Below are 57,671 nucleotides of genomic sequence, written 5' to 3'. Positions count from 1 at the left end.
CTGACACAACTGCCAACGGTGCAGGTTGCCGAGTAAACCCATGTCCCCACGGCAGCGGTAGAAACCGGAATTGCCGCTCCCGTTCCTTTCGTATTGTTCGACCCTGCCCAATTGACGGTGCCGCCCTCACAGCCGGAGACGGTTATTGAAACCGAAGGGGTGTTTTGGAGAACCGGCTGGGAAATACCGGCTGACAGTGCCAGCGTGGGAGCTGACATGCTGTTGCTGCCCGGTTCGTTGTTGCAGAAAGCCGTAAAGTTGCCTCCTCCGGGCAGGCCGGGGTTGTTCCAGAATTGCACGCTTTTGCTACAAAGCTTTCTGAGGGCTTCCGGAAAACAACCTGTCAACTGATTGCTAGCTAAACTGAGGTCTTTCAAATTAGACAAAACTCCTAGACTATTTGGAATTGGGCCGCTTAATTTATTGTCATTTAGCCTGAGGTATTGTAACAGGGATAAATTCCCCAGACTGGCGGGAATCTCTCCACTTAACTTATTCATGAACAATTCAAGATATTCCAATTTAGTCAGATTCCCCAGACTACTAGGAATAGGCCCCGTTAACTCATTATTATACAAGAAAATCTGCCTTAGTTTTGACATATTACCGAAGCTTTCCGGGATCGATCCACTGAGCTTATTATGATCGGCATAAAACCTATCGAGATTAATCAGATTTCCCAATTCATCAGGAATTTCGCCAGTTAGCTCATTATTATATAAAGCCAAAGCTTGCAGATTGACAAGATTTCCCAAACTATTGGGGATTGGTCCACTCAGTTTGTTGTTGTACAACCCGAGACCGGTCAGTTTTGTCAGATTTCCTAAACTACTGGGAATTTCTCCACTCAACTTATTATCATTTAAGGAAAGCGAAATCAGCTTTGTAAGACTTCCCAAACTGGCAGGAATTTCCCCAGTTAATTGATTGAAACTTAAAGCAATAGAAATTAAATTTGGCAAATTCGCCAAACTGCCAGGAATTGATCCCGTCAACTGGTTGAAGAACAAGCTAAGAGACGCCAGATTAGAAAGATTCCCGAAACTACTGGGAATTTCCCCGCTCAGCTGATTAGAAGTCAGGCTAAGTTGCCATAAGCTGGTCAAATTTCCTAAGCTAGCAGGAATCGTTCCTACTAGATTGTTGTTTTCCAGTTTGATTTCACCCACCCGGTTATTAATACAAGAGACGCCATACCAGCCACATGGATTATTGTCCGTCAGCCACTTATCAGATTTTTTCCAGCCGGAGCCGTTGGTGGAATTGTAAAGATCGGCTAAGGGCGCATAATCGGGATGTGGGTCGGCACCGGATGCCAGTAAGCTGATCACGACCGAAGCCGTTCCGGGCAGGCTAACACAACTCCCCACGGTGCAGGTAGCCGAATAAACCCGCGTGCCGGTGGCTGACGTGGGTACGGTAATGGTGAATCCACTCCCGGCGGTATTGTTCGGTCCCGACCAGTTGACGTTGCCGCCTTCACAGCCAGTGACGGTTATCGAAACCGAAGGCGTGTTTTGTAGGATGGGTTGGGAAATACCGGCCGACAAAGCCAGCGTGGGCGCCGATATGGCGTTGCTGCCCGGCACGTTGTTGCAGAATGCTGTAAAATTGCCTCCGCCGGGCAGGCCGGGGTTGTTCTGAAACTGAACACTTTTACCGCATAAGGCTTTTAGAGATTCCGGGAGGCATCCACTTAACTGATTACTATTGAGCCATAGAAGTTTTAAATTAGGCAGATTACCTAAACTAGCGGGAATTGAGCCGCTTAATTGATTATTTTCTAAACGAAGGGATTGCAGATTGGTCAGGTTACCCAAACTTGATGGAATTACCCCGGTTAATTGATTGTCACTTAGAACCAGATTTTCCAGTTTATTTAAATTTCCAAGGCTAGCGGGAATTGAGCCGCTTAATTGATTGACATTCAGGCCGATAAATCGCAAATTGGTTAAACTTCCCAAAAATTCCGGAATCGATCCGGTTAATTGATTTAGGGTTAGGTAAAACTGATCCAGTTTAGCCAGGTTTCTAAAATTGTCAGGAATCGAGCCGGTTAACTGATTGCGGGACAAGGAAAGGTGCTCCAAGGCAGCCAGATTCCCCAGACTGCCTGGGATGGGTCCACTCAACTCGTTATAGTCCAACGTTAAATACCAAACCTTGGTTAGATTTCCCAGGCTAGCCGGTATTTCACCACTCAATTTATTGGTACTCAAACTTAAAAACCGCAGATTGACAAGGTTCCCCAAACTACCGGGGATAGCGCCTTCCAGCTTATTCTCCATCATTGAAAGGGAAGTCAGATTAATCAAGTTCCCAAAACTGTCAGGTATTGGCCCGCTCAATTGATTGAAGTTGAAGTTAATGCCCTGTAGATTGGTTAGATTTCCCAGACTAGTCGGAATTGATCCACTTAGCTGGTTGGTACCAATTGAAAGGTCTTGCAGACTGGTTAGATTCCCCAAACTGCCGGGAATGGTACCCGTCAACTTATTTGCGCCCAAAGAAAGGTATTGCAGGTTCGTTAAATTTCCTAAACTGGCCGGAATTTCACCGCTTAACTGATTTTCATACAAATAAAGACTTTGCAACTTGGTTAGATTTCCCAGGCTACCGGGGATGATGCCCGTCAACTTATTGGTGCCAAGAGAAAGATAGCTCAGTTTGGTTAAACTTTCCAGGTTACCGGGAATATCCCCGCTTAACTCATTATTATTCAAATACATTACCTGCAAGTTGGATAAGTTCCCCAAACTGCCCGGTATCGCTCCCGTCAATTTATTAAAAGCCAAACTCAGCGTTTGCAGGCTTGTCATACCACCCAAACTGGCAGGAATAGTACCAGTCAAATTGTTTCGACTCACCATAATTGACAATAAATTGACTAGATTCCCCAGACTGGCAGGAATCTCTCCACGCAACTGATTGTAATCCAAAGTAAGGTATTTAAGATTAGTTAAATTACCCAGACTAGCAGGAATCTCCCCACTCAATTGGTTGTAGTAAAGGTTTATAGACTGTAGATTGATCATATTACCCACACTACCGGGGATTTCACCACTTAACTGATTATTGCTTAAAACAAGGTTTTCCAGATTGGTAAGCGTACTCAAGTCGCCGGGGATTTCTCCAGTCAACTTATTTTCCTGTAAGGAAAGATATTTCAAATTTGATAGGTTTCCCAAACTGTTAGGAATACTTCCACTTAACTCATTTTTACGTAAAAAAAGATTTTGCAAACTGGTCAGATTTCCCAGACTTTCAGGAAGTGTACCACTTAACTTGTTCTCACTCAAATAAATATCCGTCACCCGGTTATTCGTGCAGGAAACTCCATACCAACCGCACGGATTATTGTCCGTCAGCCACTTATCAGAATTCTTCCAACCCAAGCCATTCGTGGCATTATACAAATCAGCCAGAGGAGCGTAATCGGGATGCGGGTCGGCACCGGATGCCAGCGAAGAGGCCGCTAGCCCGAAAACGATGAGCATTCCTAAAAACCGGGAGCATACAACTGCTCGGCTGAGCCAGTGGCGGTTTTTCCGCAAAAAGAGAGGGTTTCCGGCCACGCGCAGCCGATTCGTTCCGGTTGGGTAAAAATGATTCATAAATAAAGTAAACTATGTGGGAATTGGGGTTTATTACTCAAAAACGTCCGTTATCCATCGGCTTTTCAGGCCAATGGGGGCAACACGCAGCAGTACGATGGAGTCTATACGTCCACTAATCGACGGATACGAGTCCGGTTGCTGCTAAAAAGAAAGATGGGAGAAATTGATCGGCGAGATGAGATCAGGAGTAGCCGATGCGTTTAAAAGGGCTGTCAAACCCCAACAGAAAACGAGAATACTGGCACTTCATGGCCAGCGAGAAAACGAGTGAAGAAAGATACATCTGGCCAGAGAAAAGGGGAAATAAATAACCGTTTTAAAACGCTATAGAAACGTGTAAAGCATTACCTGTATGTTCGTTTCTATTTGTACAAATATACAAAATTGGTTTGACATACACCCGTAATCAAGGCGTTATTTTTTAACCGAAAAAGGGAAATTAAAAAATCAGTTTCGTCCGCAAACTTGAGGTTTGAAAAGGGCGTTGTGCGTTGTCCGTGCGGTTCATTACTTCATTGGTTGTGTCCTGAAAAATATCATCAAACCGCTCGCCTTTTCGCAGAAACTTCAGCAGCGCCATCGTAAAGGTTCCATTACGGCCCGTACCGTTTTGAGCCACACTACCCGGTGCTGTCGCATAACCAATAAACAAATTATCGATCCGGGCCTGAGCCAGATCGATGGTTTTAAAACCCCGGTTTACCTCGCCCCTACTCCAGCTTCGGAACGGATTTTCGCGACAGGCATCCAGCAAAACAATGCTGTTTTTGGCACCCAGTTCCCGAAACTCATCGAGTACCCGGCTGACCGGAAACGCTTCGTAACGCACATCCTCTTTTTGCTCCAGTTTGGCAGCGGTCGGGATCATGTAGTTTTCGCCGGCGACCTCAATTCCGTGGCCCGCATAAAAAAACAGGGCCGCATCCGCTCCTTTTGCCGTTCGGTTAAATTGCTGAAACGCCTTTTCGAAACTTTGTTTATCCGCCAGATCTTCATGGCGTGTCACCGTAAACCCCAATGTCTGAAGCCGTTCGGCAATATCGCGGGCATCGTTGAGCGGACGCCCTTCCAGCCCACGACCCTCCAAATAACCAGAATTCCCGACGATAAACGCATAGCGGTTTTTTAGAACTGAAGGTGTTACACTGGGGTTTGGGGCGGTTATCGAAACCGGTGCAGCGCTGTTCTCTTCTTGCGCAGACCGCTTTTCTATATTTCTTGCAAATGACTTGTCTACGTATGTTTTTTTGTTCCATAATGATGGCTTTTTGTCAAGATAAACATCAATAGACTTTATATCTCCCTCCTTTAAGCTGTCACAGGCATAGGTAAGAACAAAATGACCTTTAGTTGCAACAACAATATGGGGAGCTCTACGGTGATACACGGGTGAAAGTGTATATCTCCCAAAACTGTCGGTTGTAGTCCTATTCATAGTTCCTTTTTCCATTAGAAAGACCCCGGCCAAAGGTGTTTTGTCTGAATAGCTATAAACCGTACCCATGAGTGTCTGTGCATATAACATACTCCGACTAAAAAGCACAGCCAACAAAATCAGTAAAAAAAAGCGTATCATTTTCTGAAAAGAAATGGAAAAAGTTAATTAAATATTGAGCAACATCCGGTTTTCGCAAGATACTATTTCACGAAAACCTGTGGAGGTGAATACCGCATCTTTTTGTTGTTGCCGCCATAGCGCTTTACCCACAAATCGTGCGGCAGCACGTCCAGGATCAGGTGCAGGTGCCGGGCTTCCATATTATCGGCATCGCCATTGCCGAGCCAGAACCCAAAATCAAACGATCCCTGGTCATTGCCGGTATCGGTCGCGGTGCCCCTCAACAGCGTTCCCCGGTCATAAACGCACTGGCATCCGGAATACTTGCCGGTGCCCCGGTAGGAGTTATTGAAACCGTGGTAGACCCAGGAGTTGGGCCATTCGCGGATCCACCCATTCCCTTGCCGGTCGTGCTCGCCATCGCCGGGTTCCTTCAGCGGACAGTGGTTGAACTGGTTGCGGTTGACGTGGTAATACTGCTTCAGCACAAAAATACGCACCTGATACTGTTCGCTGTTGTTGTCGACATCGTTGTCGTTGATGTCCAGCATCAATTCGCCGGTCGACTTGCTCAGGAAGTAATCGCCCGCGACGTAATTGGGACCGTCCTCTTTGATCATCCGGTCTTCCGATACCATAAAAATATTTTTAACTGTTTCATCATAGCTGCGGAACATCTTCCGGCAACTCCCGCTTTCCGGCCCAATTTGCCACATCAGCGCCCCGTGCAGTACAGACCGACGCTTATTGAAAAAGTTATCGAAACTCTTGGGAAGACCAACCGGATAGGCCGACCCATAAAACAGGCCCACCCGGATTTTCCCCAGGGCTTCGATATAAACATAATCATCAAATCCAACCTGAATACCGGTTCTCAAAGGCTGTTTCAGGTTACCCGGAACCGATACGGTTTTAGCCACAAAATAGCTGTCCGGTGATTGGGCTGCGACGTTTTCCGTACCCGTCAGCACCAGGACGAGCAGGAGAGAAACGATTGTTTTGTATATATACAGTGGCGTTTTCATCAATTCCCTTTGCTTAATTCATCAGCCGCCACGTTGATCAGCGTGCCAATCATCAACCCCTGCAAATCGTGCCCCAGCGCACAGTCGTTCACGCGTTCCATTTTAAACTGGGGCTGGGTGCCATCGTCGTTGACGTAGAGATAACCCCGGGCTTCCACCTGGCACTCGTCGCAAATCCAGCACCCCCGCCCCACCCAGGTCGAGGTCATGTCGATGGTGTAGCGACGGGTATCCGGGTCATAATTCCACTGGTTGGTGATGCCCTGGTAATCGCGGCCCGTATTCGGGTAATACTGGTTCATGAGCAGACCGGCATACTGGCCGACGAAAGCATTGGCTTCCTGGTAACTGCCTTGATAAACCGGTTCTCTCGTCGTGTTGCAGGAGAACAGTGTAAGCAGACCGGCGACACAGGCGACCGTGATTCCGGTCCGATTGCGAAAGGCGATGAGTGACTTCATACAGAAAAATAGTTTATGGTTTTCCGCCCCGTCCGAAGCGTTTGACCATCTATTCTGTCTACGGTTTCAAGGTTATCGGTTCCTTTAATTTTTTTTTAACTACGGAAAAAGCTGCCTTTCAAAAAATACCCACTTTCTGCTATTTGTACTCAAGCCAGCCATGATTTTACAGCATTTAGTTGCAGTGAATGGGTAATTCTGCGTAAACTTCTGGCATTCAAAGACGTAGAATCCTCTTTTCAGCCTGATCGTATGCCTTTCCGGTTCTTCCTGCTCCTCCTGTTCCTCGGCATCCGTGCAGCAGACGTCTACGCCAGCCTTCCGGTTTTGCTCTCGGCAACGCAACCAAAATACAGCCTGGGACGGCGGGTGGATTTTCTGGCCGACACCCTGGATCATCTGACGATCAACGATGTACGCAAACCCGCACTGGCCCGCCTTTTTCAACCCAGTTTGCAGGAAACCCCCAACCTGGTTTTTGCCAATAGCAGCTACTGGTTCCGCTTTCAGCTTTTGAATCAGGACATTCGGCCGGAAAGCCGCTACCTGTTCGAAGTCGGCTTTGGTAACATCAGGGAAATCGATCTCTACCTGATCGACCACAACGGTAAAATAACCCGCTTCCGGGCGGGCGATGCCCTGGGGCGCAACAGCCGGCCGATTTCGTCAAATACCTACGTCTTTCCCCTGCCGCTCCGGCCCGGGGAACTGTATACCGTTTATGTCCACATCGATAACCGCCAGCTTCACAGCTACTTCCCGCTCATCATCTGGGAAGAAAAGGGGTTTCAGGCCCATGCCCAGGTGGCTACCCTGCTGTGGGGCTTTTACTGGGGAACGCTGTGTCTGATGCTGCTTTATCACCTCGTCATCTGGCTCTTTACCCGGATTATCAGCTATCTCTACCTGGCGTTTTACCTGCTTTCCTACCTGTTTTACGAAGCTTGCCGGGGGAGTAACATCGGCATCCGCTACCTCTGGCCCAGCTCGACCTGGCTGGCCGAACACGGTCTGGGGTTGTTTTCGCTGGGCGTGTTTTTTACGTTTATCGTTTTTTATTCCCGGGCGCTGAACCTGCGGCAAACGACTCCCCGCCTGTATTTCACCCTCTGGATTCTGTGTGGCCTGAGCGTGATCCTGGTCGGGATCAATCTGCTCGAATTGCTGCCCTTGTCACTCCAGTTTGTGGCCCTGATGAGTTCCTGTCCGCTGGTCATCGGCATGTTTGTAGCCGGGGTGCTGACGTGGCGGCAAGGGCAGACGTCCTCGAAATTTTATGTCATTGCTTCCATGTGTTACTCCCTCGGTTTTGCGCTCTTTGTGCTCAACCGGATCGGCATCATTCCCGGAACCGGTCTTCTGATTCACTATTCCCAGAACATTGGTTCGCTGCTGGAATTTACGTTCATGTCGGTGGGGCTGGCCGACTACATCCGGAACGAACGACGGTCGGTCCGGCAGATGAAACGCCAACGCGAAATCGCCGAACTGGCCGCTTACGAACAGGAGATTCGCAAAAAAATAGAAATGGAAGAAGCCCTCATTGCCGGACAGATTCAGGAACGGCGCCGGGTGGCCGACGAATTACACGACCAGTTGGGCAGCGTTCTGTTTAGCATCCGAACCCGCCTGAGCGAACTCAATAACCCTGACAAACAGCCCATTATCGACCGTTCGGCCCTACATTCGCTGTTGCAATCCGTACAGGACGCCTACGACGGCATCCGGCTGATCGCCCATAATTTCTGGCCCGACGAACTCGACGAACGCGGGCTGGGCAGCAGCCTCCAACAACTGACCAACAGCCTAAACCGGGCCGGCAAAACCAGCTTTGTTCTCCAGTTGAGTGGTATGGAAGAGCAACTGAACCGGATTGCCAAGTTTCATCTCTACTGCGTCTGCCTCGAACTGGTCACCAACATTCTGAAACACGCCCAGGCCAGTGAAGCCACCATCCGGTTTATGGTCGACGAAAACCGGAAGTTCCTGAAACTGAGCGTCCGCGACGACGGTTTGGGCTTCGATCCTGACCAGTTTCCACAGGGAAAAGGACTGCGAAGCATCAACGAACGGGCGGGATTGATGAGCGGCACCATCAACGTATCGAACCTGCCGGACGGCGGAGGCACCTGGGTTCAGATTCGGATTCCGTTGATTGAGATCAATCTGCCAAAACCGCCCATCCATCAACAACTCAACGAGCCGTTGGTGAGTCCGGCCCGTTAAATTTCCCTAATTTTCAGCTTTTTACCCAAAAATCAGTGAGGCCGTTTTGGTGATCACCTTTCCATCGGGAAGTGTCACGGTCAACTTGATTTCGTCCTGGATACCGGACGTTTTGGCACCCGGTATGGTCAGACTGAAATTGAAAGCCCCGTTGGCATCCAGCGAATAAACCACCGTTGATACTTCATCCGTATACGAATCGGTTCCTACCACACGGAGCGACACCCGGGAATTGACCGGAACGCAATGGATGGACGCACGCGCCACATACGACTGTTGGGCCACGGGCCGGTCGGGCGAGAGTGCCAGCGGCTGCACCTTCAGTTCGGCGCCCAGTTCGACGGACAAATCCGGGTACGATGCTTTTCCATCGATCGGATCGGTGAGTCTGGAATACCTGGGTTCACCCCCGGAAGTCGGTACGGCTTTGGCAATAAAGAGCACATTACCGATCCAGTAGTTCTTCTTTTCATCTTCAAAATTGGCTTTGCAGAGTTCGCCCTCCGGCGTAGTGATCTCACACAGTTTCCCCAATCCCTTATCCAGTATAAAACCGCCAATCAGCGTCCAGGGCGTAGCCTTCGGTGCTTTAGAGCCCACTTTCCGCAGCACTTTGGTCACTTTATTGCACAAAATCTTGTCGAAAACCTTACCGACGCCTTTGCAAATATCCTGATTCGACAGATTCACCTCGGCACTCACGTCCGTCGGTAGAATCACGCTATACATCCCTTTGGTCACCCGATGGGCCTTAAATTCGCCAACCCGATTGCTTTTACTGGCCGGGCTTTTATACATGATGACCGATACATATTCAGCATCGGACGGTAAGCCTCCACAATTGGTCAGGTTGATGGTAACTTCCTGCTGTCCGGCGGCTTTTCGCGCACCCGACGGAATAGAAACGGCGTCGTTGGCAAACTCCTGCCGGAGTCGCAGCGGCTGGTTGTTGCGAACCGAAGTACCGCTGCCTGCCCGAAAAACCGGATTGATCGCCGGGGCCGCCAGCCGCCCTCCGGTGATTTCCTCATCCAGATCGATTTCGGTATTCACCTGATTCTCCCCATCGGCCGAAATGTAGGTTACCGTCGCCCGGCTTTCCGTCTGCCATTTCAGCGCGATTTTAGAGCCATCCTGCCCCAGAATGGTTTTCAGCCTCGATTGCTCATCGAGCAGCAAATACGTCGCATCCTTCGAACTGGGGTCCATCTGGTGAACCAGCATGGTGAGTTGCTGGGTTACCCCGGCGGCATTTTTCGTGCCGTACAGTTCCAGAATCCCGTCGGCTTTGTTGTCGATGCGAGCCACGAGCGGGTTACTCGGGGAAGTGAACAGCGTGATGGGCGAATTGGAAACCGGAGCGGGGTCCGTTTCTTTTTTACAGGCACCGGTCATCAGAACCAGAAAACCGGCCAGGGTCAGCGGGCCGAACACGAATCGGCGGACAGCAACCGGCAAGCGAAAAAATGTACCAGAGATGTTCATAGAGCTGGAGATGTTGGGTTGGAACGCCCGGTTTGGTCCGGGAACACCCATCTATGACCCGCTCAGGGGGAAGGTTATCAGGCAAAAAAAAAGATTTTCGCCACCCGGTTTCTACACCAGTCCGTTCCGAATGGCAAAGTTGGCCAGTCCGACAATGCTCTTTACTTTCAGTTTCTGGATCATATTCCGGCGGTGCGTATCCACGGTCGCTTCGCTGATGTTCAGTTTGTCGGCAATTTCGGCGGTGGTAAACTCCTGGGCGATCAGCCGCAGCACTTCAATTTCCCGGGCCGTGAGCTGGCGGATTTGCTCGGGTTGTTTTTCTTCCTGCGAATCGACAAACGTTCGCAATACTTCCTGGCTCATGTAAGGCCGGTCGTCTCGAATCACCTCATAAATGGCTTTCCGAACCAGATCGACGTCCTGGCTTTTAAACAAATACCCGGATACGCCCAGCCGAATGGCGGCATGAATGTCTTTCGAGTCTTCGGACATGCTCAGAATAATAACCCGGGTTCGGGGCGACACGGAGCGTAGCTGCACCACAAATTCCAGCCCGCTGATTCCCCGGCGCATGCGCAAATCGGCCACGACCACATCGACCAGCGGTTCTTTGCCCGTTCCATTTTTAAAAAACTGCAGGGCCTCCTCGCCATTGGTAAACACCTCTTCGATTTCAATTTGCGGGTCGTCACGGAGTAAACTCAGCAGACCGTCGATCACCACTTTATGGTCGTCGAGGAGCAGCACTTTGATTTTGCCTTTCACGATAAGGAGGAATAGTAGACCGTCAAAATTAGTCAAACGAGATGATAACTTCTTGTCATAACCGCAATAGATGGATGAAAAATCAAACCATCTGCGATCATGTTACAGACATTTTTGCTTCAAAGCACAACGGATCTTTACCGGTTTATCGAAACGTACCGTCAACGCAGTCAGGGCATTAGCGTTGACCCAGAATTCCTGAAACACACCACCGTGCGGGTCTTTCAGGATAGCGATCAACCCGGCGAATGGACGGCCGGCTATTTTGTCAACGCCCGCCCACCGCATCGGTATTTTGATGTGCTGCCGGCCGAAATTAAAGCCCAGATACTGGAAGACAGCCAAATTCGGGAGGAAGACGTGGCCGAAATTGGTGCCATCTGGATGGACGTCAAAGCCCTCGGGCGGCTCGGGCGCTGGCAGGTGTATCTGTTCATGCTGGCCGATGCCTACGCCACCAACCAGCCCTTTATCGTCGGCGGAACCGTTCACGCCCAGATCCGGGACTTTCAGATGCAGGTGGTCAAACACCCGCTGTTCGAGGGCGAGGTGGAACTGGCGGGTCAGGTGCAGCGGATTTGGGAATACTACGCCAACCGCGAAGAAATGTGGTTCGACTTCCTCAATTTCACCGTGCCGGAAATGCGCCGGCATGTCTCGCGCGACACCATAAGCCTTCGTCCGGCACCGTACCGCCAAAGTGCCTGATCTGAAAATTTAATTAACTACAAATGGTCAGATGGAGAGATTTTAGTAGTTTTAACTGCTACTTGGACTCCATCTGACCCGTTTGTATGTATGTTTAAATTTCTACAGAAATCTTCCTCCTCTGCTCCTACTGACCCCTGCCTTCACCTTGAAAATAATCCCGATCTGTTTTGCCAGGCCCTGGTTCATGAAGATCCGCGCAACGAAACGGCCTGGATGTGTCTGACGAAACGTTTGTATAAGTTTTTCTTTAACTATGCCCAGAAATTCGGCACCAGTGAAGACGACATTCAGGATTTGATTCAGGATACGCTGGTCCAGTTTATGGACGATATTTATTCCGGAAAGTTTATTTGCCGGGGCTATAAACCCATCAGTTATGTCGGTCGGATCTGTATTAATAAATGGCGGGGGTGGTGGAAAAAACAAAAAAAAGAAATGTCCCTCAGAGTCGATTGGGATTCGCTCTTCCGGGAGTTTGATGACCGGCCCCTAGGGCCCGAACCCGCCACGGATGAGGCTGCCGAAGAAGACGATTGCATGCGGATTGCCGCCCGCAAAGCCTATGAAAAACTAACGCCCGTTCAGCAAAAACTAATGTGGGAGCATTACGTAAACGGAATGAAATTGAAAGATTTTGAACTAATGGAAGAAAAAGCAGATGGGCACGGAAAATTACTCCATCACCGCGCCAAAAAAAGATTCGTCGGACTGTTCAAACAATACCTTTCCGATTGTCAATCATGGAAGAACTGACGGATCAACAGCACGACGATATCGCGGCTTATCTGTCCGACCAGATGACGCCCGGCGAAAAAACCGCCTTTGAAGAACAACTCCGCCAGAATGAAGCCCTGCAACGGGAACTGCAAGTCCAGCAGCGGGTCCGGCGGGGCATGAGGCTCCTGTCTTTCGAGCAGGAAGCCGCGGCCTTCTACGCCAAAGCAAAGGAGGAACTGGCCACGGAAAAAACCGCCCAACCCGCCGAGGTGACCGTCCGCCCGCTCTGGCAACGCCCCGCCGTCTGGCTGGCCGCAGCCACGGTGCTGCTGACCCTTGGGCTGTTCTGGCGACTCTACAAAACCGACGGTTTGGACGGCCCGGAAACGCCGATTGCCCAAAAAGACACTACCGGTTCGCAACCCCAACCCGCCGACACGGTTCGGTCACTGCCCCCACCGCCGACGCCCGCCCCCCCCGCAGATCCGGGTCTGCTGCTGGCCGACGCCCTTTTCAAACCCACGCCCAAAGCCGCCCCGCTGCCCATCGAACCGCCCGATGAAACCGATGCCGCCGGTACGGCCGACTCAGCCGCCGTGGCGCAGGACTCGCTGGCCGTTTGGCAGGGTGCCCGGCTGCTGCAGCAACGGCAACTCCGCGAGGCCATCCCGATTTTGCAGAAAACCGTGTTGGAAGGCTATCCCGGCCACTGGCGGGCCTGCGCAGAGTGGTATCTCAGTCTGGCGTATTTACACAACCGGCAGCGCCGGGAAGCCCGGTCGATCCTGACCCGCATTGCCAGAACGGATGGACACCCGTATCAGGAAGAAGCCCGAAAACTACGCAGCCGTTTAAACGAATAACCCGTTCCCTACCATGAAAAGGTTCCTTTGGCTGATCAGCCTGCTGGCGCTGCCCATTGGTTTCCGATAACCCCTTCTGTCCATGAAACGGCTCACTTTTCTGTTCTGCCTCCTGCTAACCCTCCCCCTCTTTGCTCAGGATGCGTTTAATTACGGACTCATTATGGACGATGACAGCTACCTCCGGATTCCGGCCAAACCGCCGGTTATCCGGAAGTTTGGGCTACAGCAACTCCCGGCGCGGGTATCCTACGAAGCCTATTGCCCCCAACCCCTCGACCAGGGAAAACACGGTACCTGTCTGGCCTTTGCTTTGGGCTACTACCTCCGCACCATCATGGAAGCCCGGCGGCTCAATACCACCAATCGGGTGGAAATCAACAAGCTGGCCTTTTCGCCGACCTATCTCTACGAAGAAGCCAAACTCAGGAACGATCCGTATTGTCAGAATGGATTGCGGATCGATTCAGCGACGAACGTCATTCAGCACAAGGGCATCATCCCGTTCAGCTATTTAGGCTATCCTGCTTGCAGTCAGGCCGATACACGAAAATTCAGAACATTGGCGATGCGCTACCGCGTGGCCGAATCGCAGCGGTTTCTGCGGCTGGACGATCCCGTCAGTGAAAAAGTGTCCAAGCTGAAAAATGTGCTGGCGGAGGGACTTCCGGTGGTAGTCAGCATTCTGATGACGCCCTCTTTCGACCAGTTGAATCAGGAGGTCTGGCAACCCGGTCAGGAGGATCTGACGTTGCTGGCGAACAAACAGAAGCAGTTGCAAACCAAAGGCCAGTCGGGCATGGGCCACGCGCTGTGCATTCTGGGCTACGACGATGAGCAGTTTGGCGGAGCGTTCCGGATCGTCAACAGCCGGGGGCCGGGCTGGGGCAAACAGGGATTCTGCTGGATTCGGTACGCCGATCTGGCGACGTTCACCCGCTACGGTGTGCAACTCTACCCGCCGATGCAGCAACTGGCGACCTACCAGATTGGCGGCTTCAAGGCGGCTGTGCAGTTTGAGCAGAAGGGAATGGGCGAAATGGGGCTTCACATCGACGAAGCCGCTTCGAAAACCGCCGGGATGCTGGTCTACCGCATGAACAAACCCAATGTGTCGGGCGACGAATTCAAGTTTCTGATCAACAACGACCGGCAGGCTTACCTGTTTGCCTTCGGTACCGACGAACGACCCAATTCCGATTTGACCCGGCTTTTTCCGTACAGCGAAAAACGGCCGGACGGGAAGCTGGTGGATTACAGTCCGTTGCTCGGCGCCAACACCACCGTGGCTTACCCACCCACCAACACCATTGAGCTGGATAACAACACCGGGACGGATTATTTTTTGTTGCTGTTCGCAAACCGGCCCGTCGACAGCGGCCGCATGAACCGAACGCTGCGGAGTGCGCAGGGGGGGCGGTTGCTCGACCGGCTTCAGAAAACCCTAAGCGCGGAGAGCCTGATCGATTTCACCAAAATCCGCTATGAACCGAACCGGATCGCATTCCAGGTCGAGGGCCAGGCCACCGGCAGCATCGTGCCGGTGGTGGTGCTCATCGATCACCGCTGAGAAACGATCAATCGGTTTTCAGGTGAATCAGCGGGTTAGATTTGCATTCGGCATGGGCCGGTAGAATTCAGCAGGAAACCGTTTTCCATACAATTCGTGCGGCAACATATCCAGAACGACGTGGAGATGATCCGCCGTAGCCTTGTCGACGGAAATGTAGTAGCCAAAATCAAAAGTTCCTTGTCTGGGGGTATGGTTGTCCAGCGTATGGGCATTATCCTCGAAGTAGGCACACTGACAGCCCCGGTACTTTCCTGTTCCCCGAAACGTATCGGGATGGTGGTACGACGATCCCGTTAGTTCTTGCTTCCATTCAACGGTTTCTGATTCAGCCGGCATTTTGACCGGGCAGTAGTTAAAGGCATTCCGGTTGTAATGGATGTTCTTTTTTAAGGCATAAATGGTGATTAAGAACGAGCCCGTGTTGTTATCCGGATCGGTGTCGTTCAGATCGAACGTTAATGGTCCGGTAGCAGGCGACAAAAAATAAGCGCCCGGAATGTAACTTATTCCGCGCGTATGAACCATCCGCTGGGTATCGACCAGCCACTGAATGCCCGCATTAGCCCTGGGATTGGCCCAACCGTCGACAATCCGGAACATTTCTTCACAAGGCATAGCCCAATCACCAATCCGGCACACCAGCGCACCGTGGTAGTAGTCCTTATATTTGTTAAACCGGAGTGCCGCCAGCGTCGGTTTTCCGGTCGCGTCGGCAGCCCCCGTGAACGGCCCCAGATCCACATCGCCGGAGACTTCGATGTAGACGTATTCGTCTTTTTCCACCACAAAACTGGTCGTCAGGGGCTTTTTCGAGTTTCCAGTATAGATGTAGCTCGTATGGCGGACAAACCCGGCAGGCAATTGCGCCCAGACCGTAGTCGGCAACGTCAGAATCAGTAATGCATAGAGAATCGATTTCATGGGTGTCAGAGATTTATACATCCATCGATGTCCTAAGACCATGAAAGGTTATCTGCTCGCTTTACAATCATCGTAATTTGGGTGCTTTGGGGGCATTGGCACATTCTGATTGCCTTTCGACAGGGACAGAAGTTTGCGATTTGAGCATTCCATTATGATATATTTCAATTTGACATCTTCCACCACGCTTTACCACGTGTGGAACATCCGGCTCGAAACAGGTTATGCTATTGTCTCGTGCAGGCACCAAATTATACCCTCCTTTGCCGTCGGTTACTTTATTATGTAATGTTTTACCCCTGCAATCAGTACCTATAATTTTTCCGGCAGCCGGAAAGACGACAACCGGTCCACAACTGCCAATCTTTTTGCCTTTATCGTACCCTCCTTTTCCATCGCAGACAACTTGATACCTGACCTCATTTACACACGTATCCCTTCCCGCAACAACGTCCCCCCGTTGACACACTTCTTTCTTCTTTACCGGAGCAGGAGAAGGAGACTTTCGGAACCAAAACCAATACACAAGTCCCGCAATCAGGAGCAGCAGGGCTGCCAGAATAGCCCACCGGTATTTACGATACCAAGGTCGCAAATCCGGATCTTTTTTAGTGGTTTCTTCAACGCGCGGTCTTGGCGGAGGAGGTGGTGGTGGCACCAGCTTCAACTGGCTTTTGCAAAGCGAACAGTAGTGATCGTCAAAGCTGCTCAGAATTTCATTTTTGAAATCCGAAGGCTGCAAATATTCCGGCATCGACTTATACGGGCAATCCGTTCGTTTTCCACAGCCTTCCGGTACGGGCAAATAATAGGGGTTATATTTCTGAGGTGGGGTAGACGGTGGCTGCATAGAAATATTTTCGGAATAAGATGATAACCTTCGTAGATAAGCGGCATAAATTAGCAAATCCCAGGAGCCGACGCGTCAATATTACACAATATGTCTAAAAGGTTGATGATCCATTTGTAAAATCATGAATCCCCTTAGAAAGAATCATGGAATATGGTATTGCGAATGAAGATGTAACCACCCAATTTTAGCAGTTTTAAAAATTGATTTACCCCGGCTGATTATCCCTGATAAATTCCATCCTTTTCCAAGAACGTTGACTTAAAACGGAATCCATTTATGCCACAAGTTATCTGGGAGCAACCAACCCAAAACCCAAAAAAAGTAACCCTAACCTTTCCGCCCGTAAACCAGCAATTTGATTTGGTTCAGGAAGAAATTATCAACCAATTGGCCGGCAGTGCCAGCAAATCCGTCCGAATCCACCTGGACGGTTCTCCGTACGAGGCCGATTTCACCAACCTGCAATCCGTTCCGCAAAAAGTGGGCATTCCGTTGAAAAAACCGGGTAGTGCGGCTCCGCTCATCAGTGGCGATGTCTGCACCATCGAGCAGAACGGCCAGTGGCTCAGCCTCGACGGCTGGCAGCCCAATCAGCAATACATCCGGCTGAAACGCCTAAACGGAACGCCCCCTCCTCCCCCACCCGACTACAAAAAATGTAACAACTGCCATACCCCGAACCGGCTGGATGCGGTCGTCTGCCGCCAGTGTGCCGGTACAACCTTCGAGATCATTTACAAAACCGTTTAACCGGTCTTTTTCCTACCACTCATGAACATGGTTTCCCTGATCGCCAACTCCGGCATCCAGTTTATAGATATCCCCCTGAACCTCGGTGATACGAGCGCGGCCCCCAAACTGCGGTTTGAGTATGCCGAACAGGAAGACCCCGACAACGACCGGGTGTATCTGATCATCCCGTATATGCTCGAAAACGGAAAGTACATCAGTCGTCTGGACATCAACGCCGAAGCCTTCCGCCCCGACCGCTCCATCGACGAAAGCAAAATCAGGCCCGAAAACCTGAACTACATCCGGGAAGATCACCTGATCAATCTTCAAGGTCGCTATGCGCTCGATGTTCTGGAGGGCGTCTGGCTCCCCCTGCCCTATTTCCGCACCGATCACTACGACGCCGGTAAACTGATGCCCGGTCCGCAGTCCTGGGCGCGCATGTACCTCGGCCGGATCAGCTCGCAGGAAAAAGCCGAGGGCAGCCCGTATACCCACAAACTGGTGCTGGCCTTCGATACGCACTGCGACGACAAGTATGACCCGCGGCTTAACCACACGTATTACGTCGTGCCGGATTCCAGCGATCCGGAAGGCGGCAACACCCGCTTCAAGTGTGCTACCCACGAAGACACCAACGGTTTTTTTCTGTCGCAGAAGCGCGTCAACGACTGGCTGGAAGAAGTGATCACGAAGCGCAAAAGCCGGATTCCGCGCCAGCTTACCAGCGAACCCCACCACCTGCTGCACCTGGGTCTGTATATGACGCTCCTGAAAATGATCGAGCAGACCAATAGCTGGCCCGTCGTAACGCTGCAACAGGACGCCCTGGGCCGGAGCATCGACGTCAACCTGGTGCTCGACGTCGGCAATTCGCGCACCTGCGGACTGGTTTTGGAGAGCAGTGCCCGCGAGCGCGATGCCGAACTCGCCCTGACGGACGCTAAACGCCTGAAAATCCGGGAACTCCGCAATCCGACCCACACCAGCAACAAACCGTTCGAGATGAAGCTGGCGTTTATGGAAGCGTCTTTTGGCAAAAAAGAAGGGCTGACCGACGACTTCCTGTTCCGCTGGCCCAGCATGGTTCGGGTAGGAACGGAAGCCACGCGATACGGGGTCATTTTCGGCGACAACCAGGCCGTCAACGACCAGTATGAAATGACCTTTTCCAGCCCCAAACGGTATTTGTGGGACGCCAAAAAGCGCGAAAAACCCTGGGGTTATTTTTCCGAACACACCGAGCTGATGCAGAATTCGGCGTCGAGCCTTCCCCTCGCCAACCTCTTTACGAGCGACGGTATGCTGGTCGATAAGGCCAACAAACTGGCCAGCGCAAACGGCCCGGGACTGATCTACCGAAGTGGCCAGAATCCGCTCTACGCCCGCAGCGCGCTGATGACCTTTGCGCTGACCGAAATCCTGCTCCAGACGCTGAGTTACATCAACAGCTACGAGTTCCGCAACGAACGGGGCGAAGCGGGGGTGCCCCGGCGGTTGCGCCGGATCGTGCTGACCTGCCCGACGGCCATGCCAAAAACCGAACGGGTCAAGCTGCGCGAGTGTGCCGCCGACGCCCTTCAGGCCCTTCGTGACTACTACGGGGACAAGTATAAACTGATTTCGCCCGACCTCGAAATCATTCCCGACTACAGCAAACTGGCTGAAAATGATCCGGTTGAAAGCCGCATTCCGAAAAACCTGAAAGACCTGCGGGAAAACCACGACCCCGTTCGGCTGCGCACCTCCTGGGGCTACGATGAAGCCACCTGCAGCCAGTTGGTCTTTATGTACAACGAGATCGTTCACCGGTTTGGGCCGGAAAATGCCCCCCGGTTTTTTGAGACCATGGGCCGTCGGCGCACCGACGACCTCGACCCATCCCGCAAATCGCTGATGATTGCCAGCGTCGACATTGGCGGGGGAACGACCGACCTGATGATTGGTCACTATGAATATGAACCGGGCGCGGTCACCAGCCTCTACCAGAACCCGGTTTTCTGGGAAGGATTCAACCTGGCCGGCGACCACATCATCAAGAAACTCATTGAAGAGTGTGTGTTGCCGCAAATCGCCCGCGAAGCCCGCCGACTGGGTTGTGGCCGCGCGGGGCAGGTTTTGTATTCGCTCTTCGGCCCGTTCCAGAGCACCGATACCGACCACAAACGCACGCTCAAGAAACATTTTGCCAACCAGGTGGCTACGGTTATTGCGCAGGGCATGCTGGGACAGATTACTGCCCATCCCGATCAAACCCGTCAGGTGGCTTTCGATGAGTTTTTTCAGGAACACGAAGCCCCGATTCCAAGCGTGTTGCAGTATGTAAACGAAGGGTTCCGGCGCGAAGGGGCCACCGGTTTCGACATCCGGCTGATGAGCTGGGAAGTGTCGCCGGAGGAAATCAACCAGAAAGCCATCCGCAACGTCATCGGAACCATGCTCCGCGATTTGTGCGGCATCATTTCCCAGTACCAGTGCGATTACGTCCTGCTGTCGGGCCGCCCCTCGACGTTGCCGGTGGTGCTGGATCTCTTTCTGGAAAACATGCCGGTTTCGCCCGACCGGATTGTGCCGATGAACCGCATCCGGGTCGCCACCAGCGAAAAATTCTGGTATCCCTTCAGCGATCCGCACGAATACACCATCAAGGATCCCAAAACCTGCGTTTCGGTCGGGGCCGCCATCGCCCTGCTGTCGGAACTGGGCCATCTGAACGGTTTCCGGCTCGACACACGTCTGCTGGCAGCCCGCATGACCTCCACCGCCGACTACATTGGGTTGCTGACGGACGGCCAGCCGCCCCGCATCAAAAACGAGCATGTGCTGGCCGTTCCCGATGATTCACCCATCGAATCCATCGACGAAATCGAGCTGACCGGTGCCAAAGATACGTTCCTGGGGATGCGCCAAATGGCGAGTGATCAGTGGATTGCCACGCCTTTGTACAAAATCGAGTTCGACAGCGAACGGGCCAGAACGCTGCTCATGCCCAAACTGCCGCTCAAAGTCCGGATTGGTCGCCCGAACCTGCGCGACAAGGAAGGGTTGATCCTGCGCAACAACCTGACGGTGATGGACCCGCAAACGGGCCGCGACATTCCGGCGCTGAAGCTGACGGTTTGCACACTGACCGATCCGCACGGCTACTGGCTCGATACCGGAAATTTCTACCTGGACCCTTATCTGAACTGACAATCAGGCTGTTTTTCCATGATTTGATTGGCTCTTTCAATCCGTATGCACGCTCAATCCGACTTTACGCCACCCGATCCATTGCCCACTCCGCTTGATTCGTTCGTCAATCACCTCCGCGACCTGCTGGGTCCGGAGGTGATTGCGCGTCTGCGGCAAAACCCCAATCTGGCCCTTCCCTACGCCGATGAAGACAGCACTGACGGTGACTGGCTCCGCCGGGGGTTGCAAACCATTCTGTCGTCCGACGATCTGGAAACCGTGGGTAGCCGGGCCAGGGATTTACCGCTCACGATCAGCCGACCGTTGCAGCAGCAGATCGAGAATTTGCGCTGGGAGCAACTGGAACAGCAGCAGGCACTGACGCTGGCCCTGGAGCAGAAGCAAACCGCCGAAACCGGTCGCGAGCAGGCCGAAATCGAGGTGTTTCGACTCCGGAAAGAGCGGGCGGCCATGCTACCAGCGGCTGAGTTTGTGCGGTTATTTTTCAGTACTCCCGCCGAAGCCGGCATCCGGAACCTGCTCATCGAAGCCACGGAGTCGCCCACGCCCGACCTCAACAGCTTCCTGGCGGCTTTTGTGGGCGGATGGACGGCCTTGCGGGCGTTGGAAACGAGCCCGAACGAATCGCCACAGGATGCGGTTCGGCAATACCACCAGGCGCTGACCGATTTGCTGAGTGCCTTAACGGGCCTGTATATTCCCCAGCGTCGCGCCCTGCTGGACAAGGTGGCCCAATGGGCGTCGAACCACTTTGAGGATTTCGTTTTTGTGTCGCCCGAAGAAACCCGGCAGGTAGACCCGGCCCTTCACAACGTGCAGGGTCTGGGAGGAAATACCGTCCGCGAAGGCCGGTCGTTTGCCGTCATTCGGCGGCAATCACGAACCGTGGTGATTTACGCAGACATCGTTACCGAATAAAGATTTTTGATAACCTGAACGGGTGTTCAGGCATAAATATTCGAAAACATCCCGAAACCCATTCACTATGTTTCCTACTCTATCTCAGGAAAGTCTGCAATTACAGGAGAGCATTCGGCGCGGCACCGAATGGCTGAGTTTATACGAAGAACCCGAAAAACGGTTGAGTACGCTCGATGAACTGGGCAAGCTGCGCCGACGCGCCAAACGGCTCGAACAGGCGGCCAAAATGCGTCCGGCACTCGCCCTGTTTGGCATCAGTCAGGTTGGAAAATCGTACCTGGTTTCCAATCTGGCCCGCATTCCCGGCCACAATCTGTTGCAGATCGAATCGGCAGGAATACCAGCCGAAACCGTCCGGCAAATTACAGGACACGATGGCCCGATCAGCTTCATCGACGACATCAACCCCGTGGGGGGCGGCACCGAGGCCACTGGCGTGGTGACGCGTTTTACGACCTACCACCAGAACAACGAGGGCGGTTATTTGCTGCGGCTGCTGAATCAGTCGGACATCGTGAAAACCATGGCCATTGGGTATCAGTACAACATCATCAATTCGAAATACCCCGAAAAGCTCACGTTCGAGCAACTGGATCAACTGCAAAACCGCCTGGAACGGCAACGACAGGCCACGATTCAGCCGGGCATGACGGAAGACGACATCCTGGATTTGCGGGATTATCTATCGAAATATTTTCAGGGCATGGACCTCATCGGCACCTTGCGCCGATACAATTACTGGGAGAAAGTGGCCGCGATTGCGCCCTATGTACGGCCCGGCGACCGCTGGGCCATTTTCGCCCCGCTCTGGCACGAAGACGAGTTCATGACCAACTTGTTCAACAAACTGAGTCAGGGGCTGATCGAACTGGGATTTGAGTCGGAAGTATGGGTTGGTCTGGAAGCCGTAGCGCCCCAGAAGCAGACGATTGTCGACGTCATGCGGCTGTATGAAATGAACCAGGCCGACAGTCAGCTCAACACCGTAACGGTGGTCACCCGCGACAAAAAGCGGATTCCGCTCACCCGGAGCATTCTGACCGGGCTGACCTCCGAGCTGGTGTTGCCCCTGCCCAAAGCCCTCGAAAATCACCCCAGCCGCCGGTTTCTGCAACACGCCGACATCCTCGATTTTCCGGGTGCGCGGAGCATGGAAGGCTCACCGGAAAACGTTTTTCAGCAGGAAACCGACGTTTCCAAGAAAATGGACCCGTTTCTGCGCGGAAAAGTCTTTTACCTCTTCAATGCCTACAACGATTCGTTCGGGATCAGCAGCCTGCTTTTCTGCATGCACAACATGCAGTCGGAGGTGAAAGGCACGCTCAACATCAACAGCATGATCAGCCAGTGGATTGGCATGAATGTGGGCCGCTCGGCGGAGGAGCGCGAAAAACGCGAACGCGTGCTGAACAACCTGGTACCGCTGGATGCCCGCGCTGGCGTCGACCGGATCAATCCGTTCTTTCTGGTGCTGACCAAGATCAACGTCGAGATCGACGAATGCGACCCCACCCGGACCGGCCGCACGGACCTCTATGACCACATCTGGGAAAAACGGCTGGAGCGGTTTTTCGACAAGGAATTCGACAAGGTTTCGACCGACAAATGGACGCGAAGCTGGAACGGCCCGAACGACAGTTTCAAAAACACGTTCATGATTCGCGACCCCCGGTATTGCAAAGTCTCCTACCAGATCACCGACGGCGTCGAAACCTACAACGAACGCTACACCCCGGCCTTTGCCGACATGGAACGCTCGTTTGTAAACAATGAACACACCAATCGGCACTTTCACGATCCGATGACGGCCTGGTATGAAGCCACGCAGCCGGGCCGGAACGGAATTGATTACCTGCTGAAATACCTGTTACCGGCCTGTCATCCGGCCATCAAACAGGAACAAATCCGGGAAGCCCTGAATCGGGTGCGGCAGGAAGTGGGGGAAGCTTTGTGCCACCATTACGAGGGCGGATCGGTGGAAGAGAAACTCATCCGCGCCCGCGAACGCCGGGATCAGCTTCGCAAACCGGTCGGACGGTTGATCAAAGAGAAAAAGTTTGGCCGCTTCCTGGCGTCCTTCACCGTCGCCGAGCAATTTGTAAACGGCAAAGAAAACAGCCTGTGGGACCGCGAGCTGGTTCGCCAGGTGATGAGCCAACCCGATCTGTTTCTGAAACAGGCCGAATCGACCAGCGCAGTCACCAATGCTTCGGCAGACTCCGCCGACCTTGGTATTTTTGTGGATGGTATTCTGAATGTAGGATCCGTTAGTGAGGAACCCGCTCCCAAACCAGCACCGGGCTCGGTTTTGGCCACCCGATATGCCGAAAGTCTACTGGGGCAATGGGTAACGCAGCTCAAGCAACTGCGCAGCGACCGGCAGTTTCAGGGGCAGTTTGGTCTGGCCGAAAACGAGGTAACGATTCTGGTCGATGAAATGGAGCGGAGCATGGAACGCGACAGCCTGAAAGTCCGGGTTGCCGAAGACGTTAGCCCCTACATTCACCAATCCGATAACCTGGAAGTGGTTCTGACGCTGGGCCGGGCCGCCATCAACGACTTCGTCAATACGCTGGGCTGGTCGCGGGTGAGTGCCGACGACAAGCTCAGCAACAAGGCCGTCTACCAGTCGGCGCCCAACGTGGTGGCTCCCATTTACGGCAATCCGTTGGCCGACGTGCCGGCGAAAAACCAGTTGACAACCACGGTGGACGATCCGTCGCGGGTCTTCTACAGCCAGTGGTTCAACGGTTTCGACAAGTCGTTTGAATACAACGTTTTGCGCGAAGCCAACCTCACCGACCCCGAAAAAGCCCGGGTGAATGGCCTGCTCGACACAATCATTAAAGACCTTGGTTATCAGTGCCAGTAATCGGTTAGCCCGTTATTCTCATGCCCGCCCACTACCCCATCTTCAGTACGTCGCTCTCCGCTTACCGGCCGGTTATCTGGTTAGCGCAACCGGTTTACACGCGCTACAACCAGCTTCGGGATCTGCTCCGCAACCGCCTGGGCGAAAGCTACGCGCAGCTTCTGGCCGAGCCGCTCATTCCACCGCCCTACGAACAGACGCGCACCGAAGCCCGCTGGTTTTCCGATAGTTTTCGGCAGGGAACGCCCTTACCCAACCTCATTCCCCCGGATCGCGCCCGCGTCAGCCAGTTGCTGGATGCCCAGCTCTCCGCCATCCGCCAACTGGCCGATGAACTCGAACGGACTTCGCAGACGGAAAACCAGCAACTGGGCACCCTGCTGCGGCTCGCCATCGAAATACCGGGGCCGGAATGCGTGCTGACCAACGGCGATCAGGCGGTTTTGGTGCTGTGGGGATTTGAATCCGATCGCAGCCGCCAGGAACGGTTTCGGGTCAATCAGTACCTCAAACACCAGATTCCCGAACCGCCAGCCGTGCCGCCGGGCGTGCCGCTGGCAACGTCCACGAATCCGGTGCCGCCCTCCAATCCGACCCCGCCCCCGGTTTCGGTTCAGTCAGTGGCGGACACCGTGAAAACCCGGCGGTGGTGGTGGGACTGGCGGTGGCCGCGCTGGTTCTGGTGGCGCCGACAAACCGATGGTCCGGTGGGTTGTGGGTGCATCGGCTGGCTGCTGGGGCTGCTCCTGTTGTTGCTCCTGCTGGGGTTGTTATACTGGTTCTGGCCCGCGCAGTGGGGTCGGCCCGTTGGGGTGGGCGTACCGGGCGTCGAAACCGGGGCGGGCGAGATGCCCGAGTCGGGACGAACCCTCAGCCCCCACTTGCCGGATCGCCCGCAGGGGATTGTCGCGCCCGTCGACTCGGCCCAGATTATTACCAACCCGAAAGACTCCCTGCAACGCCCGATCATTGGCAACCGGTTGAACGTCTTTTTGAAAAAGGAGGTCAATCTGGTCGCGTTTGTCAACAAAGTGAAAGCCAGTTATACCGACAACGAATTGCAGATCGTGGCCTTCGATACCACCCTGAACGCCCTGCAAGTCCAGATTCCGACCGATCAGCGGGATGTCTGGCGCGACCGGCTACAGAAAATGCCGGAAGTGTACCTGGTTTTCGACGAAAGTCTGTTCCAGTCGAGCAGCCTCCCCAACGATCCGGATCTGGCGAACCGGACAAAAAACTGGTATTTCGAAGCCATTGGTGCTTTTGAAGCCTGGAACATCACCCGTGGCTCCGATCAGGTGACGGTGGCCGTGCTGGATGGCGGTTTCGATACAGGCCACCCCGAGCTCCAGAACCAGATCGTGCAAGCCCGCAACATGACCGCCGAGTCGGGAAAGATCAACACCGACAGCCCCATGGGTGGCCGACACGGAACGCACGTCGCAGCCACAGTAGCCGGGCGGGCGGGCAATGCCGCGGGCACTTCCGGGATTGCCCCCAACTGCCGGGTCATGGCCGTTCAGGTAGGTACCGACAAACCGAGTACGCTAGCGATTGTTTTTGGCCTTCAATATGCCATTAAAAATGGTGCCCGCGTCATCAGTTTATCGCTGGGCCGCAGCATTCCGGCTGCCGCAGCGGCCAAACTGGCGGCTATGCCCGAAGCCCGGCAAAACGCCCTGCTGACGAGTTACCAGCAAAGCCCGGCCTACCAAACCGAACGTCAGTTGTTCGAAACCCTTTTCGGCGAGGCTTCGCGCAATGGCGTCGTCATCGTGAAAGCAACCGGCAACGAAAATATTCCGGCCGGTTTCGATCCAATGAACGATACGCCGTACACGATCAATGTGTCGGCGGATGGCCCACCCAATCAGGCAGGCAAGGTCGAACGCGCATCGTTCAGCAATTACGGCCCGCTGTCGACCGTGTCGGCACCCGGGGTGCAGATTTACAACGCGGTGCCGGGTGGAGGCTACGACTACATGAGCGGCACGAGCATGGCCACCCCGATTGTGGCCGGTGGCGTGGCGCTCATGTGTTCCCTGCGTCCGGACCTGAGCCCCGATCGAATCCGGGCTATTCTGGTAAAAACCGGCAATCCGCACCTGGGCGGGAGCGGCAAACACATCGGACCGCTCATTCAGTTACACAAAGCCCTGGAAGCCTGTCGGCTGGAACCGAAGGATGCCTGTGCCGCGACGCTCGACAGTCTGAAACGGGAAATTGCCAAACTCAAACGCCAGCCCTAACGCCTATGCCCCGGCAACTGATTGCGATTACCCCCACCGCCGGCCTGCGCCCCGTCTTCGGATCGAACGTTGGCGAAGGCGTCAAACGGTATCAGACCCTCCGGGAGTTGCTGACGGTGGGCAGCGGCCATGCGGTTTTTGCCGAGCCCGTTATCGAACCCGGTCAGATTCGCTGGTTTAGCGATCTGCCCGGCACCATTCAGCCGTATCAGGAACTGTCGCCCGAATGGCAGGCCAAATCCCGGGCGGTTTTGCGGTATTATACCGATCTGGCGTATGACCAGATTCAGCGCTACCACGACGCGGACGACCTGCACCGGATGCTGGCCGACTGCCTTGAAATTCCGCAGGTTAAAAACCTGTATCTGATTGGCAAACGCCCGGTTTTAATCCTGTGGGGCTTTCTGAGCAGTGATTTCAACCCCGCCCGTGGTCTGGTTCGCAAGCTGACGCAGCAGGCCGTTGCGCCCCGGATGATGCTCAACGCCAAAGTGGTACAAGCCGCTGACCAGAAGCCCGTTGCCAACGCGACGGTATCCCTGCACCACGGCGAACAGACGTATAAACTGACGACCAGCACCGACGGTAACGTCAGTTTCCTGCAGATCATCCCCATCGATCCACTGGTATTTCAGGTGGAGGCCGCAGCCGACTCCTATGCCGTGGCAACCGCCACGCTGACCAGCGAAAAAACCGTTGCTGACCTCATATTTGACGGTTTTTACCCCCTCATCACCACCTTAACGTTGCACCCGCGACTTGAAGAACACGCCTTCCCGCTCCAGCTCATCGATCTTGCTACGAAAGAACCGGTCAACGGTGCCACCGTGCGGCTAACGACCGCCAATTCCGACCTCACCCAGATCAGTTCGGAAACCGGCCTCGTTTCCTTCGACCCGGTTTTGCTGTTGGCCGGGGAAAAGGCAGTGGTCTATGTGACCCATCCGGATTTTGCCGACGAGCGCCTGGAACTGGCGGCCGGGGACCCAACCCACGTTGTGGAACTGAATCCATCCGGGCTTCGGGGTCGTCGCGGGGCATTCAGCGTCAATCTCCGCTGGTTTTCGACCGACGACCTGGATCTGTTCGTTTCTGACCCCGGCGGCAACCTGCTCAATTACCAGCAACGGGAAGTGAATTTCAAAGACCACCTCGGAATTCTGGATCTGGACGCCAACGCCGATGACGATTCGGCCACGACCGAACCGCAGGAAAACGCCTATTGGGAGAAAGCACACGCCGGGTATTACACCATCGAGGTTTCGTTTTATAAACGCCGTTCGCCGAAAGGGCAGGTCGTTCCGTTCGAAATCACGGTTCAGCACGGCAACCAGCAGTACGTCCTGCAACGGGAGACATCCAAAGAGGGCGAGCGTGTTTTTGTGGACCGGTTTCACCTCTGACCGCTCAAAAAACACCCGGCCGTGATAACCTTTTTTACGGACTGGCATCAATAGACATCCGGGCGCCCACGGCGCTTTACCAAACCATCAGAAAGCCCTTTCCGCATGAAACGCGAACTCCTTACGACCCCCCTGAAACGCATTCGGCCGGTATTTTTTAATGTGGGTGAAAACGTCAAACGGTATGAACAGGTGCGCGGCCTGTTTGTCAACGGTCACGACCGTTTGTTTGCCGAACCGCTCGTAACGGGGGCTGGCCGCGACGAAATTACCTGGTATGGGGAGTATCCCGGCGATTTTCGGACGCTGGCGTCGTATTCGCCCGAGGAACAACAGCAGCTTCTGCCGATCCTGAACGAGCAGGTCAACTACCTGTTTCGCGACATCATCCGGTATATCAAAAAAGGGCCGGGGCAATACGACCGGGCCAGCTACCGGAATCTGCGCCAAAGTGTCGAGAGCTTCCTGGAAGTGCCTTCGACGGAACACATTCTGGTGTTCAATACGCCCGACGGCCCCCGGTTTACGCTGACCAATTGGGGGTTTATGTTCGAAACGGAAAAACCCGAGCGCAACATCATCCGAAAACTGGTGCCGTTTGGGGTTACGCCCGTGGTGATCAGGGGCACGTATCGACCGACGAACCTGCCCGCAGCCAACGAGCCGCTGGCGGTTGAGTTTGAAACCCATAAACGGACGCTGACAACCGACGAACAGGGCCTGTTAACGATTGCGGAGGTTCCGTATCTGAGCGAAATAACGGTGTATCAGCAGGACGCGGGTGGGCAACCGGTGAATCGGCAAACCGTCTTCGTGGATGAGCGGAATCCGGCGGAACCGTATCCGGTTTTGCTCGAACGACTGCCGTTTTCCATGTTTTTCCGGGTGGTAGACCAGCACGGACGGGCCGTTCCCAAACACCACATCCGGCTCGATTATCAGGGAATGCAACTGCCCGTCCAGGCTGACGAACAGGGACGGTTGCTGCTGAACAATACCTACTATGGCGAAAGTGTGCAGTGTTACGACCTCGTCGATAAAAAAGAGCCGTTGGTCAAGACCTACGTCCACGAACGCGGCCAGCCCGACTATGTGATTCCGGTTTTTATTCCGGACCCGCTCAAACCGGTGAAGCGCGGCCTGGGCTGTCTGGGATTGCTGGTGGGATTGCTGGTGCTGCTGGTGGCCGGGCTGATTGCCTACTACTACTTCGCCTATGACGAAAAACCGCTCTCCCAGGATCAGTTGAACGCATCGGTCCGGGGGCATAAAAACCGCCTTTCCCCGCCGGATAGCCTGAACGCTGTCGCCCCCGATTCGACCGCCGTGTCCCCGGATACCCGGAACGAAGCCGGCCCGGAAATTCACGACGACATTGCGCTGTCTCAATGCAATGGCGGGCAGGACGGGCAGGATTATCAAAGCCCTGACATTAAGGTGGTGATTGCGGAATACGATCTGGGCCAGGAAGACGCCACCTTCGCGCTGGACTACTACACCGATGCCGTCCCGGATCAGATCGAGGTATTTGAAGGCCGCAAAGATGATATCGATGAGGATTCAAAACCGCTGTTCATTTACTACGGCAGCACCATCTACGACAGTTGGTCGCGGGCATCCATGCAGCAACTCATCAAAACCAAAAGCCAGTATGTAACCGTCCGGGTGACGGGGCAAACCATCTGGAATTACCGGGTCAACTGCCCTTTGAACCATCAGTAGTAATGCGACGAATACAAACCGTACATAAACAAAATAGCCTGCCAAATAAACTTTGGCAGGCTATTTTGAATGGAATAAAACCCTAAACAGGTTCCATTTAAAACTTTGCTTTTAAGCAAATATCCCCGTTGTTACTAATTCCCAACTTTATGCTATTTAGGTGAGAAATCGCCTTATTCCTGGAATTGTATAGATTGACCGATGCCGCCGTCAGTTCGTTTGAAACTTCGATCAGACACAACCCACCAACAAAAAGCCCTAACCCGCCCAGCACTTTGGGCAGACTCCGTTTTGTATACGCCACCTGAACGTCGGCAACATTTGGATTGGTTGGTGTGCGTATGCCCCGGACCATTGAAGTGGCTGGATTCCCTTTGATACCAATGTAACCGATAACCAGACCCGAAACCGCCACAACGGGACCAATTGGTTTTAGCACATTTCCAAACTGGAATCTCTTTCTGGCTTTGGGGACAGATTCCAATAGCTGGCTTATGGCAGAGTTCGACAATTTGGCCCCATTTTGGTAGACGGTGGTGGCAAACAAGTGTCGTTTAGCGCGTAATGTATCATCCAGTTCTGGGGCCGTAAAGTTCTTTAGGGCTTCTGATACACCTCTTTCCTGGAACCGTTTAACATACCTGAGAGCTGAGTTATTTCCATTCCAACTAGCCTGGCCCGGCGCAGTGGTTTGAGCCAGGGTGGGCAGAGCCATCAAAATTATAAAGAAGGATACAAGTTGTTTCATAAATTATCTAGTTAGAAGTAGCGTTTAACCAGCAGACTCAACCCCAGATTTTGTTCCAGTACGCCGGCATTGTCGTAAGCAACAATGGCATTTAAAGTGTATTTCTGTACGGGAAAAGCGATATGTTGCTGAACGGAAGTTTGCGTAAAACTCAGCGGGACATCATAATTCCCTAAATTTTTGCTCATCGAAATCCGGGTTACCAAATCAAATTTCTTTACCCGACTCTGCACACCGATGGTGACGGCATTTACCCGGTTATTGACGATGAGGTTGCGGTTTTCGGCCAGATTTTGTGGCAGGCCTGTGGTATAACGCAGCGGCATGATAAAAGGCGTACCAATTGTCTGCCCATTATAAGTCCAGCCATCGATGTATCTCCCGTTATTAAAATAATCATCATTACCCCGCAGTTCGTCGGCGGTAGCTCTTCCGGAGCTTACACTCCCTCCCTGACTGGAGGTGTGTAAGTATTCGACGACCACCCGAAGGATTCCGCTCGTGGCTTGTTTTCGTTTAAAAGACAGACCCAGCAATCCATCGGAGATGTTATTTAAATAAAACAAAGAGCCATCTTCATAAATAGATTGTCGATAAATAAACCACTTCGTACGGGCATCTTCATACTCTAATCCAATATCAAAAGTACCTAAATGATTTCCGACCCGGTTTCCACCTTCGGCTGAGGCTTTGCCATTTTCCACCTTAAAATCATCTGAATACAACGTTTTAGAAGTGATCACATAGAGATACGATTCCAGATCGCTGCCATACCGGGTTATTTTAACGCCCCGATCAACACGATCATACAAAAGCGTGCCACCCCATTGTACCTGATGATTGAAGCCGCCATGAAATTTAAAGCGCCAATCCGGCTTTCCTAACCGGATGTACAAGCTTTTTTGATGCAGATAATAATTCTGAATCCAGTCACCTTTGCCAAACCAGCCATGAGCGAAATTACCTTTCACGGCAATCAGTCCATTTTTTAGAATTGGCGTATAATTAGGCAGTGAAACTTGCACCTTAGGTATTGGAAGCGCATTTCCTGACCAAATATACGAGCCTATGCTCAAGACCGAGTCGGCTAATCCAACGAGTTCCCGCCGTCGGCCGGCATACAACTCAAATGCCCCATAGCGCACTTTGCCGTACAATTCCGTCAGTAGAACCTGATTGATTGAGCCCGCATTCAGGACCGCCCGTGCTCCATAACCGTACGAGAATTTTTTACCAGCCAGGCTATCGTATTCTTTTCTAACCTGCGCCCGGAGTGTAATGCCCTGGGATTCCAGCGGGACCTCGCCGTACTGATTCGATCGAATCCAGAATGGATTGCTGGCCGCCGTTGATAAATAGGTGCCGGCTTCTACCCAATACTGTGGTTTACGGGAAATGCTCTGTGCATCGGATAGATGACAAAGCAAAAAACTCACCAGCCCATACAAGGTTAGTTCTAGTTGTTTAGGCATACGTCAAGAGGGGGGTGAAATAGTCAGTGGAAGTGATTATATTTTGAAGACAATCAGTTCATTGCAATTAATTTCTCCACTTTATTTTTACTAAGATCTACGGATATGCAAATATTCAGCGATTCAATTTTTAGCACGATCGTTTTTCCCTGTGTCGATATGACTTGCCCTTCCTGATCTATGAATGCTCCGGAAGCAATTCTGAGTCGTTCAGCAGTCTTGAAATCAACAATTTCAATCGAATCGTGATCAAAATCATTCAGCATATCCTTAATCAAATCAATCTCTTTTTGCTTCACAATAGCTGGCTTTTTTAGCCAGTTAAGGTAGCCAACGACCCCTGGTACGCCATAAACAACCTGGCGTTCATTTTCTTCCACGTTCACAAAGCAATACGATCGGAACAAAGGTTCTTCAACGATCTTGAAGCGATCGGACCATTTTCGCTTGATTTTCCGAAGTGGACAATAGACTTCGACACCTCTTTTCTGAAGCTCCTTGGCAGCAAGCTTTTCAGAACGGGATTTAGTGTAGATAACAAACCAGGGCATAATTCTTTGATTTAGGAAAGTAAGACAGAGAGAGAGAGCGAAACGACCTGATAGGTAAATTGTATAAATAATCCCCTAACTAAGATTAATTTTCAAAGACTAGCTAATACTATTTTTAGAATTCGCTCGGCCGCGTTCCCATCGCCATAAATGGGCGTAACCGACTGAATGGGGAAATGCTCAAAGTGGGCGTAGGCTTCCATAATTCGCTTATAATGAGCATCGCAGAGTAAAGCGGCCCCGCTTTTGATGATCTCGATCCACTCGGTTTCTGAACGGAGAATGATACACGGTTTTTTAAAGAAGAAGGCTTCTTTCTGAACGCCCCCGGAATCAGTCATGATCAGTTTAGCCTGTTGCTCCAACAGCGTCATTTCCAGGAAAGAAACCGGTGGCACGAGTAGTATATTGGGATTGTTTTGAACGGTCTGAAATAAACGCGCATCCAGCAAGGCATTCATCTGCTTGACCGTACGGGGGTGTACAGGCATAACCAGCTTGATGCCGTAGCTGGTAGTTATCGCTTGAAATGCCTCGAAAATGGTGGTAAGTCGGTCAACTTCGTCCGTGTTGGTATTGCGGTGGAGGGTTGCCAGCAAAAACTGTCCCGGTTTCAAATCCAGTCTTTCCAACAGATCCGTTCGACCGGCGGCTAATTCCGAAAAGTACAGGCTATTGTCATACATAACATCTCCGACGTTGAACAGGCCCGGATTGTCAACGGTATACGGGGGGGCGTTGTCGGCCCGAAATCCTTCCCTGAGGAGGTTGGCAAAACCGGTTTGCGTCGGCGGAAATAGATACGTGGAAACGTGGTCACTCAAAATCCGGTTGATCTCTTCCGGCATTCGCTTATTGAAAGAACGTAGACCGGCTTCGATGTGAACAATCGGTGTATGCACTTTCGCGGCCGCGATGGCTCCGGCCAGGGTTGAGTTTGTGTCTCCGTAGATGATCAGGCAATCGGGTTTTTCAGTCTCAATAACTGCTTCAATGCCCGTAATCATTTTGGCGGTCTGCTCGCCATGTTTCCCGGAGCCAACGTGTAGGTTGTAGTTAGGCCGGGGAATTTGCAGTTCCTCAAAAAAGACATCCGACATTTCCCGGTCGTAGTGCTGGCCGGTATGAACAATCACTTCCTGAACAAGCGTTGGGTATTTCGTTTTTATGGCGCGACTGATGGCGGCCGATTTAATAATCTGCGGCCGCGCACCGATAATTGTCAGGAGTTTGAGCATAAATGGAACTGCATCATCTTTTGCGGTTTATTTCCCTGATCGGGACCAAGCCCACAGCAGCAGAAAACCCAGCGTCACGCCCAGCGCATTGGAAACCAGGTCATTGATATTGAAGGTGCGATAGGGTAACAGCAACTGCAGGTATTCGCAAAAGGCGGCAAAAGTCAGCGCCAGCAGATACGACAGCCCAATCCGGACGCGGTTCCTGTGATGGAGTTCCCAGCCATAACCGCCCACCAATACCCAGGGTATAAACAGCAGGGCGTGCGACAGGTAGTCCAACCGGATTTCCATTACATAATTATCGTTAAGATTCCCCAAAAGTTGACCCTCTCCATTCAGGGGTAAGGCTACCAACAGCAGGATGCATACAGTATAAACCCAGGCTATGGTTCTGGCGGTATTGGGACGAAGAAGGGTAGTTAGTTGTAACATACTAAAGGAGAAATAAGCAATGTTTGAATATCTTTCAGCTAATTTCTCATGAACAAACAGGTTATTTTTATCTATGCCTAAAGTTTATGATCATGAATAATTAAACCCTACTACACTTCAGAAATGGTAAATGCTTTAAACTTATCCTGATAATCTGGGCTATCTTTCATGACTTTAAAACTTGCAGGATAATGCATTAAAAACCAAACTAAAAACGAGGTAACATCTATCTTTTCAGTAAGCATTTTTTGTCTTCTTAACAGAAATGTAGCTTTTAGATCTGGCTGCTCAATCACGTCCTTGATCTTAGCAATCAAATCTGATTCATGTCCGGGCAGAATACCAAATGTCAAGTTATAGGTATGTTCAAGTTCTTCCAAGACTGAAATTTTACCGGCAAAATCGCTGTATCGAATAGAAGGAACACCAAGCATGGCAGCCTCAACACTCATACTTTGACTGTCACAAATCAGCAACATTGCCTGAGATAGTACATGATGCATATCGCTTGGATCTATGGTCAATACATAGCGCTCGAACTGGACATCTATCTGTGATTCTGTAGAAATTTTAACGGTATAACCTTTTGATAGTAACATCTCAATAATCTTCCCTAATAAATCCGGGTTGATTCCCCTAATACCAAAATCGTGATAAGCTGTTAAACGGGCCATTCTGATTAATACGCAACGTTCTCCTAAGTTATATTTTCTATAGATATTATCAGAAGGAGTGAAGATCGATGGATGTAGATAACCCAGTTTCATATACCCTTTGTACCCTATTTTTTTGGCTCTCCACGGACCGACCTGGCAGACATCCGGGCATAAAATGGTTTGAGTAAAGGGATAGGTCAGATCGGCTAAATTTTTGACTACTTCATAGTCATCTTCAATGATAGTTATCCGGTTGATGCCAAATAATTTCCCGAGCTGGGCGATTGTTGCGTCAGTTCCTACCAAAAGATCCGGTTTTTTACGAATAATGATTGGAATAATGAGCAGAATTCTTTTAAATAAACTAAAGAGAATGGCTAGTTTCGATACGCCCCGCTGTTTTGTTAAAATATTTGTGTAGTCGAATCCATCTTTCTTTATCAGTTCTTCTAAAACATCTTTCGTTTTTATCAGTATCGTAATCTCATGTTCGCCCGTATTTGAGAGTCGCCGGAGGGTCTCTCTTAAAAAAAGGTATTGAGCGGGGTGACCGAAATAGAAAAGGTACTTCATTTACTGGATTTTATTTTCTCTCCTCAATTACTTCTCTGGCCGATACCGACATGGGCATAAATCCGTAGAGTCGCTTAAGCAGGGGTCGAAATTTGTTCGCCAGCCAAAAGATTAGTTTATAATTTGACGGATAATCAAATGTATTCTTATTGGGAGAATTCCAGATGGTTTTAAACTCTTCCTTTGTCAGTTCCAGTTTTTTAATAATATATTCACGCGATCGATCCAGTTCAAGCTGCGAATCAAAAGGTGCATTGATTTGCTCTAATGCTTCTTCCCGCGTAATGGCTTGGCTGATTACCTGCGCCGACAGGTTTATTTTTCGTTTGTCAATCGCAAATTTTTTGGGTAACCAATACGCCATAGAAAATTTAGTAAATAAATTCTCATGATGGTGTCCACCGTAATCTTGCCAATCGTAAGTTTCTATCAACTTTTTTTTGGCCTCTTGTTTGTTATAGGCTAAAAAGTAATAAGGACGAATATCTCTTACGCCTTTTATCAGGCCCGTGTAAATCATTTTCGGCAGTGTCAACAATGGATACGTTTTGAGCTTAATTCCCGATCCGTATTTATCGTGAATGTACAGTAGTTGCCGGGCATCGGCATACGTCCATTCTTTGGGCTGCTTTCCTTCTGATCTAAAATCGTTGCCCCGCAATATGAATTGAATGCCTTCCTTTCCGGCTATTTTGTACATTGTTGCCTTGATAGCCAGATCAGTAGGTGTATCGATCCACGGCATCGATGCCTTCATATACGATTTCAGTAAATCTTTTATTTCTTCATAATCGATGACATACGTTTCCAAATCAATCTTTAACTGGGTGGTGATTTTATATATATTCTGAACTGCAATTTCACTATTAAACCCATTGTCCAGATTGACTGCCAAAGGCCGCAAGCCATATTCCTGGGTCAAATGCAATAAATAGGAACTGTCTACGCCCCCACTTACACCAACCAGACAATCATATCGTTTATTTACACCAGAAGCTTTTATTTCTGCGACCAACTTATTCCAATCCTGCGCTCCTTTCTCTCCGCGCGGATAATCGGCCATCATTTTTTCCTGCAGTCGGCAAAAATTCGAAACGCCATTCTCATCGAACTGAATTCCCGGAATGGTTTCATCCCACACACCTTTACGGCAAACTTTCATACGTTAAGCAAATAGATTGACTAGTTCCGCTTGTTTGGGGTAATTTACCAAAACCGCTTTTCGGGGACCGTGGAAAACAAATAACGAACCTGCACTGACCGCCGAAGCGTAAGATTCCCGAACAGCCCGTTTAAAATCGAATAGACTTCCCGCACCACCAGCCGCAACCACCGGGATTTGAACAGCTTCGGCCACTTCTTTAATGAGCTTGAGATCATACCCCTTCATCATCCCATCTTGTTCGATTGAATTGATAATGATCTCACCCGCTCCTTTTTCTTCCACAAGTTTTGCCCATTCAGTGGGGTTGAGACGCGTCGCTTTACTACCATTACGTATATACACCTGCGTCTGACCCCAAAATTTCTTCTTCACATCGATGGACACCACGATGGTAGAACTCCCAAATTCATCCGCTGCCTGTTGAATAAACTGAGGATTTTCTACGGCGATGGAATTAAGAATAACCTTCTCAGCTCCGGCATTGATAATGGCTTTGATGTCTTTAATTGAGCGGATTCCGCCCCCAACTGAAAAAGGCATGTTAGCTTCATCTCCTACCTGACGGACAAAATCCAGCGAGATCGTCCGCTTCTCTTTAGTAGCCAGAATATCTAAAAAAACCAACTCATCGGCTTTCAGGTCATTGAATATTTTTACGGCGTTGATTGGATCACCGACATATCGATAATCTTTAAACTGTACGGATTTAACCAATCCTTTATGTTTTAAAAGAAGAATAGGTATTACCCGCGGTCGGAACATTTAGCCTGTAACAAATTTGATTTGTTTCTAAATTCCTATGAAATTTTCTATTAGCACCGCTCCCCAATCATGGCTTTTTTCAGGATGAAACTGCATTCCGTAGATATTGTCTTTTGCTATTGCAGAAGCAAATGAACATTCATACCTGGTCATGGCCAGGACATCCCGCTTCTCATTGCAGGCTACATAGTACGAATGAACAAAGTAGAATAACGTATCTTCCGGAATGTCGTTAAAAATGGTTGATTCTTTTGTAACCCGAGCGGTATTCCAACCCATATGCGGGACTTTGTACCTCCGTTCATTCTCCATTCTAAACCGAACAACCTCAGCATCAAACCATCCCAGCCCCTCGACATCGCCTTCTTCACTATGGCGTGCCATTAACTGCATACCGAGACAAATACCGAGGATGGGCGTCTTTTCTACCAGAACTTTGTGGTTCATCACGTCCCAAATACCGGACTCTTTCAGTTTTCTGACGCCGTTGGCGAAATGACCAACGCCGGGTAAAACCAGTTTATCCGCCTTGGCAATCACCCGAATGTCCGACGAGATACAAACCTGGCGGTGAAGACATTCAAACTTCTTTTGTACGGAACGCAGATTGCCCATGCCGTAATCGATGATGACAATGCCGGTTTGCAAGTTCATTGGATTTGGCAATAGACCTCCCGGATCTGTTGGGCGATCAATCGGTTATCAAACTGACGAATGGAATCTCTCGACAAAACCGGCTCCGTATTAGCCAGTGCTTTGCGAATTTTGTCGGCTACATCGGTCGCGTCGTACGAGGTGATAGAACAGCCTGCAATGTTGCCCATGACCACCTGAACATCCCCAACGTTGGTCGACACAACCGGGCAGTTACAGGCGAGGGCTTCTTTGACAAACTGCGGTGAGCCTTCGGAATGTGAAGTCATCAGGGCTACATCGACTGCGGTGAATAGCAAGGCAACTTCTTCGCGTGTGTAATTTTTCAATTCGATCAACTCGACGGTTTTATCCTGAAGCAGAGCAACGGCAGCCCTAGCCAGTGGATAGTTCTTAACGGCAATACCGGATCTGGAAGAAAACAGAATGTATTTTTTATATGCCGAAAGGCCCAACTGCCGACGACTCTGCTCTTTGTTACGGGGAATGAACAAATCAAAGTCAACGCCACAGGGGATAACCGCCCGTTTCGCTTTATTAGCGTAAATCGCCTTTCTGATCAGTTGAGCACTGATGTAAATCGTTTTGCGGCTCAGTAATTCAACGATTAGTGAAACCACTCGCAGCGAAGGGAAATTAATATCTGATCCGTGAAACGTAGCGACTACGGGTACCTGTCGTTGCAGATTAGACAGCAGTGCCGACAAGGCCACATGGGCGTGAATGCAATGATACCGGTTTCCACGAAGTTGATTAATCAAATCGCTCAGGCACGATAAATAACCGTAGATTCCTTTTTTCGTAACAAAGAAATAATCGAAAGCAATGGCCGGATCGATTTGTCTAACCGCTTCTACCTGATCGTAGATAAAGGCCTGATGCTTTTTGAGATCAAAGTTTTCAGCATTGCCACTGCAAACGATCAATATCCGCATTGTACTTTACGATCGCCCTGCCAGCTTAAACCAGTTCCAACCAATGACCATAACGCAAATCAATACTAGGTAAGGAACGTAGTATTTCTTGTTTTTCGCATTCATCTGTGAAATACCGTAAGCCGCCAGAATCAACAGAAACGGAACGAGGGGGAGATGGAATCGCTCGGATAGAGCAAAACCGCTGGACGCCAGCACAAAAATGTAGGAGAAAATAACCGACAATAAGAGAATGTGTTCCCGTAACTGTTTGCGCTTGTAGAGTGTAAACAGGCCAACAAACACAAAGAAAGCGTACACATTACGCGTAAAATAGGCCCCGCCCAACATCATAGCATTAGGCTGATCGGGGATGTTGACAAGTGTAGGAAAGGGGGCCATTAGCATAAAAGGGAGAAAAATACCACGTGAACCATAACGTGCCAGTTTATTTGCCCCCTCCCGTGTGGCAAAATTATCCATTTGTGAGGTAAGGTTCTGGTCACTTGCCTTCAAATACTCATCAATCCTGTCTGCCAATGGGGTAAGGTAAATAAAAAAAGCACCTGAAATTAATAGAACGATTAGCCCAATCCGTTTACTCAACGCAGAAATTTTCCTGGAAGTAATGAAAGTAGCGACTGCTACTGAACCAATTAGACAACTTGCTAAAACTGTTCGAAAAAAGAACAATGAAGCGCCCATAAATGCCAACAAAATCAGGTTCTTCACCGAAATCGTACGCGATCTCATTAATTTATCCGCCAGATAAACAAAGCAGACAACCAAAAAAACCATCTCTGTTTCTTTTACATGAAGACCACAGTAATAGATCAGATTCGGCACAAGCATAGCCATAATACCAGCTATACGCCCGGTTGTTTCTCCAAAGCTACTTCGAGCAATTTTATATACTAAAAGACAAGTAAAAGCACCTAAAAGTGATTTTATAATCCGTGGGATTAAAATACCATCGCCAATTGCATAATAAAGAATTCCCAGATAAAAAGGATATCCCATATCATCAAAGTGAACGCCAATATATTTTAAATAGACATCAAATTGATTAGCTTTCAATAAATCGACTAACCAAATAGCTTCATTATGATAACCAGGAGCGTCCGCAGCATCAAACTCGAAAGGCTTTCCAGTCATCCAGATGTAAAAAAAATAGCTAAATAATACCCAGACGAGTCGGATAAAAAATGCCGTTCTGAATAGTTTTTTAGAAAATAATTTAGTTGAAAAATTTAACCAGTTTAGCGACAATTTTGAAGAAAAATAGAAAAACAATACTGCTTCAACGACACAAAAAAGAAACGATTGAAATGATAAAATCCGGTGTAGAAACAAAGCAGACGTTATAACAATAACAGCCGAAAAGGCCGAAATTCCTTTTTTTGTAAAATACGATGGAATATACCGAACTAAAGTATCAGTCATCAGCAAGTAATAACTTCTTGTATATTGTGTTAAGGTTTTTTATGTGATTCTGAATGGAGTACTTCTTTCTAACGTGAACAGCATTTTTCTCAGCAATACGCCGAAACGATAATCTATCACTAAGAAAAGGGAGAAATTTTTCAAGCATATCATTCACATCTTTGGTTCTGTACAAATTCGCGAAAGTACCTTGCTCTGTAATTTCCTGCATAACTTTCCAGTCATTAACAAAAACAGGAACGCCCATTGCCATTGCTTCAACCACTGCTATTCCAAAGGTATCATGATCACTTGCATACACAAAAGCATCCAATTCCTTTAGTATAGATGGTATATCGGAACGCCCCCCCAGAAAATGGACAGAATGTAATAAGTTATTGTCTTCACAAAATTTAACACAGGCATCAAATAATGAAGGATCATTATCATTACGAGCACCGACAAAAACGAAATGGTAATCAATACCTTTATTACTGAGCTCAGCCAAAAACTTACAAACCGTTAATTGGTCACGCCCAATTACAAAATTTCCAATACAACCTAGCAGTAATGTTTCAGCGGATAACCCCAACTCCTGCCGGATCGAAACTTGTGGAAAATTTAAGAATTTACTAAATGAAATTCCGTTATAAATAAACTTTTGTTTATCCTGATATCTTTCCAGACAATATTGGGAAACATAATACTCAAGTAGATGAAAACTAACAAATAGATTCGCGTTCGTGCGCTTGCTGATAAACCCCACCATATTCCTGGCAAACTTAGAATAGCCAAAATCATATCCGTGAAAACTCAGAATAAGTTTAATATCTAGTCCAAGACACGCCCAATACGCTAGAAAAGCGTCCAATGGCAAGTGTGCATGCACTATCTGAACACCCTCCTTCTTGAACAACTTGCGAAGTTTTAGTAAATAAGTAAAATCAAAAAAAATATTGAAGGGTAAATAATAAAGAGAAATACCTGTCCCTTGAAATTGAGGCAAAAGAGTTCCATTTTTACGATGGATCAGGAAGCAATCTAATTCCAAACTTGCGGATTGCATCAGTGTATCAAGCAAAAGTGTTTCTGTGCCACCTCGATCAAGCGCACCCAATAAGTAAGCCACTTTACTCATCGGATAAGGTGCAAAACCGCTTGCTTAAAAATAGAGCCTAATCTTTTTCCATTGAAAAAAAACCTAACAAGCCCAATCGGTGCATGATATATGATTCGATAAAAAATTGGCTGGACGGAAAATTCAACTTGTAACAGAATGATCTGCACTTCAACGGAATACTGCTCAGTCAAATAATATGGTAATAAGGACCGAACACGTAGCCCATCTAAAAGTTGTTTTAGGGCTACCGATTTCTCTTCAAAAGGCCGGAGATAAGCAAGATGAAAAATATAATGTCCAGACGGATGACAAAGTCTAAATCCACCAACGGCACGATTAGATAATTCAACATCCTGATTAGAATATGCTAAAGGTTTATTCAGGTAAGCAACTTTGCCACTTAATGCTAGCCGGATCCATAGGTCAAAATCTTCACCAAATCGTAAGTCAGAACGGAACCCACCAACTTTCATAAATGCATTCCGTCGGACTACAACAAATGAGCAGTTAATGGGCACACAAAAAGTAGCTCCATAAACACTTATATAGTCAATATATCCAGAAACAAAGCCCTCTATCAGACCTTTTTTTTCTAATTGATGTTGGCCATATTTTACATAGTAATAATTGCTCCCATATAAAATAGCTTGTGGATAGTCATTAACTAATTCTGAAAGCTCTGCCAGAAAAGTAGGCTCCCACCAATCATCTGCATCTAAAAAAGCAATATATTCAAATTTTGCTTCTTTAACACCGCGGTTACGAGCTAGTGCAACCCCCAGATTCACTTGATTAATTAATATAATCCGGGAATCTTCAAACTGCTTTACTATGGAAACACTATTATCAAATGAACCATCATTAATGATAAGTAACTCAAATGCGGAGTAAGTCTGAGCCAGAACTGATCCAATGCATTTATCAATGTATTGGTCTTTGTTAAAGAGAGGGACAATAACCGAAAACATTCCCAATTATTGGTTTAAGAATAAATAGCCTACATGATGAAGCCTACCAAAGAATTTTCCATGACGGTTCAAATACCACCGCTCCCAATCCCAAAATGCAATATGAAGATATCGCTTGTAACGAAATGAAGTTAGTTTAGAAATATACTGTTCGTAACTTTCTTTTGAATAAGTGGCTTGATCAACGATCACAATCTTATTATTTTTCTTCCAAACATATTGATGATCAAGGCCCCAGATATACAACTTACTTTCAGGATTTAGTATGGTATATCCACTCAAATATAAAATATTCTTAACTGGATATACTCCACCTTGGCTAGTAGTAATATGCAATGTATCATCATTAAAAGTAGTAACATAATCTGCAATAGCTTTATAATCAGCTTCAGAATTACGCTTTAACTGATGCCACATAAGTGGAGAAAAAAGAATACCAGAGGACAATAACATTTCGTCAGAAGTAGACAATTTTGTCCCACCACCAATTACTATCTTTAAGCTATCTAATCCCTTAATATTAGAACGAAAGCTTAGCAGTGTACTGAATATAGGGTATGGCTTAATAGATACATACCCATCATTACTATAGGGGTGAGATGAAAATAAAAATTGAAAACCTATTATATATTGAAAAAAGAATGCCATTGAAATAATAAAAAGAAGCTTCTTATTATAAGCATATCCAGTTTTAATAATATGTTTGAATACATAGATAACCGGGAAGGCAAGAAAAGGAGTGTAGTATAATATGTGCTTACCGGCGACAACTCTTGCCCCTAAAATTAACATAAAAAATAGTATAGGCAATAAATAAAGCCCGAGTAATTTCCATTCCTTACAGCGGATTATCAAATAAGTACCATAAACAATTAGCGTTAATACCAATATAGAAAAACAACCTATAATGGAGCGAGCAAATTGAGACGAAAAAAAACTTTGAGCCGTTTTCTGATTTTCCATAAAAGACAATGACCCAGCACCATGAAAAATATCTTCAAGAATATTTCGCGCATTACTAGTGTAAAATAATAAACCAACGAAAAGGAAAAATATAATAAAAATATAGAGAGTCAATATAACCCTTTCCTTAAAATTATTAGCTCTAATTAATAAAAAAATCACAGGAAAGGCCACTATTACATCAAAGCGGGTCCATGCTGAAAGCGCCAAAAGAATACTTGCCAATATACATCGAAAGAATGAATTCCTATTTAAAATAAGAACAAATGCAGCCATCATAAAAAATGCAGCACCTGTGGCAGAATTCATATAAAAGCATGCACTAAAAATTTCTTGAAAAAGCAATAGTGATAATAGACTGTACGCAAACGAGAAGTACAATAATTGCGAAACAAAATAACTAGATAGTATTAAAAACAGGAAACCGAATAGTGCTGAAACAAAACAATAAGCCTCAATAAGATTTATATTCAGTAACTTGTAAGTTACAATAACCCAAAAGAAAATCCCTGGCTGTGACTGAAAATTATATGTATAATAGTTTTCTTCGAATTTCACTTCTTTTATCATCCATTTACATCCAGATATAATATCTAATGCATCAGTTTCATATAATGTAAATGGAAAAATACCAATACAAAAGTAAATACATAACAACCCTACAATTGAGTATGAAAAAAAGATATTTTTATGCATTTTTTTTCTTTTTAACAAGATTCTATTCCCTTAAGTAAGTATAATTTATTCTAAAACATATTGTAGTAAAATATAAATGCACTACGTTTTCAAATCAGGTTTAATTTTTTTTTGCAACTGATAACAAACAAATTAAATAGTTATGATATTGACTAGCTATAATTTCTTTTTGTAAAATAGGGATTAAATCTTTATTGAGATTAAAATATAAATAATCTGCATACTTCAAAATTTCTTGGATTTTTGCACCAAAACTATCAGTTAGTATTTCAATCAGTAATGTTGGCTTATAACTTAACAAATATTGATCCATACCTTGCAGTACTTCTATCTCATGTCCTTCTACGTGTATTTTCAAAATTATGTTTAATAACAAAATCACTCATAGTCACTGTATTAATATCAAAATTTATTATTTTTTTATCGAATGCTATTTAGCAAAATCTAATGAAGCACTACACACATTTTATTTGAATTTTCTATATAAATCTTTTTAGAATTGATTGTATTTAACAAAGCATAATGATAACACTCAATGTCAAATCCATTAATGCTAGAATTTGCCACATACCAATTAAATATACGTTTAATTGGTTCAAAACCTATTACTCGGCTTCTAGGATTTACCGCTTTAGCTAATAAGGAATAAATTCCTGTGTTAGCGCCAATATCAATAATAACTTCAGAACTGCTTGCTAACCGAATCCGCAAATTAATAGATTGTTTCTCCCAAAAAAAATTATCATCAACTCTATTCCAAAACAATTTATTCTCTAATGTAAATCCCCTTTTGTTATTGTTATTCATAACAATATATAATCCTTTATAAGATATTTTAAATGAGCCAGCAAAATAAAATTGATTAATCATAAATCCTGATGGCACATAAAAATTTATTATAATTTTATACAGAAAAAATCTTAAAGAGAGTACATTCATATAAAAATCGAAGACAATATTTGATTTTTATATACACAAATTTCATTTATACATAGCCTGTCTTATTCATAATAATTGCTATCAATTTTCAGTTTCAATTTTTCAAATTTAAACAATACTCTTTCAACAAACCATAAAATCCATCCAGCAAATTTATTCTTTTTTATCCGAGTAATTTGTTCCAAATCAAACGAGTGCCTATCATAATCTATCAATATATTAGCTGGGATATATTCTTTTAATACGCGCCTGCGTTCTAGCTTTTCTAATTTAGTATGAGTATTACTAATTCCATTCATATCAAAAACAGTAACATCTATATTACAATAAATGGCAGATTCATTGTATATACCTATAGTAATTAAGTAGAATTTCCAATCAGAAACTATTTGAAGATTTTGATCATATAATCCATATTTATTGAATAAGTTCCGCTTAATGTAAGCTGATGAGTGATTTATAGTCCCTCTATAAAAGGTTAACATGGTAGGCTTTTGGCCGTCAAAATTTTTATCTCTATATTGCTTACCATTCGATAATTTCTTAATCATATTCCCATATAGTATGCCACAATCTGATAAATTTACAAGCATTTTTTGAGTTACATCATTACTTTTTAACAGATCTCCAGAATTTAAAAATTGGCAATATTCTCCTTTAGCTCGTAGAATACCTTTATTCATAGCGTGGTAAATTCCATGATCAGGCTCACTTAACCAATAAGTTATCCTATTTTCATATTTCTTAATTATATTTACACTTCCATCTGTTGATCCTCCGTCAATTATAATATATTCAAAATCATCAGATGTCTGATTAATCACGCTCTTTATGGTTTTCTCTAAACCATGAAAATTATTTAAGTTTATAGTAATAATTGAAAGTCTCAAAATCCAATATTATTAATAAAACAATTCATATAATATCAGAACAATAAAAACCACTAAGCCCGAAAGAAAAAACCATCAACCTGTAATAATTCGCCGGTTTCGTGATGATGGTGACCATTATCTAACATCATTAATTTAAATCCATGCTCTCGAAGAATTTCTACCATTTCATGCATCAGAGTCTCTCCTTGGTAAAGATGAATTAGCGACAACTCCATTTGAAATCCGCTGATCTTATTTAGTGATTTTAAGCACCCGTCAAAAACCTTTTTTTCATACCCTTGTGTATCTATTTTGACATATAATTGACTATTTTGTATTAAATACTGTTCGATAAATGCATCAACAGTTTGGAGTGTAACATTGATTTTATGTGAATAGGTCGATTGGGGAGCACTATCCAAATGTGATGGAAGCATCTCTAAAATTGAACTACTATAGGAGTTTTTGGCTACATTGATTTGGGTTTCTCCAATAGTATCACCGACCGCCATATGGACCGCTGTCCAGCCGGGGTCTCGATCAGCTTTACGTTTCAACTCCTGAAAAGCATCAGGTAGTGGTTCAAAAGAAACTACGCGGCCTCTATATCCATTCTTCCTTAATTTTTGTACAAACTGCCCTACATTAGCACCTATATCAAATACTAAATTAATTTCATATTTATTCAGTAGTTTGAGATGTTGTTTTTCAATAGAATCTATCGGTATTCGCTTGATATCAAACCCATATTTTTGCACTATTTTTCGGAGTAAGGTTTTCATTTCTTTATTAAAAATAAAATTATAAGGCCATCAAAAGTTAAAAAAATTAATTATGTTTCCAAAATATAATATATTTATAATAGCAATTCTAATTCACCTTTAGTTTAAAGATAATATTTATTCTAATCTATACGAAAAATATTTCACACATTTTTCTGCTTTTCAGTAATCAATTCGATCGGTCTCATTAGGTAATCCAAATAATGTTTTCCAAATTTTTCAGGATCTAATTCATTTTTGTATAGAGAAAATATCATTTTATTGTTAAAAACAAACGTTTGAGATGAATCTAGTACTTTACAAAATTCTTCTACACTGTTTATTAGTAAACCAAAATTATATTTGTTATTGAGTTCTTGGTATATTTTTGCATATGTTACAATGGTTGGTATTCCCTGACTTATATAGGAAGCAAATTTCCCGGAAGCCAATCCTATTTCCTCTATATTTCGGCCTGTATATGGTGAAGATTTATCAGAAATATAGAATGCCAAACCATAGTTTGCACATTTCATAAAGTTAAGATAGTCATCATAATCAGGAAATGAATCATCGTGCAGAATAAGCGGATAACCTTCTTTCTGTAGTCTAATTAATTCTGCATGAAGTTCATTAGTAGCAGACAGTTTATGTTTACTGTGTATTAATAATTTATATTTATTTGGTAATCCTTTTTTCAAGGCATTTATTAATAGTTCTGCACCACTCCATTTTGCAACGCTACCACTGTGTAATAAAACTATTTCGTCTTCTACAATACCTAGTTTAGAACGATATTCAGTTGTTACAGACTTTGATGTCTGATTTATTATTGGCGCAACAGGAATGTAAAATACATTAACTCTATCGCTCTCTATTTTATTTTCTAAGAATAACAATTTCGCTCGTACTTCATCTTGAACAATTAGTGTATTTACAAGCCTGGAATAGTATATTTCTTTATTTTTTATTTCACCAAAATATTTTAACCCTACTAATTCTCTGTTGAAAAGTATTTCAAAAGACATATAATGAAGTTCTATATTATTTAAACTTTTTTTCAACCTTCCACCTACAATTATACCATCGGGATCAATAGCTATTATCTTACTTATTTTATTAGTTTGGCAGTATATGATTAAGCTTGCATATTCTATTAAAATTGGAATCCATTTCCAGAACTTCTTGGGCCAAGTTACGCTAAAGTTAAATTTCTTATAAAAAAATCCTTTATACTCTGACGGCAATATCTCTTTCTGCTCTGGTATTAACAAAGTCACAGTTACTTCTTCCCTTTTTTTTAACTCTCCAAGAAGATAAGCTAGCGTAGGGTTGGTAAAATAATATGGGTGAGGATAAATAAAGAGTAGGTGCATTTGAAAAATTACTACCTATAAATTGTATCAGTTACTAAAAACATATGCAACACTCAGCTCAATTAAGTGATAATAAGGCATTAATGACTGCGTATACATTTTCATTTGTTAAGCCTAAACCACTAGGGATATAAAATCCATTTCGAGCCAATAGTTCAGCTACAGGATACGTTTCGTTTTTAAACAAGCCCATCTTCATAAAAACAGGTTGTTCATGCATACACCAAAAAAATGGTCTAGTACCTATACCATTTTTACTAAGATTGGCCACCCAATTTTCTTTATGCGTTTCGGTTTTCGCTACAATTCCAAATACCCAATAGATATTTGCTGCATAAGAAGTGGATTCAATAGGAAGTCTACAGTTTTCAAGCATGGTTAGCCCTTGCATGTACAGTAGTCCAATTTCTCGTTTCCGTCGAATATGTTCATCAATTTTCTCTAATTGCGCAAGTCCTAATGCAGCCTGTAGATTAGTCATGCGGTAGTTCCATCCCATTTCATAATGTACGAAACGAGGTTTATCAGGCTCGAAAGCCAGATTTCTTAGCTTTTTGCATCGTTCCGCTAGTTTATCGTCATTCGACAATATCATCCCACCCTCACCGGTAGTGATAATCTTGTTTGGGTAGAAGCTAAATGTGCTCAAGTGTCCAAATGAACCTATTGACTGACCCTTATAATCTTGGCCGTGCATTTCCGCTCCGTCTTCGATAAGAAAAAGATTGTATTTTTCACATAGAGCTATAACTGGGTCCATATCAACTGGCAATCCATATATATGTACCACAACTATGGCTTTAGTCTTGTATGTGATTTTTTCCTCAATTTGATGGACATCTATATTCCATGTGAATGGATCACTATCTATTAACACTGGAGTGGCACCGGCTCGAACGACAGAAAAAGCTGGAGAGACTATAGTAAAGGTTGGCATAATCACTTCATCCCCAACACCAATATCAAGTGCTTGAATAGCAATGTCAAGAGCACCTGAACCGTTAGCGACTGCAATTCCATGTCGCATTCCAATATAACTTGCAAACTCAGTTTCAAACTTACTTACAAAAGGCCCTTCAGAGGATATCCATCCAGTTTTAATACATTCTCGAAGATATTTTTCTTCGTTGCCTGACAACAATGGCGTATTAACTGGGATCATCAGGCTGATTTTTTTCTTAGTACGAAGCATGCCCCCCAAGTGCTGATTGAAAGAGGAAGTCCTGTTACAAATTCTTCAGCTCGCAACAACTCAAAACCAGTATGAAGCGCGAGTAATTCAATTTCAGGGATCGAGAAATGTCGCATGGGATGTGTTTCTAAGATGGTTTTTGTTTCATCCGTGGCTTTGTTCCTTAGATGAACTTCGTAATTCACATCCACAACGTTTCGGTTGACATGCATCGTCGACTCTGCTATTCTAGTTATATGCACGTCGTCATCCTCAAGCCTCTTGATACGCGTCTCAGGCTTCAGTGTTAAAACAGCGGGCGTGTACCACACATCGAAAATAAATAAACCGCCTTCAACAAGATGTAACGCCGTTAATTGAAAAGTGCGAATTAAAGAAGAATTATCTGTTAAGTAACTTAGGACATGAAATAGTGAGACTGAAACATCGAATGAACGCTCAAGAGCAAAGTCAGTTATATCAGCCCGTATTACTTTGAAGTTGGCCATTTTCTTTTGACGCGATACTTCAATCATTTCCTGGCTTCTCTCTATGCCGACTACTACATAGCCTGCCGAACAAAAGTATTCAGCGTGTGCCCCACTGCCAGAACCCAACTCCAAAATCGAAGAAGCTGTATGTTGAAATTTATGGAGCAATCCAATAACATAATTAGCTTCTTTCCGATAATCTTTATCCTTGTAAAGAAGATCATAGTATTTGCTATACGTGTTGAAATTGACATTGGTCATTGAACTCATAAATAATAAATTCTTGAAGAGTATTTATACCCGAATGTAATCCCAGTCTTTGATAGGTTCGAAAAGCTGATGACGTTCCTTGTTCCGTGGGTGTTTGAGGATTGAATCTACGGTTACAGTCGGAAAGACGTCTTCAGCCAGTCCTTCTTTTATATAAATTGTATTGAACCCATAAAGATTTGAGCCAACTAGTCTATATCCTTTTTTGCGAGCGAGTTTCTCCAGGGCTGTCGGACCAGCCCCAAAATACTGCGGATGCCGGGCAGGAGGGTAGACGTAATCAGGATCATAGGCTACAGTAATAGGCTCCTTACCGAATTCGACATGTGTTTCGACCATCACTACTTTGGGGTCAACAGCTTTAATGGCATCCCAAATCCAGTAATCATTTCCATCAATGTCTATATTGAGAAACTCAATTTCTCCAGTTACACTGTTTCGTTCAAGTATGTCATTTACATTTTCAGTCTTTATGAACTCGCAGCAGAATTTAGGCGGATACAACCAAGTATCGGGGTGTTTGGCATAGAAGCTTTTACCTCGGTCAATTTGTTCACCATCGCCATCAACGAATAGTCCTTCCCAACCCCAATTGAGAGCCAGGTTAGCACAATTACTATTGATACCATCAGCCGCTCCCAAATCAACGAAACGTCTGTTGCCCATTCCAAGAATTGAGAATATATATAGCAAAAGGCCATCTTCTTCTAATTGTGAAAAAATTCGCATTCCGGTATGCTCGAGCTTCGGCAAGGGATGACCCGCTTCATAGTCCGTACGCCATTTATTATAAAGACTAACTTGAAGGGCTTTTAGCGACGGGTTGGTTTTGGCTAGTAATTCATGATCTATTCTATTACTCCCTCCCGGAAACATTACCTGGCCAAGTTTGACGAGTATTTTTTTTATCATATAGATGATTTTTGATATTTCGAAATTAGCCTATCTAACCATAACATTCTGAAATTCAACTGGATCAAATCTGACTTTATCCCGTTCTCCTACATAAGGCCCCTGCTTCACCTCTATGATCTCACTTGCCTCCATCATTTCAAATCCATGCCCTCCAGCGGCCAGTAAAATGATATCTCCGTCTTCGAGTATCCGGCTTTCTACATACGTTTGAGCGTCATCATAAAAATCTACACGTACCATACCGGATTTGATGAAAAGAACTTCCTGGGTTAGTATCACCTCCCTGGGAATGATATTATGCCGGTGCGGAGGAATCACATAGCCCTTGCACCGATTCATATAACCAAGCTGTTGAGAGAATTTATCATTAGTGAAAAATTCAATTCCTTCCCGCTTGAAGGTACTCCGGATAATAATGGCAAGTTCTGATTCACCATGTAAAATGCGTTCAATCATAAATAGTAGGAAGTTCATAGTTCAGATAATTCTCCTGAAGTACCCAATCTCTTACCTCTGGTCGGGTATCAAACGCTTTTTTGTGAAACTCATAACCCTTCATCTCTTCAGCATTAAGTTCAGATATTAGATCAGGTTCTGGCCTATTAAAACTGAAATTGATTTTTCTATACAATTCTCTACAGTTTCTCTTAAAGCTTGAAATAAGACTCGGTTTTCTTATTTTACTGTTTAGGCTAGGTAACTTATACTTGTATTTTTCCTCTCTCTCTTTAGAAAAGGAATTACAAACACCTTGAAAAAAGGCACGCTTTTTAATGTATTCAGGAGTGAGTCTAGTCTGTGGAACTTCGTGTAGCAGTTTTACCCTAGGATGATAAAAGGCTAAAATTCCTTGCTCTTTTGCTTTGCGGGTTAATCCAGTTTCTCCATCTCCTTGAAATATTTGTAAGTCATCCGGCATACTGTCAGGATGAAATCCACCTAGTTTGAAAAATGCATCTCGACGAATTGTAAAATTTAGCCCCCAAACAAAATCTGGGTCGATTATTCGGGGCTCACCCCCAAAATCGAGAAGGCTAAACCAACCGCAATATTTTCCCATTTCATTGCTACGCCATAAATTTGATACCCAGTAGGGTGGGGGAATCTCATACAGTGGAAGACAAGGACCAGTCAGTAGACTTATACCTGGCTGTGAACGCATAACCTCGATAATGGCTGAAAGCCAAGTTTGACAGACTTGTACATCATCGTCAATAAAGGTAAATGTTTCTCCTCGAGCCTCTTGAGCTCCCCTATGCCTACCAGTCAGTAAACCGGGAACTGGATCGTAAAAGTATCGGACATCGAGTCGATTATTTTCTTCTATAAAGGTTTTTACTACGCGTTCTGTTTCGTTGGTTGACCCATTATCAATTACTATAATTTCAAACAAAGTACGATCTTCAGGAAGCTGACTTAGCGAGTAAAGTGTTCGTTGAAGCTGACAACTTCGATTCAGCGTAGGGATGATAACAGATACAATCATCGATCAGAATCAGCAATATAATTCTGGTCTCGCAACCAGATTTCACATTCAGACATACCCTGCTTTACAGACTTTCGTGGCGTGTAATTTAGTAGATTTTTCAGACGTGAAAGATCTATGCGTCCAGTGGAACTATAAGCTTTTAGATCCCAATCTGTTATTTCAGGATACCGACGTTCTATAGATTTAAGGGCCATTTTCACCAGTTTACGTGGTGCCTTTATGATGAGTCGAGTTGGCTGCCTGGCATGAGGCTCAAGCTTATTAGAGATAGTGGTGAGTATGTCACGGGTTTGTGCTAAGAAATACTTCAACGCATAGGCCGACTTACTCCATACATTGTGTTTTGAGTTCACAGATATAGCCTTACCAAGTGGGAACTCAACCATATTAGCATAATACTCATAAAACTGCCTCCAAGTTAGATCCTCTCCATCAGTGATCAGAAAACTTTTGTTTATAGCTTTTGGATGCTGCCCAGCCAAAATAGCCACATCGACGACATTATCTACATGAACTGCATTGCAATTCCCTTTTCCTTCGTCGACCAATACAAAATTCTTTGCCTGCATTTGTCGAATAAAATCAATGGTATAATATTGGGAATTTGGCCCCCAAACATACGTTGGACGCAAAATGACACCCTGAATACCAAAGTCAGATGTTTTCTCCCAAAACATCTTTTCAGCTGCAATCTTGGAATCTGCGTAAGCGTCATCAGTTTGCTTCTGGGGGGCATCTTCGTTCATCCCCTCAACAATAACAGGTCCATGCACTACAGCACTACTGAAATACACTACGCGATCAACACCTTGCCGGTGGGCGGCTTCCAGTACGGCCTTAGTCCCCTCAACGTTTATCTTCATAGCTTCAGCCATCGAACCGCCAAGACCAACGCAATGAAAAACAATTGAGCATCCGTACATAGCAGCAATCAAATCGCTGACAGAGTTTATGGAACCTTTGATTAGTGTAACAGGAAAGCGGCTTACCCAAGTTGCTTTTGCCCAATTATTCACTAATACATGGACTTCAGCCCCTTCCTCGAAAGCAAGACGTTCTACCAGACGACTACCTATAAACCCAGTACCACCTGTAACTAATACCTTTATCCCTTGGTATCTTTTCATTAATCAAATTAAAAAGTCAATCCTGGCAAAGGAAGTAGGGCAGGTAAAGGATTACTTCTTTTCTTACGATAGCATTCTTCTATGACTTGAACACTATTTATTGCTTCAGTTAGTGAGCAGCGAGGGTCACGATTTTGCCGAACAGCTTCAATGAAGTCGGATAATTGAACTGTGGCAATATCATTCCAATTAGAGGCCTCATCAGGGTAACGTTCGCTAACCGATATGATTTGCCCGTCAAGAACGAAGTTGGCAAAATCAAAAATTCCGAATTGGGCCTTATGGCTATTACCCATCACCGTGATAGTATTGGGTAGATAGCAAGTGCGACTTATACGAAAGAAAGCCTTTGCAGAAGAAGGAAATGAAAGATATAGCCGGGCATTACTTTCCAGCCCATCAAGCGAATCATCCTGATAAGTAATATTAGCAGGTAGCCCAAGACACCACAAGATGAAATCAAGCGAATGAATGCCTCCATCAAGCATTACTCCCCCAGATGTAATTTCTCTGCGGAAATTATAGCCCGTCACTGACGACCAAGTTGTAGGATCGCCTTCAAGAATTTCTATTTCAGGTGCATTGCCAAAAAAACCATTGTTAATAAGTCTTTTAATTTCCTGGCGGTTAGGTAGGAACCGATAAGTATGACATACGCCAGCAGTAATTCTAAGCTCCGAGCAACGTACAATAGTTTGGGAAACTGAACTAGCGCTAAAAGCTATTGGTTTTTCGCAGAGAAATGGAATAGAATTCTCTACTAAAGATCGCATCAACTCAATATGTGTATGAGGAGGTGTAGCGATAATAGCAAAGTTAATATCCTTTGGTCGCTGATTGATTCCCTCAATCACAATAATACCGGGAAACAAGAAAACAAGCTTTTTCCTCTGAGTGTCGGAGGATTCAGCGACAATAACATTTTCAATTCCAAATAGTTTTAAAGCAGCAGGAATATGAAACATTTCAGAGACTAAGCCACCACCAATAATTATTATTTTCATTTAATTATAGTAGCTAAAACTCAGATTTTCAATGTTAGTAGGAGACCGAAACTTCTTTCTAAAGCAAATAATGTTTATCAACTTTTACTAAATAAATACTAGGAAATAGATTACCTATCCAATTCAACCGTTGGCTGAATATTAATAGAATGATTTCGCCTAAGCGAGAACCTAAGCCTCTACAATAACAATTCTATTTATTCAATCAATTTCATCTTAATCTATTCTTAATTCCAGTAAAAAAGTAGCATAATATTTCTTTAGGATTATTTTTAAACACATCCATAAATGCAAAAAATGCATCTTCCGTCTGACTATTCTTTAAACTGTATTTAAAGATATTTAAGTAATGCTTAGCAATAATTTCTTTTATTCTTTTTTCATACCTGTACTCAAGATATTCATTAATGCACTTATACATTTTAATTCTACTTCTTTGAATTTTCAGATAACCATACCAAGTGAATGAATGACTACCTATTCTATTTCTATAGACGCTTGTGCTTGTATTAAAAAACTTTGTTTTTCCATATTTCGAATTAATCAAATAAAGTGGAAAATCTGTTATAACATCATCATCATAGAACCAATCAGGATATTTCTCTATTAAATGGTTTCTAAATAAATAAGTAGAAACATGACCAGCAGATAAGTCAATGTTATCCTTATTAAAATCATCATGGAAAAGTAAATCTAAGCTATCTGCCTCATCCCAAACTAATGTTTTAGCAATTTTGGTTTCCTTTGTTTCATCATTTAAAACAATAGAGTTTGTCAAACTCGCCACAAAATCAGTATTTGATTCTAAAAAATCCACTTGCATCTGAAGCTTATTTTCATCTATCCAATAATCATCGCCATCACAAATTGCAATATATTTACCTTGAGCAGCCACTATAGACCGAATATAATTAGACATCATTCCCAAATTTTGTTCAGTCTTAAATAACGTAATTTTATCCGGCCATCTTTGGATATAAGATTCAACTATTGCAACAGTATTATCTACACTACAATCATCACATATTATAATTTCAAATTCAAAGTTTGTTCTTTGCATTAACCAATTATCAATAGCTTCTGATATATATTTTTCCAAATTATATGTTGTTGAGCAGATGCTTACCAAGGGAGTTTTAGCCATAACAATCCTATTTCCTTAAAATTCTTCTTTTAACCAAGTCTAATAATCTAAAAACATAATAAATCGAAAGATAAATAATTGAATAACAAATCTCTTTTTTTTCCTTTTTTAAAAATGAAATCCTTAAAGCTAATTCTTTTAACTTAACAAATGAGTATTTTCCCAAAGCTAACCTAAAAAGTTTTTGATCAAAGTCAGCCTCAAATTCTACATCCTTATAATATGAGCTAAAACCAGATTCTGAGTATGCAGCAATAATCACATTAATAAATAAGTTTTTATGTTTATCGCTAAATAGCCAATTAAGATTAATATCATGATCCGCAAAAACTTTATATTTAATGTTATATAAACCAAAATCATCAAAAATGCTTCTTTTATAAAAAATCGCTTGATGACAAATTGTTACTGTCTGCATCTTTTCAAAAGTAAACTCTCCATCATAAATAGTATTTGACGGCAACATTAAAACATTTCCATATAGTACATCTAATTTATTATATAAACTTATTAAATCATATATGTATTTTAAAATATTTTCTTTATATAATAAATCGTCACTTCCTAAAAAATACAGCCATTCTCCTTTCGAACGAACAATACCTTTGTTCATGGCATCGTAGATACCCTCATCATGTTCTGAAAATATTCTAATTCGATTATCATAATAACTTTGAGCAATCGACAAAGTATTATCAGATGAAACAGCATCCATAATCAAAATTTCAAAATTTTCAAAGTTTTGATTCAATACACTTTCCAAACAAAAAGAAATAACTTCAGCACTATTATTAGTTGGAATTATTACGCTAAAAAAAGGTTTCAAAATAAATATTTATTATAAAATTAAAGAATTAGTTAAATTCTCGTATACTAATTAGTGTTGCACTTTGATTATGTCCGATTTTTCTATTGCAAGCTTCGTAAATTAAAAATACTTTATTTTTCTTTTTACAACATTTACACGAAAAGATCGATCAAAAACTAATAAATCGATAACTTTAGATAAATCAGTTCTATTAGAAGATAAACAACGTCATTTCATTTGCAAATTATCATTCAATCGAAATAATTTATTATATTAGCCTTTAGCATATTTATCAACAAAATCATTTATTTTGAAAAACATTGCCTCCAAATCTTTTAAAACACCCTCATCAGAATCCCACCATTTTATTTGCATCAGTTTTTCAATTGTATCATTTTCAAACCTAAACTTAAGTACTTGGATTGGTACCCCTACAGCAATAGCATATGGGGGTATATCTTTTGATACAACAGCTCCAGCTCCTATAATTGCGCCATCACCTATAGTAACTCCATCTAAAATTGTAACATTAGCACCAATAAATACATCATTCCCAATGCTTATCCTCTTGCGTTCAATTATCTTATCAAACAATGATAGCGTTATACCATTCTGTTTGCATGTTGAATAAAACATTGGTGCTGTACTGATTCCACTTATAGGGTGAATACCCCAACCACAAACTAAATTAGGACCGATAGAACAGAATTTTCCAATAATAGTTTCTGAAATAATTGAATTTTCCGCTATATATGAATATGATCCTATTACAGCATTATCAATTTTATAGGGTTTATATAATTTTACATTATCTCCTAATTTTGAACTAGTAAAACTTACTCTTAATTGATCAAAATATACGTTTTCATCCAAAAATATATTCAATTTTTTTTGAAATAGAACATTCGTCTCAGGTAACAACTTAGTCAGTATAAATTTACATAATAAGTATACTTTCAATTTAATATATTTTAACATATTTATAATACGATAAAAAATACAAATAAATCTACTTTTTACATCCTAAAAATACTATTCTATTTTCCTCAATTTTTCTCATTTCTATTAATTGAAAATATTGTTGAAATTTTT

Annotated in this window: 51 protein-coding genes and 2 pseudogenes (2 of these 53 only partly in view); 13 read left to right on the top strand and 40 right to left on the bottom strand. The window is 45.9% G+C overall.

Annotated features, from left to right (window positions below; translation table 11 throughout):
- Together ACS5NO_RS03865 and ACS5NO_RS03860 are read right to left on the bottom strand one after the other, a co-directional pair.
- Positions 1-299 carry the beginning of a putative Ig domain-containing protein gene (locus ACS5NO_RS03865; protein ID WP_439413976.1) on the bottom strand. 1,258 nt of this gene lie to the left of the window's left edge, so the window shows 299 of its 1,557 coding nt (coding positions 1-299); the start codon lies at positions 297-299; its stop codon lies beyond the left edge, outside the window.
- 201 nt (positions 300-500) lie between these two features.
- Positions 501-911: pseudogene (locus ACS5NO_RS03860) on the bottom strand (COR domain-containing protein); the annotation flags it as partial.
- A gap of 511 nt (positions 912-1,422) precedes the next feature.
- Between ACS5NO_RS03860 and ACS5NO_RS03855 the strand changes: the two are divergent.
- Positions 1,423-1,644 carry a hypothetical protein gene (locus ACS5NO_RS03855; protein WP_439413978.1) on the top strand — a complete coding sequence of 74 codons (222 nt, stop codon included), beginning with the start codon at positions 1,423-1,425 and terminating at the stop codon, positions 1,642-1,644.
- Between the two features lie 65 nt (positions 1,645-1,709).
- Here ACS5NO_RS03855 and ACS5NO_RS03850 read toward each other — a convergent pair.
- The 4 genes and pseudogenes from ACS5NO_RS03850 to ACS5NO_RS03835 all read right to left on the bottom strand — a co-directional run.
- A pseudogene (locus ACS5NO_RS03850) lies at positions 1,710-3,497 on the bottom strand (leucine-rich repeat domain-containing protein); the annotation flags it as partial.
- A gap of 559 nt (positions 3,498-4,056) precedes the next feature.
- The gene (locus ACS5NO_RS03845; protein WP_439413919.1) at positions 4,057-5,193 is read right to left on the bottom strand and encodes a caspase family protein; all 1,137 of its coding nucleotides are present in this window, start codon (positions 5,191-5,193) and stop codon (positions 4,057-4,059) included.
- Between the two features lie 62 nt (positions 5,194-5,255).
- On the bottom strand, positions 5,256-6,200 hold the full coding sequence (locus tag ACS5NO_RS03840; protein ID WP_439413918.1) for a hypothetical protein: 945 nt from the start codon (positions 6,198-6,200) through the stop codon (positions 5,256-5,258).
- Positions 6,200-6,661, bottom strand: a complete 462-nt coding sequence (locus ACS5NO_RS03835) for a hypothetical protein (protein WP_439413917.1) — start codon at positions 6,659-6,661, stop codon at positions 6,200-6,202. The genes ACS5NO_RS03840 and ACS5NO_RS03835 overlap by 1 nt, the downstream gene beginning before the upstream one ends.
- A 252-nt stretch (positions 6,662-6,913) precedes the next feature.
- On the opposite strand from ACS5NO_RS03835, the gene ACS5NO_RS03830 reads away from it, so the two are divergent.
- A complete protein-coding gene (locus tag ACS5NO_RS03830) occupies positions 6,914-8,887 on the top strand; it encodes a sensor histidine kinase (RefSeq protein ID WP_439413916.1) in 1,974 nt (657 codons plus the stop codon).
- A gap of 21 nt (positions 8,888-8,908) precedes the next feature.
- On the opposite strand, the gene ACS5NO_RS03825 is transcribed toward ACS5NO_RS03830, so the two are convergent.
- Together ACS5NO_RS03825 and ACS5NO_RS03820 are read right to left on the bottom strand one after the other, a co-directional pair.
- On the bottom strand, positions 8,909-10,372 hold the full coding sequence (locus tag ACS5NO_RS03825) for a hypothetical protein (RefSeq protein WP_439413915.1): 1,464 nt from the start codon (positions 10,370-10,372) through the stop codon (positions 8,909-8,911).
- Between the two features lie 111 nt (positions 10,373-10,483).
- A complete protein-coding gene (locus ACS5NO_RS03820) occupies positions 10,484-11,140 on the bottom strand; it encodes a LuxR C-terminal-related transcriptional regulator (RefSeq protein WP_439413914.1) in 657 nt (218 codons plus the stop codon).
- Positions 11,141-11,239: 99 nt separating this feature from the next.
- Between ACS5NO_RS03820 and ACS5NO_RS03815 the strand changes: the two genes are divergently transcribed.
- The 4 genes from ACS5NO_RS03815 (at position 11,240) to ACS5NO_RS03800 (ending at position 15,001) form a co-directional block, all read left to right on the top strand.
- Complete coding sequence (locus ACS5NO_RS03815) at positions 11,240-11,848, top strand: hypothetical protein (RefSeq protein WP_439413913.1); 609 nt, start codon at positions 11,240-11,242, stop codon at positions 11,846-11,848.
- A 90-nt stretch (positions 11,849-11,938) separates the two neighbouring features.
- Positions 11,939-12,604: an RNA polymerase sigma factor gene (locus tag ACS5NO_RS03810; protein WP_439413912.1), complete on the top strand. Its 666-nt coding sequence runs from the start codon at positions 11,939-11,941 to the stop codon at positions 12,602-12,604.
- Complete coding sequence (locus ACS5NO_RS03805) at positions 12,592-13,431, top strand: tetratricopeptide repeat protein (RefSeq protein ID WP_439413911.1); 840 nt, start codon at positions 12,592-12,594, stop codon at positions 13,429-13,431. The genes ACS5NO_RS03810 and ACS5NO_RS03805 overlap by 13 nt, the downstream gene beginning before the upstream one ends.
- An 82-nt stretch (positions 13,432-13,513) precedes the next feature.
- The gene (locus ACS5NO_RS03800; RefSeq protein ID WP_439413910.1) at positions 13,514-15,001 is read left to right on the top strand and encodes a C1 family peptidase; all 1,488 of its coding nucleotides are present in this window, start codon (positions 13,514-13,516) and stop codon (positions 14,999-15,001) included.
- A 27-nt stretch (positions 15,002-15,028) separates the two neighbouring features.
- Here the strand turns inward: ACS5NO_RS03800 and ACS5NO_RS03795 are convergent, their stop codons facing one another.
- Both ACS5NO_RS03795 and ACS5NO_RS03790 read right to left on the bottom strand, forming a co-directional pair.
- A complete protein-coding gene (locus ACS5NO_RS03795) occupies positions 15,029-15,925 on the bottom strand; it encodes a hypothetical protein (RefSeq protein WP_439413909.1) in 897 nt (298 codons plus the stop codon).
- Positions 15,926-15,992: 67 nt separating this feature from the next.
- Positions 15,993-16,775, bottom strand: coding sequence for a hypothetical protein (locus ACS5NO_RS03790; protein ID WP_439413908.1), 783 nt, complete (start codon positions 16,773-16,775; stop codon positions 15,993-15,995).
- 279 nt (positions 16,776-17,054) lie between these two features.
- On the opposite strand from ACS5NO_RS03790, the gene ACS5NO_RS03785 reads away from it, so the two are divergent.
- The 7 genes from ACS5NO_RS03785 (at position 17,055) to ACS5NO_RS03755 (ending at position 29,875) form a co-directional block, all read left to right on the top strand.
- The gene (locus ACS5NO_RS03785; RefSeq protein WP_150879443.1) at positions 17,055-17,528 is read left to right on the top strand and encodes a hypothetical protein; all 474 of its coding nucleotides are present in this window, start codon (positions 17,055-17,057) and stop codon (positions 17,526-17,528) included.
- Positions 17,529-17,549: 21 nt separating this feature from the next.
- Positions 17,550-20,702: a virulence factor SrfB gene (locus ACS5NO_RS03780; RefSeq protein WP_439413907.1), complete on the top strand. Its 3,153-nt coding sequence runs from the start codon at positions 17,550-17,552 to the stop codon at positions 20,700-20,702.
- A 45-nt stretch (positions 20,703-20,747) separates the two neighbouring features.
- Positions 20,748-21,623 (top strand): hypothetical protein, encoded by an 876-nt coding sequence (locus ACS5NO_RS03775; protein ID WP_439413906.1) that lies wholly within the window; start codon positions 20,748-20,750, stop codon positions 21,621-21,623.
- Between the two features lie 67 nt (positions 21,624-21,690).
- Positions 21,691-24,498 (top strand): virulence factor SrfC family protein, encoded by a 2,808-nt coding sequence (locus tag ACS5NO_RS03770; protein WP_439413905.1) that lies wholly within the window; start codon positions 21,691-21,693, stop codon positions 24,496-24,498.
- A gap of 20 nt (positions 24,499-24,518) precedes the next feature.
- Positions 24,519-26,750: a S8 family peptidase gene (locus ACS5NO_RS03765; RefSeq protein WP_439413904.1), complete on the top strand. Its 2,232-nt coding sequence runs from the start codon at positions 24,519-24,521 to the stop codon at positions 26,748-26,750.
- A gap of 5 nt (positions 26,751-26,755) precedes the next feature.
- Positions 26,756-28,153 carry an MSCRAMM family protein gene (locus ACS5NO_RS03760; RefSeq protein WP_439413903.1) on the top strand — a complete coding sequence of 466 codons (1,398 nt, stop codon included), beginning with the start codon at positions 26,756-26,758 and terminating at the stop codon, positions 28,151-28,153.
- A 105-nt stretch (positions 28,154-28,258) separates the two neighbouring features.
- Positions 28,259-29,875, top strand: a complete 1,617-nt coding sequence (locus tag ACS5NO_RS03755; protein WP_439413902.1) for a hypothetical protein — start codon at positions 28,259-28,261, stop codon at positions 29,873-29,875.
- Positions 29,876-29,972: 97 nt separating this feature from the next.
- On the opposite strand, the gene ACS5NO_RS03750 is transcribed toward ACS5NO_RS03755, so the two are convergent.
- The 30 genes from ACS5NO_RS03750 to ACS5NO_RS03605 form a co-directional block, all read right to left on the bottom strand.
- Complete coding sequence (locus ACS5NO_RS03750; protein WP_439413901.1) at positions 29,973-30,623, bottom strand: hypothetical protein; 651 nt, start codon at positions 30,621-30,623, stop codon at positions 29,973-29,975.
- Positions 30,624-30,634: 11 nt separating this feature from the next.
- Positions 30,635-32,095, bottom strand: a complete 1,461-nt coding sequence (locus ACS5NO_RS03745; protein WP_439413900.1) for a capsule assembly Wzi family protein — start codon at positions 32,093-32,095, stop codon at positions 30,635-30,637.
- A gap of 53 nt (positions 32,096-32,148) precedes the next feature.
- Positions 32,149-32,646, bottom strand: a complete 498-nt coding sequence (locus tag ACS5NO_RS03740) for a UpxY family transcription antiterminator (RefSeq protein WP_114408036.1) — start codon at positions 32,644-32,646, stop codon at positions 32,149-32,151.
- 92 nt (positions 32,647-32,738) lie between these two features.
- Positions 32,739-33,884, bottom strand: coding sequence for a non-hydrolyzing UDP-N-acetylglucosamine 2-epimerase (wecB, locus tag ACS5NO_RS03735; RefSeq protein ID WP_439413899.1), 1,146 nt, complete (start codon positions 33,882-33,884; stop codon positions 32,739-32,741).
- Between the two features lie 27 nt (positions 33,885-33,911).
- Positions 33,912-34,319, bottom strand: coding sequence for a VanZ family protein (locus ACS5NO_RS03730; protein WP_439413898.1), 408 nt, complete (start codon positions 34,317-34,319; stop codon positions 33,912-33,914).
- 110 nt (positions 34,320-34,429) lie between these two features.
- The gene (locus tag ACS5NO_RS03725) at positions 34,430-35,548 is read right to left on the bottom strand and encodes a DUF354 domain-containing protein (RefSeq protein ID WP_439413897.1); all 1,119 of its coding nucleotides are present in this window, start codon (positions 35,546-35,548) and stop codon (positions 34,430-34,432) included.
- Between the two features lie 10 nt (positions 35,549-35,558).
- Complete coding sequence (locus tag ACS5NO_RS03720; RefSeq protein ID WP_439413896.1) at positions 35,559-36,710, bottom strand: N-acetyl sugar amidotransferase; 1,152 nt, start codon at positions 36,708-36,710, stop codon at positions 35,559-35,561.
- Between the two features lie 3 nt (positions 36,711-36,713).
- Positions 36,714-37,475, bottom strand: a complete 762-nt coding sequence (locus ACS5NO_RS03715; RefSeq protein WP_114408043.1) for an AglZ/HisF2 family acetamidino modification protein — start codon at positions 37,473-37,475, stop codon at positions 36,714-36,716.
- Positions 37,476-37,502: 27 nt separating this feature from the next.
- Positions 37,503-38,129, bottom strand: a complete 627-nt coding sequence (hisH, locus tag ACS5NO_RS03710) for an imidazole glycerol phosphate synthase subunit HisH (RefSeq protein ID WP_439413895.1) — start codon at positions 38,127-38,129, stop codon at positions 37,503-37,505.
- On the bottom strand, positions 38,126-39,064 hold the full coding sequence (locus ACS5NO_RS03705) for a glycosyltransferase (RefSeq protein WP_439413894.1): 939 nt from the start codon (positions 39,062-39,064) through the stop codon (positions 38,126-38,128). The genes hisH and ACS5NO_RS03705 overlap by 4 nt, the downstream gene beginning before the upstream one ends.
- Before the next feature lie 6 nt (positions 39,065-39,070).
- Positions 39,071-40,486, bottom strand: a complete 1,416-nt coding sequence (locus tag ACS5NO_RS03700; RefSeq protein ID WP_439413893.1) for a glycosyltransferase family protein — start codon at positions 40,484-40,486, stop codon at positions 39,071-39,073.
- Complete coding sequence (locus ACS5NO_RS03695) at positions 40,479-41,603, bottom strand: glycosyltransferase family 4 protein (protein ID WP_439413892.1); 1,125 nt, start codon at positions 41,601-41,603, stop codon at positions 40,479-40,481. Before ACS5NO_RS03695 ends, ACS5NO_RS03700 begins: the two co-directional genes overlap by 8 nt.
- Entirely contained in the window at positions 41,600-42,553 is a 954-nt protein-coding gene (locus tag ACS5NO_RS03690; protein ID WP_439413891.1) for a glycosyltransferase family 2 protein, read from the bottom strand. The genes ACS5NO_RS03695 and ACS5NO_RS03690 overlap by 4 nt, the downstream gene beginning before the upstream one ends.
- A 6-nt stretch (positions 42,554-42,559) precedes the next feature.
- Entirely contained in the window at positions 42,560-44,212 is a 1,653-nt protein-coding gene (locus ACS5NO_RS03685) for a hypothetical protein (protein WP_439413890.1), read from the bottom strand.
- A 100-nt stretch (positions 44,213-44,312) separates the two neighbouring features.
- Positions 44,313-44,570, bottom strand: coding sequence for a class I SAM-dependent methyltransferase (locus tag ACS5NO_RS03680; RefSeq protein ID WP_439413889.1), 258 nt, complete (start codon positions 44,568-44,570; stop codon positions 44,313-44,315).
- Positions 44,571-44,656: 86 nt separating this feature from the next.
- Positions 44,657-45,151 carry a class I SAM-dependent methyltransferase gene (locus tag ACS5NO_RS03675; RefSeq protein WP_439413888.1) on the bottom strand — a complete coding sequence of 165 codons (495 nt, stop codon included), beginning with the start codon at positions 45,149-45,151 and terminating at the stop codon, positions 44,657-44,659.
- Between the two features lie 62 nt (positions 45,152-45,213).
- Positions 45,214-46,041 (bottom strand): glycosyltransferase family 2 protein, encoded by an 828-nt coding sequence (locus tag ACS5NO_RS03670; protein ID WP_439413887.1) that lies wholly within the window; start codon positions 46,039-46,041, stop codon positions 45,214-45,216.
- Positions 46,042-46,094: 53 nt separating this feature from the next.
- On the bottom strand, positions 46,095-46,805 hold the full coding sequence (locus ACS5NO_RS03665; RefSeq protein WP_439413886.1) for an FkbM family methyltransferase: 711 nt from the start codon (positions 46,803-46,805) through the stop codon (positions 46,095-46,097).
- 143 nt (positions 46,806-46,948) lie between these two features.
- Positions 46,949-48,160 (bottom strand): glycosyltransferase family protein, encoded by a 1,212-nt coding sequence (locus ACS5NO_RS03660; protein ID WP_439413885.1) that lies wholly within the window; start codon positions 48,158-48,160, stop codon positions 46,949-46,951.
- A gap of 58 nt (positions 48,161-48,218) precedes the next feature.
- On the bottom strand, positions 48,219-49,352 hold the full coding sequence (locus ACS5NO_RS03655; RefSeq protein WP_439413884.1) for a DegT/DnrJ/EryC1/StrS family aminotransferase: 1,134 nt from the start codon (positions 49,350-49,352) through the stop codon (positions 48,219-48,221).
- On the bottom strand, positions 49,322-50,092 hold the full coding sequence (locus ACS5NO_RS03650; protein WP_439413883.1) for a class I SAM-dependent DNA methyltransferase: 771 nt from the start codon (positions 50,090-50,092) through the stop codon (positions 49,322-49,324). The genes ACS5NO_RS03655 and ACS5NO_RS03650 overlap by 31 nt, the downstream gene beginning before the upstream one ends.
- A 24-nt stretch (positions 50,093-50,116) precedes the next feature.
- Positions 50,117-51,004 carry a hypothetical protein gene (locus tag ACS5NO_RS03645; protein ID WP_439413882.1) on the bottom strand — a complete coding sequence of 296 codons (888 nt, stop codon included), beginning with the start codon at positions 51,002-51,004 and terminating at the stop codon, positions 50,117-50,119.
- A gap of 30 nt (positions 51,005-51,034) precedes the next feature.
- Positions 51,035-51,463: a cupin domain-containing protein gene (locus tag ACS5NO_RS03640; protein WP_439413881.1), complete on the bottom strand. Its 429-nt coding sequence runs from the start codon at positions 51,461-51,463 to the stop codon at positions 51,035-51,037.
- Positions 51,456-52,493 (bottom strand): glycosyltransferase, encoded by a 1,038-nt coding sequence (locus ACS5NO_RS03635; protein ID WP_439413880.1) that lies wholly within the window; start codon positions 52,491-52,493, stop codon positions 51,456-51,458. The genes ACS5NO_RS03640 and ACS5NO_RS03635 overlap by 8 nt, the downstream gene beginning before the upstream one ends.
- Complete coding sequence (locus ACS5NO_RS03630; protein ID WP_439413879.1) at positions 52,490-53,623, bottom strand: NAD-dependent epimerase/dehydratase family protein; 1,134 nt, start codon at positions 53,621-53,623, stop codon at positions 52,490-52,492. The genes ACS5NO_RS03635 and ACS5NO_RS03630 overlap by 4 nt, the downstream gene beginning before the upstream one ends.
- A gap of 8 nt (positions 53,624-53,631) precedes the next feature.
- Positions 53,632-54,627: a Gfo/Idh/MocA family protein gene (locus ACS5NO_RS03625; protein ID WP_439413878.1), complete on the bottom strand. Its 996-nt coding sequence runs from the start codon at positions 54,625-54,627 to the stop codon at positions 53,632-53,634.
- Positions 54,628-54,838: 211 nt separating this feature from the next.
- Complete coding sequence (locus tag ACS5NO_RS03620) at positions 54,839-55,771, bottom strand: glycosyltransferase (RefSeq protein ID WP_439413877.1); 933 nt, start codon at positions 55,769-55,771, stop codon at positions 54,839-54,841.
- Positions 55,772-55,778: 7 nt separating this feature from the next.
- Positions 55,779-56,597 carry a glycosyltransferase family 2 protein gene (locus ACS5NO_RS03615; protein ID WP_439413876.1) on the bottom strand — a complete coding sequence of 273 codons (819 nt, stop codon included), beginning with the start codon at positions 56,595-56,597 and terminating at the stop codon, positions 55,779-55,781.
- Positions 56,598-56,852: 255 nt separating this feature from the next.
- Positions 56,853-57,464, bottom strand: a complete 612-nt coding sequence (locus ACS5NO_RS03610) for a CatB-related O-acetyltransferase (RefSeq protein WP_439413875.1) — start codon at positions 57,462-57,464, stop codon at positions 56,853-56,855.
- A 124-nt stretch (positions 57,465-57,588) separates the two neighbouring features.
- A protein-coding gene (locus tag ACS5NO_RS03605) for a class I SAM-dependent methyltransferase (protein ID WP_439413874.1) crosses the window boundary here: on the bottom strand, positions 57,589-57,671 show its final stretch. It continues 1,339 nt past the right edge of the window; the window shows 83 of its 1,422 coding nt (coding positions 1,340-1,422); the start codon falls outside the window, past its right edge; it ends in the stop codon at positions 57,589-57,591.

The organism is Larkinella fluvii (assembly GCF_051857545.1).
Lineage (GTDB): Bacteria > Bacteroidota > Bacteroidia > Cytophagales > Spirosomataceae > Larkinella.
The sequence above is the reverse complement of the archived record's forward strand: the minus strand, read 5'-3'. Positions and strand labels throughout refer to the sequence as shown.

Coding starts and splice junctions, on each gene's coding strand:
- ACS5NO_RS03855 (WP_439413978.1), top strand. CDS start 1,423: ATGGTGAATCCACTCCCGGCGGTATTGTTCGGTCCCGACCAGTTGACG.
- ACS5NO_RS03845 (WP_439413919.1), bottom strand. CDS start 5,193: ATGATACGCTTTTTTTTACTGATTTTGTTGGCTGTGCTTTTTAGTCGG.
- ACS5NO_RS03840 (WP_439413918.1), bottom strand. CDS start 6,200: ATGAAAACGCCACTGTATATATACAAAACAATCGTTTCTCTCCTGCTC.
- ACS5NO_RS03835 (WP_439413917.1), bottom strand. CDS start 6,661: ATGAAGTCACTCATCGCCTTTCGCAATCGGACCGGAATCACGGTCGCC.
- ACS5NO_RS03830 (WP_439413916.1), top strand. CDS start 6,914: ATGCCTTTCCGGTTCTTCCTGCTCCTCCTGTTCCTCGGCATCCGTGCA.
- ACS5NO_RS03825 (WP_439413915.1), bottom strand. CDS start 10,372: ATGAACATCTCTGGTACATTTTTTCGCTTGCCGGTTGCTGTCCGCCGA.
- ACS5NO_RS03815 (WP_439413913.1), top strand. CDS start 11,240: ATGTTACAGACATTTTTGCTTCAAAGCACAACGGATCTTTACCGGTTT.
- ACS5NO_RS03810 (WP_439413912.1), top strand. CDS start 11,939: ATGTTTAAATTTCTACAGAAATCTTCCTCCTCTGCTCCTACTGACCCC.
- ACS5NO_RS03805 (WP_439413911.1), top strand. CDS start 12,592: ATGGAAGAACTGACGGATCAACAGCACGACGATATCGCGGCTTATCTG.
- ACS5NO_RS03800 (WP_439413910.1), top strand. CDS start 13,514: ATGAAACGGCTCACTTTTCTGTTCTGCCTCCTGCTAACCCTCCCCCTC.
- ACS5NO_RS03795 (WP_439413909.1), bottom strand. CDS start 15,925: ATGAAATCGATTCTCTATGCATTACTGATTCTGACGTTGCCGACTACG.
- ACS5NO_RS03790 (WP_439413908.1), bottom strand. CDS start 16,775: ATGCAGCCACCGTCTACCCCACCTCAGAAATATAACCCCTATTATTTG.
- ACS5NO_RS03785 (WP_150879443.1), top strand. CDS start 17,055: ATGCCACAAGTTATCTGGGAGCAACCAACCCAAAACCCAAAAAAAGTA.
- ACS5NO_RS03780 (WP_439413907.1), top strand. CDS start 17,550: ATGAACATGGTTTCCCTGATCGCCAACTCCGGCATCCAGTTTATAGAT.
- ACS5NO_RS03775 (WP_439413906.1), top strand. CDS start 20,748: ATGCACGCTCAATCCGACTTTACGCCACCCGATCCATTGCCCACTCCG.
- ACS5NO_RS03770 (WP_439413905.1), top strand. CDS start 21,691: ATGTTTCCTACTCTATCTCAGGAAAGTCTGCAATTACAGGAGAGCATT.
- ACS5NO_RS03765 (WP_439413904.1), top strand. CDS start 24,519: ATGCCCGCCCACTACCCCATCTTCAGTACGTCGCTCTCCGCTTACCGG.
- ACS5NO_RS03760 (WP_439413903.1), top strand. CDS start 26,756: ATGCCCCGGCAACTGATTGCGATTACCCCCACCGCCGGCCTGCGCCCC.
- ACS5NO_RS03755 (WP_439413902.1), top strand. CDS start 28,259: ATGAAACGCGAACTCCTTACGACCCCCCTGAAACGCATTCGGCCGGTA.
- ACS5NO_RS03750 (WP_439413901.1), bottom strand. CDS start 30,623: ATGAAACAACTTGTATCCTTCTTTATAATTTTGATGGCTCTGCCCACC.
- ACS5NO_RS03745 (WP_439413900.1), bottom strand. CDS start 32,095: ATGCCTAAACAACTAGAACTAACCTTGTATGGGCTGGTGAGTTTTTTG.
- ACS5NO_RS03740 (WP_114408036.1), bottom strand. CDS start 32,646: ATGCCCTGGTTTGTTATCTACACTAAATCCCGTTCTGAAAAGCTTGCT.
- wecB (WP_439413899.1), bottom strand. CDS start 33,884: ATGCTCAAACTCCTGACAATTATCGGTGCGCGGCCGCAGATTATTAAA.
- ACS5NO_RS03730 (WP_439413898.1), bottom strand. CDS start 34,319: ATGTTACAACTAACTACCCTTCTTCGTCCCAATACCGCCAGAACCATA.
- ACS5NO_RS03725 (WP_439413897.1), bottom strand. CDS start 35,548: ATGAAGTACCTTTTCTATTTCGGTCACCCCGCTCAATACCTTTTTTTA.
- ACS5NO_RS03720 (WP_439413896.1), bottom strand. CDS start 36,710: ATGAAAGTTTGCCGTAAAGGTGTGTGGGATGAAACCATTCCGGGAATT.
- ACS5NO_RS03715 (WP_114408043.1), bottom strand. CDS start 37,475: ATGTTCCGACCGCGGGTAATACCTATTCTTCTTTTAAAACATAAAGGA.
- hisH (WP_439413895.1), bottom strand. CDS start 38,129: ATGAACTTGCAAACCGGCATTGTCATCATCGATTACGGCATGGGCAAT.
- ACS5NO_RS03705 (WP_439413894.1), bottom strand. CDS start 39,064: ATGCGGATATTGATCGTTTGCAGTGGCAATGCTGAAAACTTTGATCTC.
- ACS5NO_RS03700 (WP_439413893.1), bottom strand. CDS start 40,486: ATGACTGATACTTTAGTTCGGTATATTCCATCGTATTTTACAAAAAAA.
- ACS5NO_RS03695 (WP_439413892.1), bottom strand. CDS start 41,603: ATGAGTAAAGTGGCTTACTTATTGGGTGCGCTTGATCGAGGTGGCACA.
- ACS5NO_RS03690 (WP_439413891.1), bottom strand. CDS start 42,553: ATGTTTTCGGTTATTGTCCCTCTCTTTAACAAAGACCAATACATTGAT.
- ACS5NO_RS03685 (WP_439413890.1), bottom strand. CDS start 44,212: ATGCATAAAAATATCTTTTTTTCATACTCAATTGTAGGGTTGTTATGT.
- ACS5NO_RS03675 (WP_439413888.1), bottom strand. CDS start 45,151: ATGAATGTACTCTCTTTAAGATTTTTTCTGTATAAAATTATAATAAAT.
- ACS5NO_RS03665 (WP_439413886.1), bottom strand. CDS start 46,805: ATGAAAACCTTACTCCGAAAAATAGTGCAAAAATATGGGTTTGATATC.
- ACS5NO_RS03660 (WP_439413885.1), bottom strand. CDS start 48,160: ATGCACCTACTCTTTATTTATCCTCACCCATATTATTTTACCAACCCT.
- ACS5NO_RS03655 (WP_439413884.1), bottom strand. CDS start 49,352: ATGCTTCGTACTAAGAAAAAAATCAGCCTGATGATCCCAGTTAATACG.
- ACS5NO_RS03650 (WP_439413883.1), bottom strand. CDS start 50,092: ATGAGTTCAATGACCAATGTCAATTTCAACACGTATAGCAAATACTAT.
- ACS5NO_RS03645 (WP_439413882.1), bottom strand. CDS start 51,004: ATGATAAAAAAAATACTCGTCAAACTTGGCCAGGTAATGTTTCCGGGA.
- ACS5NO_RS03640 (WP_439413881.1), bottom strand. CDS start 51,463: ATGATTGAACGCATTTTACATGGTGAATCAGAACTTGCCATTATTATC.
- ACS5NO_RS03635 (WP_439413880.1), bottom strand. CDS start 52,493: ATGATTGTATCTGTTATCATCCCTACGCTGAATCGAAGTTGTCAGCTT.
- ACS5NO_RS03630 (WP_439413879.1), bottom strand. CDS start 53,623: ATGAAAAGATACCAAGGGATAAAGGTATTAGTTACAGGTGGTACTGGG.
- ACS5NO_RS03625 (WP_439413878.1), bottom strand. CDS start 54,627: ATGAAAATAATAATTATTGGTGGTGGCTTAGTCTCTGAAATGTTTCAT.
- ACS5NO_RS03620 (WP_439413877.1), bottom strand. CDS start 55,771: ATGGCTAAAACTCCCTTGGTAAGCATCTGCTCAACAACATATAATTTG.